This is a genomic window from Paenibacillus sp. GCM10027629 (assembly GCF_042676425.1).
Classification (GTDB): Bacteria; Bacillota; Bacilli; order Paenibacillales; family Paenibacillaceae; genus Paenibacillus_K; species Paenibacillus_K terrigena.
The window spans coordinates 1-57,671 of record NZ_JBHTGZ010000020.1 but is presented as its reverse complement, the minus strand read 5'-3'; the positions used below and the strand labels follow the sequence as shown (position 1 = coordinate 57,671).

The 57,671-nt window shown below is 46.9% G+C and carries 54 protein-coding genes, 1 tRNA gene, 2 rRNA genes, 2 pseudogenes and 1 riboswitch (1 of these 60 running past the window's edge); of the genes and pseudogenes, 23 read left to right on the top strand and 36 right to left on the bottom strand.

Annotated elements, in window-relative coordinates; all coding sequences use genetic code 11:
* Positions 1-569, top strand: the 3' portion of a protein-coding gene (locus ACFQZR_RS27635) for a S8 family peptidase (protein ID WP_379351539.1). It extends 571 nt beyond the left edge of the window; 569 of the gene's 1,140 nt are visible here — the last part of the coding sequence; its start codon lies off the left edge, out of view; its stop codon occupies positions 567-569.
* Positions 570-677: 108 nt separating this feature from the next.
* On the opposite strand, the gene argS is transcribed toward ACFQZR_RS27635, so the two are convergent.
* The 5 genes from argS to speE all read right to left on the bottom strand — a co-directional run bounded on the left by argS (position 678) and on the right by speE (position 5,972).
* Positions 678-2,363 carry an arginine--tRNA ligase gene (gene argS, locus ACFQZR_RS27630; protein WP_379351538.1) on the bottom strand — a complete coding sequence of 562 codons (1,686 nt, stop codon included), beginning with the start codon at positions 2,361-2,363 and terminating at the stop codon, positions 678-680.
* Positions 2,350-2,796, bottom strand: coding sequence for a YwiB family protein (locus ACFQZR_RS27625; RefSeq protein ID WP_379351537.1), 447 nt, complete (start codon positions 2,794-2,796; stop codon positions 2,350-2,352). Before ACFQZR_RS27625 ends, argS begins: the two co-directional genes overlap by 14 nt.
* A 132-nt stretch (positions 2,797-2,928) precedes the next feature.
* Positions 2,929-4,155: a GGDEF domain-containing protein gene (locus tag ACFQZR_RS27620; protein ID WP_379351536.1), complete on the bottom strand. Its 1,227-nt coding sequence runs from the start codon at positions 4,153-4,155 to the stop codon at positions 2,929-2,931.
* A gap of 103 nt (positions 4,156-4,258) precedes the next feature.
* Positions 4,259-5,128 carry an agmatinase gene (speB, locus tag ACFQZR_RS27615; RefSeq protein WP_379351535.1) on the bottom strand — a complete coding sequence of 290 codons (870 nt, stop codon included), beginning with the start codon at positions 5,126-5,128 and terminating at the stop codon, positions 4,259-4,261.
* 16 nt (positions 5,129-5,144) lie between these two features.
* Complete coding sequence (speE, locus tag ACFQZR_RS27610; protein ID WP_379351534.1) at positions 5,145-5,972, bottom strand: polyamine aminopropyltransferase; 828 nt, start codon at positions 5,970-5,972, stop codon at positions 5,145-5,147.
* Between the two features lie 318 nt (positions 5,973-6,290).
* Between speE and ACFQZR_RS27605 the strand changes: the two genes are divergently transcribed.
* On the top strand, positions 6,291-8,381 hold the full coding sequence (locus tag ACFQZR_RS27605) for a transglycosylase domain-containing protein (protein WP_379351549.1): 2,091 nt from the start codon (positions 6,291-6,293) through the stop codon (positions 8,379-8,381).
* A 114-nt stretch (positions 8,382-8,495) separates the two neighbouring features.
* Here the strand turns inward: ACFQZR_RS27605 and ACFQZR_RS27600 are convergent, their stop codons facing one another.
* Positions 8,496-8,996 (bottom strand): YwhD family protein, encoded by a 501-nt coding sequence (locus ACFQZR_RS27600; RefSeq protein ID WP_018759354.1) that lies wholly within the window; start codon positions 8,994-8,996, stop codon positions 8,496-8,498.
* Between the two features lie 102 nt (positions 8,997-9,098).
* Here ACFQZR_RS27600 and ACFQZR_RS27595 point away from each other — a divergent pair, with 102 nt between their 5' ends.
* From ACFQZR_RS27595 to gdhA, 5 genes are all read left to right on the top strand, one after another.
* Entirely contained in the window at positions 9,099-11,084 is a 1,986-nt protein-coding gene (locus tag ACFQZR_RS27595; protein ID WP_379351533.1) for a M1 family metallopeptidase, read from the top strand.
* Between the two features lie 12 nt (positions 11,085-11,096).
* On the top strand, positions 11,097-11,900 hold the full coding sequence (locus ACFQZR_RS27590) for a carbamoyl transferase (protein ID WP_379351532.1): 804 nt from the start codon (positions 11,097-11,099) through the stop codon (positions 11,898-11,900).
* Between the two features lie 320 nt (positions 11,901-12,220).
* Positions 12,221-12,357, top strand: a riboswitch (cyclic di-AMP (ydaO/yuaA leader).
* Positions 12,358-12,362: 5 nt separating this feature from the next.
* Positions 12,363-12,863 (top strand): C40 family peptidase, encoded by a 501-nt coding sequence (locus ACFQZR_RS27585; RefSeq protein WP_379351531.1) that lies wholly within the window; start codon positions 12,363-12,365, stop codon positions 12,861-12,863.
* Positions 12,864-13,057: 194 nt separating this feature from the next.
* Complete coding sequence (locus ACFQZR_RS27580) at positions 13,058-14,035, top strand: diaminopimelate dehydrogenase (RefSeq protein WP_379351530.1); 978 nt, start codon at positions 13,058-13,060, stop codon at positions 14,033-14,035.
* 252 nt (positions 14,036-14,287) lie between these two features.
* The gene (gene gdhA, locus ACFQZR_RS27575) at positions 14,288-15,661 is read left to right on the top strand and encodes an NADP-specific glutamate dehydrogenase (RefSeq protein WP_379351548.1); all 1,374 of its coding nucleotides are present in this window, start codon (positions 14,288-14,290) and stop codon (positions 15,659-15,661) included.
* Positions 15,662-15,739: 78 nt separating this feature from the next.
* Here gdhA and ACFQZR_RS27570 read toward each other — a convergent pair whose 3' ends face one another.
* Positions 15,740-17,434, bottom strand: coding sequence for a PucR family transcriptional regulator (locus tag ACFQZR_RS27570; protein ID WP_379351529.1), 1,695 nt, complete (start codon positions 17,432-17,434; stop codon positions 15,740-15,742).
* 155 nt (positions 17,435-17,589) lie between these two features.
* On the opposite strand from ACFQZR_RS27570, the gene ACFQZR_RS27565 reads away from it, so the two are divergent.
* The 6 genes and pseudogenes from ACFQZR_RS27565 (at position 17,590) to arcC (ending at position 24,655) form a co-directional block, all read left to right on the top strand.
* Positions 17,590-18,198 carry an ankyrin repeat domain-containing protein gene (locus ACFQZR_RS27565; protein WP_379351528.1) on the top strand — a complete coding sequence of 203 codons (609 nt, stop codon included), beginning with the start codon at positions 17,590-17,592 and terminating at the stop codon, positions 18,196-18,198.
* Between the two features lie 81 nt (positions 18,199-18,279).
* Positions 18,280-19,185, top strand: coding sequence for an oxamate carbamoyltransferase subunit AllH family protein (locus ACFQZR_RS27560; RefSeq protein WP_379351527.1), 906 nt, complete (start codon positions 18,280-18,282; stop codon positions 19,183-19,185).
* Positions 19,167-20,711, top strand: a complete 1,545-nt coding sequence (gene fdrA, locus ACFQZR_RS27555; RefSeq protein WP_379351526.1) for an acyl-CoA synthetase FdrA — start codon at positions 19,167-19,169, stop codon at positions 20,709-20,711. Before ACFQZR_RS27560 ends, fdrA begins: the two co-directional genes overlap by 19 nt.
* Positions 20,712-20,717: 6 nt before the next feature.
* Complete coding sequence (locus tag ACFQZR_RS27550) at positions 20,718-22,142, top strand: YlbE family protein (RefSeq protein ID WP_379351525.1); 1,425 nt, start codon at positions 20,718-20,720, stop codon at positions 22,140-22,142.
* 64 nt (positions 22,143-22,206) lie between these two features.
* Positions 22,207-23,685: pseudogene (locus tag ACFQZR_RS27545) on the top strand (cytosine permease).
* 19 nt (positions 23,686-23,704) lie between these two features.
* Entirely contained in the window at positions 23,705-24,655 is a 951-nt protein-coding gene (arcC, locus tag ACFQZR_RS27540; protein WP_379351524.1) for a carbamate kinase, read from the top strand.
* A gap of 74 nt (positions 24,656-24,729) precedes the next feature.
* Here arcC and murI read toward each other — a convergent pair whose 3' ends face one another.
* A complete protein-coding gene (gene murI, locus ACFQZR_RS27535; protein WP_379351523.1) occupies positions 24,730-25,524 on the bottom strand; it encodes a glutamate racemase in 795 nt (264 codons plus the stop codon).
* Positions 25,525-25,694: 170 nt separating this feature from the next.
* Between murI and ACFQZR_RS27530 the strand changes: the two genes are divergently transcribed.
* The 3 genes from ACFQZR_RS27530 to ACFQZR_RS27520 all read left to right on the top strand — a co-directional run bounded on the left by ACFQZR_RS27530 (position 25,695) and on the right by ACFQZR_RS27520 (position 28,858).
* Positions 25,695-26,459: an exodeoxyribonuclease III gene (locus tag ACFQZR_RS27530; RefSeq protein ID WP_379351547.1), complete on the top strand. Its 765-nt coding sequence runs from the start codon at positions 25,695-25,697 to the stop codon at positions 26,457-26,459.
* A 13-nt stretch (positions 26,460-26,472) separates the two neighbouring features.
* Positions 26,473-27,117 (top strand): DUF2306 domain-containing protein, encoded by a 645-nt coding sequence (locus tag ACFQZR_RS27525; RefSeq protein ID WP_379351522.1) that lies wholly within the window; start codon positions 26,473-26,475, stop codon positions 27,115-27,117.
* 217 nt (positions 27,118-27,334) lie between these two features.
* On the top strand, positions 27,335-28,858 hold the full coding sequence (locus tag ACFQZR_RS27520; RefSeq protein WP_379351521.1) for a flavocytochrome c: 1,524 nt from the start codon (positions 27,335-27,337) through the stop codon (positions 28,856-28,858).
* Between the two features lie 52 nt (positions 28,859-28,910).
* Here the strand turns inward: ACFQZR_RS27520 and ACFQZR_RS27515 are convergent, their stop codons facing one another.
* Positions 28,911-29,504: a sugar O-acetyltransferase gene (locus tag ACFQZR_RS27515; protein WP_379351520.1), complete on the bottom strand. Its 594-nt coding sequence runs from the start codon at positions 29,502-29,504 to the stop codon at positions 28,911-28,913.
* A 190-nt stretch (positions 29,505-29,694) separates the two neighbouring features.
* On the opposite strand from ACFQZR_RS27515, the pseudogene ACFQZR_RS27510 reads away from it, so the two are divergent.
* Positions 29,695-29,784: pseudogene (locus ACFQZR_RS27510) on the top strand (short-chain dehydrogenase); the annotation flags it as partial.
* Positions 29,785-29,844: 60 nt separating this feature from the next.
* Here the strand turns inward: ACFQZR_RS27510 and ACFQZR_RS27505 are convergent.
* The 10 genes from ACFQZR_RS27505 to ACFQZR_RS27460 form a co-directional block, all read right to left on the bottom strand.
* Positions 29,845-30,609 carry an HAD-IIB family hydrolase gene (locus ACFQZR_RS27505; protein WP_379351519.1) on the bottom strand — a complete coding sequence of 255 codons (765 nt, stop codon included), beginning with the start codon at positions 30,607-30,609 and terminating at the stop codon, positions 29,845-29,847.
* A gap of 113 nt (positions 30,610-30,722) precedes the next feature.
* On the bottom strand, positions 30,723-31,160 hold the full coding sequence (locus tag ACFQZR_RS27500; RefSeq protein ID WP_379351518.1) for a VOC family protein: 438 nt from the start codon (positions 31,158-31,160) through the stop codon (positions 30,723-30,725).
* Positions 31,161-31,349: 189 nt separating this feature from the next.
* The gene (locus ACFQZR_RS27495) at positions 31,350-32,318 is read right to left on the bottom strand and encodes an iron-hydroxamate ABC transporter substrate-binding protein (RefSeq protein ID WP_379351517.1); all 969 of its coding nucleotides are present in this window, start codon (positions 32,316-32,318) and stop codon (positions 31,350-31,352) included.
* Positions 32,319-32,492: 174 nt separating this feature from the next.
* Positions 32,493-32,927 carry a hypothetical protein gene (locus tag ACFQZR_RS27490; RefSeq protein WP_379351516.1) on the bottom strand — a complete coding sequence of 145 codons (435 nt, stop codon included), beginning with the start codon at positions 32,925-32,927 and terminating at the stop codon, positions 32,493-32,495.
* A 28-nt stretch (positions 32,928-32,955) separates the two neighbouring features.
* A complete protein-coding gene (locus ACFQZR_RS27485; RefSeq protein WP_379351515.1) occupies positions 32,956-33,429 on the bottom strand; it encodes a DinB family protein in 474 nt (157 codons plus the stop codon).
* A 188-nt stretch (positions 33,430-33,617) separates the two neighbouring features.
* Positions 33,618-35,009 (bottom strand): hypothetical protein, encoded by a 1,392-nt coding sequence (locus tag ACFQZR_RS27480; protein WP_379351514.1) that lies wholly within the window; start codon positions 35,007-35,009, stop codon positions 33,618-33,620.
* Between the two features lie 234 nt (positions 35,010-35,243).
* Entirely contained in the window at positions 35,244-35,822 is a 579-nt protein-coding gene (locus ACFQZR_RS27475; protein WP_379351513.1) for a histidine phosphatase family protein, read from the bottom strand.
* A 39-nt stretch (positions 35,823-35,861) separates the two neighbouring features.
* Complete coding sequence (locus ACFQZR_RS27470; protein ID WP_379351512.1) at positions 35,862-36,245, bottom strand: nuclear transport factor 2 family protein; 384 nt, start codon at positions 36,243-36,245, stop codon at positions 35,862-35,864.
* Positions 36,246-36,308: 63 nt separating this feature from the next.
* Positions 36,309-36,764, bottom strand: coding sequence for a GNAT family N-acetyltransferase (locus ACFQZR_RS27465; protein ID WP_379351511.1), 456 nt, complete (start codon positions 36,762-36,764; stop codon positions 36,309-36,311).
* 25 nt (positions 36,765-36,789) lie between these two features.
* Complete coding sequence (locus ACFQZR_RS27460; RefSeq protein WP_379351510.1) at positions 36,790-37,665, bottom strand: sulfurtransferase; 876 nt, start codon at positions 37,663-37,665, stop codon at positions 36,790-36,792.
* Positions 37,666-37,726: 61 nt separating this feature from the next.
* Between ACFQZR_RS27460 and ACFQZR_RS27455 the strand changes: the two genes are divergently transcribed.
* Together ACFQZR_RS27455 and ACFQZR_RS27450 are read left to right on the top strand one after the other, a co-directional pair.
* Positions 37,727-38,233: a GNAT family N-acetyltransferase gene (locus tag ACFQZR_RS27455; protein WP_379351509.1), complete on the top strand. Its 507-nt coding sequence runs from the start codon at positions 37,727-37,729 to the stop codon at positions 38,231-38,233.
* 115 nt (positions 38,234-38,348) lie between these two features.
* Positions 38,349-38,711, top strand: a complete 363-nt coding sequence (locus ACFQZR_RS27450) for a c-type cytochrome (RefSeq protein WP_314590761.1) — start codon at positions 38,349-38,351, stop codon at positions 38,709-38,711.
* Between the two features lie 82 nt (positions 38,712-38,793).
* On the opposite strand, the gene ACFQZR_RS27445 is transcribed toward ACFQZR_RS27450, so the two are convergent.
* Positions 38,794-39,087, bottom strand: coding sequence for a hypothetical protein (locus ACFQZR_RS27445; protein ID WP_314590759.1), 294 nt, complete (start codon positions 39,085-39,087; stop codon positions 38,794-38,796).
* Between the two features lie 180 nt (positions 39,088-39,267).
* Here ACFQZR_RS27445 and motA point away from each other — a divergent pair, with 180 nt between their 5' ends.
* On the top strand, positions 39,268-40,068 hold the full coding sequence (motA, locus tag ACFQZR_RS27440) for a flagellar motor stator protein MotA (RefSeq protein WP_379351508.1): 801 nt from the start codon (positions 39,268-39,270) through the stop codon (positions 40,066-40,068).
* A complete protein-coding gene (motB, locus tag ACFQZR_RS27435) occupies positions 40,052-40,861 on the top strand; it encodes a flagellar motor protein MotB (protein ID WP_379351507.1) in 810 nt (269 codons plus the stop codon). Before motA ends, motB begins: the two co-directional genes overlap by 17 nt.
* 54 nt (positions 40,862-40,915) lie before the next feature.
* On the opposite strand, the gene rluF is transcribed toward motB, so the two are convergent.
* Together rluF and ACFQZR_RS27425 are read right to left on the bottom strand one after the other, a co-directional pair.
* The gene (gene rluF / locus ACFQZR_RS27430; protein WP_379351506.1) at positions 40,916-41,617 is read right to left on the bottom strand and encodes a 23S rRNA pseudouridine(2604) synthase RluF; all 702 of its coding nucleotides are present in this window, start codon (positions 41,615-41,617) and stop codon (positions 40,916-40,918) included.
* Between the two features lie 25 nt (positions 41,618-41,642).
* Complete coding sequence (locus tag ACFQZR_RS27425) at positions 41,643-43,934, bottom strand: PAS domain S-box protein (protein ID WP_379351505.1); 2,292 nt, start codon at positions 43,932-43,934, stop codon at positions 41,643-41,645.
* Positions 43,935-44,224: 290 nt separating this feature from the next.
* Between ACFQZR_RS27425 and tadA the strand changes: the two genes are divergently transcribed.
* Both tadA and serS (ACFQZR_RS27415) read left to right on the top strand, forming a co-directional pair.
* Entirely contained in the window at positions 44,225-44,704 is a 480-nt protein-coding gene (tadA, locus tag ACFQZR_RS27420; protein ID WP_379351504.1) for a tRNA adenosine(34) deaminase TadA, read from the top strand.
* A gap of 499 nt (positions 44,705-45,203) precedes the next feature.
* The gene (gene serS / locus ACFQZR_RS27415; RefSeq protein ID WP_379351503.1) at positions 45,204-46,487 is read left to right on the top strand and encodes a serine--tRNA ligase; all 1,284 of its coding nucleotides are present in this window, start codon (positions 45,204-45,206) and stop codon (positions 46,485-46,487) included.
* A gap of 94 nt (positions 46,488-46,581) precedes the next feature.
* On the opposite strand, the gene ACFQZR_RS27410 is transcribed toward serS (ACFQZR_RS27415), so the two are convergent.
* The 14 genes from ACFQZR_RS27410 to ACFQZR_RS27345 form a co-directional block, all read right to left on the bottom strand.
* Positions 46,582-47,658 (bottom strand): DUF6612 family protein, encoded by a 1,077-nt coding sequence (locus ACFQZR_RS27410; RefSeq protein ID WP_379351502.1) that lies wholly within the window; start codon positions 47,656-47,658, stop codon positions 46,582-46,584.
* Between the two features lie 119 nt (positions 47,659-47,777).
* Entirely contained in the window at positions 47,778-48,677 is a 900-nt protein-coding gene (locus ACFQZR_RS27405; RefSeq protein ID WP_379351501.1) for a YitT family protein, read from the bottom strand.
* 177 nt (positions 48,678-48,854) lie between these two features.
* Positions 48,855-49,007, bottom strand: coding sequence for a small acid-soluble spore protein P (locus ACFQZR_RS27400; protein ID WP_379351500.1), 153 nt, complete (start codon positions 49,005-49,007; stop codon positions 48,855-48,857).
* An 18-nt stretch (positions 49,008-49,025) separates the two neighbouring features.
* A complete protein-coding gene (locus ACFQZR_RS27395) occupies positions 49,026-49,196 on the bottom strand; it encodes a hypothetical protein (RefSeq protein ID WP_379351499.1) in 171 nt (56 codons plus the stop codon).
* A gap of 39 nt (positions 49,197-49,235) precedes the next feature.
* Positions 49,236-49,586, bottom strand: a complete 351-nt coding sequence (locus ACFQZR_RS27390) for a hypothetical protein (protein ID WP_379351498.1) — start codon at positions 49,584-49,586, stop codon at positions 49,236-49,238.
* A gap of 186 nt (positions 49,587-49,772) precedes the next feature.
* A tRNA-Ser gene (locus tag ACFQZR_RS27385) sits at positions 49,773-49,861 on the bottom strand.
* Between the two features lie 60 nt (positions 49,862-49,921).
* A complete protein-coding gene (serS, locus tag ACFQZR_RS27380; RefSeq protein WP_379351497.1) occupies positions 49,922-51,202 on the bottom strand; it encodes a serine--tRNA ligase in 1,281 nt (426 codons plus the stop codon).
* Between the two features lie 69 nt (positions 51,203-51,271).
* Positions 51,272-51,856, bottom strand: coding sequence for a pyridoxal 5'-phosphate synthase glutaminase subunit PdxT (gene pdxT / locus ACFQZR_RS27375; protein ID WP_379351496.1), 585 nt, complete (start codon positions 51,854-51,856; stop codon positions 51,272-51,274).
* Between the two features lie 17 nt (positions 51,857-51,873).
* Positions 51,874-52,758, bottom strand: coding sequence for a pyridoxal 5'-phosphate synthase lyase subunit PdxS (gene pdxS, locus ACFQZR_RS27370; RefSeq protein WP_211220804.1), 885 nt, complete (start codon positions 52,756-52,758; stop codon positions 51,874-51,876).
* A gap of 138 nt (positions 52,759-52,896) precedes the next feature.
* Positions 52,897-54,288 carry a D-alanyl-D-alanine carboxypeptidase family protein gene (locus ACFQZR_RS27365; protein WP_379351495.1) on the bottom strand — a complete coding sequence of 464 codons (1,392 nt, stop codon included), beginning with the start codon at positions 54,286-54,288 and terminating at the stop codon, positions 52,897-52,899.
* A gap of 163 nt (positions 54,289-54,451) precedes the next feature.
* The gene (guaB, locus tag ACFQZR_RS27360; protein WP_379351494.1) at positions 54,452-55,909 is read right to left on the bottom strand and encodes an IMP dehydrogenase; all 1,458 of its coding nucleotides are present in this window, start codon (positions 55,907-55,909) and stop codon (positions 54,452-54,454) included.
* 114 nt (positions 55,910-56,023) lie between these two features.
* Positions 56,024-57,244: a putative glycoside hydrolase gene (locus ACFQZR_RS27355; RefSeq protein ID WP_379351493.1), complete on the bottom strand. Its 1,221-nt coding sequence runs from the start codon at positions 57,242-57,244 to the stop codon at positions 56,024-56,026.
* 163 nt (positions 57,245-57,407) lie between these two features.
* Positions 57,408-57,524: ribosomal RNA gene (rrf, locus tag ACFQZR_RS27350) — 5S ribosomal RNA — on the bottom strand.
* A gap of 67 nt (positions 57,525-57,591) precedes the next feature.
* Positions 57,592-57,671 (bottom strand): 23S ribosomal RNA (locus ACFQZR_RS27345); the annotation flags it as partial.

The following is a 57,671-nucleotide window of genomic DNA, read 5'->3' as shown; positions in this document are numbered from 1 at the left end:
TTCATCCCGTAAAAGCCTTCGATCACAACGGCTCAGCCTATGTATCCGATATTATTCTCGGGATTGATTGGTGTGTTCGAAATCGAATGCATGTCATCAACATGAGCTTCGGCATGAAGACTAGCAGTAAAGCGCTGTTGAATGCGGTCGTCAATGCCTATAATGCAGGCGTCGTCATCGTCGCCTCTTCTGGCAATGACTCCAAGCGCAAATCGGTCGATTACCCTGCCCGGTATCCGCAGACGATCGCCGTTGGCGCCACGAATCGACTGCACCGAGTCGCCAAATTCAGCAATCGCGGGCAATATATTGATATTTATGCGCCTGGTGACAAGATCATCTCTTCGTGGCTTCGCGGCAATTACAACGAGATGAGCGGCACCTCGATGGCGACCTCGCATGTCAGCGGCGCGATTGCGCTCTTACTCGCGCAAAAGCCAGGCCTCTCGCCGAGCGAGATCAAGGCGCTGCTGCGCCGCTCGGCAACGACCATCCGCGGGCTCCGCTCGTCAAAGCCCGCGCCCGGCGAAGTCGACGCGCTGCGCCTGCTGCGCGAGGCGGAGCGCTAGACGCCAAGCAGCCCCACCGCATGCGAAAGCTCGCGGTGGGGCTGCTCGTGCTGCTGCGCGCACGCGGCCACAGGCCGTGCGCGAAGGCAGCGCCTTGAGCGCATGTGCCTACATGCGCTCTGGCGCAGATACGCCAACGAGGCGCAGCGCGTTGGCGATGACCGTGCGCACCGCGCCCAGCAATGCGAGGCGCGCTTGCGTAACCGACGCGTCTTCAATGATGACGCGTTCAGCTTTGTAATAACTGTGGAACAGCGAAGCTAGTTCATACACGTAACGAATAATCCGGTGCGGCGCATAACCTTGCGCTGCCACCGCGATTTCTTCCGGAAGCTCACCCATCTTACGCAGCAAATCATATTCATGCTCTGCTGTAAGCTTCGTGAGGTCTACTTCGGATAACGGCAGAATAACTACACCTTGCTCTTCCGCTTGACGGAAAATGCTGCAAACACGCGCATAAGCGTATTGTACGTAGAATACCGGGTTCTCATTCGATGTTGAAATGGCGAGGTCCATGTCGAAATCAAGATGGGAGTCCATCGAACGCATCGTGAAGAAGTAACGGATCGCATCTACGCCGACTTCATCCATCAAATCTTCCATCGTAACAGCTTTACCTGTACGCTTGGACATCTTCACCTTCTCGCCGTTCTGAAACAAACTCACCATCTGAGCAATCAATACAGTCAGCTTCGCGGGATCGTTGCCGAGTGCTTCCATCGCTGCTTTAACACGCGGAATATAACCGTGGTGATCGGCACCCCAGATATTGATCATTTGATCGTAGCCGCGCGCGTACTTATTCCGGTGATACGCGATATCCGGTGTCAAATACGTATACGTGCCGTCGTTCTTCACCAAGACGCGGTCCTTATCATCGCCGTAAGGCGTTGTACGAAGCCAGGTTGCGCCCTCTTCTTCGAACACTTGGCCTTTTTCTTTCAATTCATCCAGAGACTCAATTACAGCGCCCGTCTCATAGAGTGATGTCTCACTAAACCATTCGTCAAAGTGAACTTTGAAACGGCCTAAATCGCGTTTAATCTTATTCAATTCTTTCTCAAGTCCATAACCACGGAAAAATTTCGTACGCTCTTCATCCGTTAATGACAGCAAGCTGTCGCCTTTCTCCGCAACCAATTCCTTGGCAAATCCTTTAATGTCTTCGCCGTAGTAGCCGTCTTCAGGCATTTCAGCGTCAACACCAAGCTCCTGCTTGTAACGAACTTCAATCGATTTGCAGAGATTTACTACTTGGTTCCCTGCATCATTAATATAGTACTCACGCGTGACGTTATAGCCAGCAAAATCAAGCACATTACATAATGCATCACCCACGGCTGCACCGCGTGCATGACCCAGGTGCAAGCTGCCTGTTGGGTTCGCACTCACGAACTCGATTTGGACCTTCTTACCCGCTCCTGCGTTGACACGACCGAAGCCGTCACCTTGCGCTGCAACTTCAGCAATAACCGGATACAAATAACTTTTGTTCAGACGGAAGTTAATAAACCCTGGTCCTGCAATCTCAGCACTCTCGATAGATGCTGTGCTCTTATCCAGGTTCGCGATAATCGCTTCAGCGATTTGACGCGGGTTCTTCTTCGCAATTTTCGTTAATTGCATCGCGGCATTCGTCGCAAGATCCCCATGGGACTTGTCCTTCGGTACTTCGATCACGAAAGCTGGCAGCTCTTCTCTAGTCACAAGACCCGCTGCAATAACTGCTTCACCGACCGCATTCTTCACGGCATTATTTAGTTGCTCCAATACACTTTCATTCTGACTCATGATCCGGATCCTCCTGTATCGTTAAACTCACTTTGAATTGTCCTGTACTCTCTTCATGCGCGAACAGCTCATAATCCCACTCCACCGTTCCTGCAACGTCCTGCATGTCGATCTGCAGCCGTGAGGTCCATTGCGATAATTGCAATTGAACGAATGGCGAGCGATAGAACCCAGTCAATCTGCATCCCATCTGAAAAGATTGCTCCGACTGCACGGCGCCATGACGAATCAGCTTAATCGTATCGCTACCAAGCTTCAGGGTTGTCATCGTCTTCGCAGCCTCTCCTGTAAGCGGCGTATCTGTCAAGTTCTCCTCGTAGCGAATATAGATATGGCTATCCTTATCAATCCGCTCACCTCGGAACTCTTGAATGGTCTGCCCTTGCTCTTGATCGCTCACGATGCGTATTCGCACCCGATGTTTCTTCGGCATTACCACGCTCTCCTGTCACCATTAATTCTATCTCACTACTATACCCAGTTCGTCCTATGAATTCAAACAGTTCCTTGCTTCACAGACAAAAAACCGCCGAAAGGCTCGGTGCCTACCAGCGGCTCAAATGATTCAATTCCATCCCAAACGCCGAGAGTGTCCTGCCGAATCCCCCGCTTGATACACCGATACCCGATTTCGTCCAGCCGTCTTCGCCGCATAGAGCGCCTGATCCGCTTCATCCATCACTTTATGCATATCATTCACGGTATGCACACGATCTCGATTGCAGCCAGCGAGTCCGAAGGACACGGTAATGAATGCACTCTGCTGCGTTGGCAGAGTGCAGAGATGACCAGCCACGGCTTCCCGGATTTGATTCGCGATCTTTTCCGACTTCTCAATGCCGCTCGATAGAATCAGGCAGAATTCCTCGCCTCCCATACGCGCGAGAATATCTTTTTTGGGACAATACTCTGACAGCAGCTTTGAGAATTGCCTCAGCACCTCGTCACCTGCCGCATGACCATAAGTATCATTGATGGATTTAAAATAGTCGATATCTGCAATCATGACGGTGTAGTCTCGATTCGTATCCTGCATGCGCTTCACAAGTCGCGTGATTTTCAGATGTAGCGATCGTAAGTTATCTAATTTGGTCAGAAAATCTTGCATCGCATTCCGTTGAAAGTACACGTACATCTCTAGAGATTGAATCACATAATGCATAATGAAGTACATCACAACGGCAACAACGAGCATCGATCCAATATACAGGAGCAATTCTCCCAGATCCATGCCCTTCATGATAAAGAATCCGGATTGCAAGAGTATAGTGGTCGTACTAATCAACGCCCATCTCCAATGACGCTCCAGATCCAGCCGCAATCCAATCCACGTGATCGCAAATGCGATCAGATCAATGCAGTTGAGCTCCTCAGCCATTCGAACGCTCGGATCCACAAGCCATCGCATCGCCGTGATACACGTGAGTGTAAAGATCCCCGATACGACGCCTCCTCCATAGAGTGAGATAAAAATAAAGTACGTCTGAAGTCCAATCGTCAAGGCATCGATAAAATGGAAATCGTCGATATTCGTAATCGTAAGAACACTTAGAAGCACCGTGATACTGGCCAGAATCCCACCAATCAAACCAAATAAGACACGATATCGTTTGGGTGAACGTTCGATATAAACCATCGATAATTTTTTGAAGAACAGACTATATGTCACAATAAATGCTGCGAGCAGCGAAATAAAATTAAGCACAATACTTGCTGAGTTCACAAGAATGAATTTCCTAACTGGATCAATATCCACGATTGGAAAATCGAATACGTACACTACACTTTTCACCCTCCTCTAAGATGTGATCCCAGTATACCGTATGGAGAATGATGGTGTAACAAAAGAAAGCCAGGAAATAGTTGTAAACCCACTATTCCTGGCTTATTCTTCTTTATTTCACGAAACCGAGCAGCATCTCACGGATAACTTTGGCTGCTACGATCTGCGTCTGTTCCGTTGGATCGTAAGCCGGTGCTACTTCCACCAAATCACAACCTACCACATTCACGTTCGAGCGCGCGATCGCATGAACCGCTTCCAGCAACTCTTTGGATGTGATGCCGCCTGCTTCAGCTGTACCTGTTCCTGGCGCAGCTGAAGGGTCAAGCACATCGATATCAATCGTTACGTATACCGGACGTCCTGCAAGTTCTGGCAGCACCTTTTTGAGCGGCTCAAGCACTTCGAACGGGTGGAAATTGATGTTCTCACGTGCATATTGGAACTCCTCACGGGAACCGGAACGAATACCAAATTGGTAGATATTCTTGCCGCCCATCAGACCTGCTGCTTTGCGAAGCGGCGTCGAGTGCGACAATGGCTCTCCTTCATACGATTCCCGAAGGTCAGCATGCGCATCGAAATGGATGATCGCAAGATCTGGATATTTCTTGTAGACTTCTTGGAAGATCGGCCAAGAAACTAAGTGCTCTCCGCCTAAGCCGATCGGGAATTTATCATCAGCCAGCAGCTTACCAACAAATTCGCCGATAATATCTAAGCTGCGCGCTGCATTGCCGAAAGGTAAGAGCAGGTCGCCAGCATCAAAATAAGTCATATCTGTAATGCTCTTATCGAGATAAGGGCTATATTCTTCTAATCCAATCGATACTTCACGAATACGAGGCGGGCCAAAGCGTGAGCCTGGGCGGAAACTTACTGTGAAGTCCATTGGCATACCATAGATGACCGCCTTGGAGTTCTCATAATCGTCCGAGCTGCAAATAAAGACATTACCGGAGTAAGCCTGATCTAAACGCATCGTTCTTGTCTCCTCCTTATTTGCACAGGTCTTCTACAAATTTCGGCAATGCAAATGCCGCTTTGTGTAAGCGAGGGCTGTAGTATTTCGTGTCGATTTCTGGAATTTGTGTCTCGTCCACTTCAAGCGGATCGTATTTCTTGCTGCCCATTGTAAACGTCCATAGGCCGCTTGGATATGTTGGTACGTTCGCAGCAAATACGCGAACAATTGGGAAAATTTCTTTGACATCTTTGTTGACCTTCTGGATCAAATCAGCCTTGAACCAAGGGTTGTCCGTCTGTGCAACGAAGATTCCGTCTTCTTTAAGCGCTTCGAAGATCCCTTGATAGAACCCACGCTCGAACAATGGTGCTGCAGGGCCAACAGGCTCCGTGGAGTCAACCATTACTACATCATATTTATCCTTCGCTTCATGGATGTGCATGAAACCGTCGCCTACGATAACTTCTACGCGAGGATTGTCCAGTTCTCCGGCGATCTCCGGCAAATATTTCTTCGAGTACTCAATTACTTTACCGTCGATCTCAACCAAAACAGCTTTCTCCACTTGCGGGTGCTTCAATACTTCACGAATAACGCCACCGTCTCCGCCGCCAACAACTAGCACATGCTTCGGATTCGGGTGCGTGTACAACGCCGGATGAGCGACCATCTCATGATAGACAAACTCGTCTTTAATCGTTGTCATGACCATGCCGTCCAAGACAAGCATACGTCCGAATTCTTCCGTATCGATCATCGCGAGGTCTTGAAAATCCGTTTTTTCTGTTACAAACGTTTCTTTCACTTTAGCTGTAATCCCGAAGGATTCCGTTTGTTTCTCCGTGTACCACAATTCCATCGTAGTTAGCCTTCTTTCTTCTCGTAGATTAATCGTTTAGGGACGATTACGTATCACGCTCTTTCCCATGTTTTTTTGAAATATAAGAAATTGGTCTTATATTTCTCGAAGAAAACGCTTATCATCCGCTTGTGATGTCGAAGTCGCTTCTTCTAGGACAAGATGTATTATAATAAAACTTGCCAAAAAAGCAACAGTATAAGTTGTCAGAATCTAAAATTTAATATTTCGGACACGAATGAATATGACTTTCTAACTTTTTCCATACTAAGGGATAGGTGGAATTCACCCAGATTGGAACAAGAAAGGATGGAAGGGATGTCGCGTCATCAGGCGAGTAAATCAGAGTCCCATGCGGCCCATGCCAAATCAAAACCTTCGCGAAGGGTGCGTCTATTGAAGCGTCTCGGAGCGGCAGCGTTATTCCTGTTCCTACTCCTCCTTATCGGTACAGGTGGCTTACTTATCTATCTCCGAGCCGATTCCCTGCCTGTCTCCTCGATGGGAATAGCCTCCAAGTTCGTGGATCGCGAAGGGCAAATCATTGGTTATTTTCAACCGCAATCCGGTATTTCGAGACGTCCTGTAGGACTCTCTGATATTGCACCTGACCTGATCCATGCCACGTTATCTGTCGAAGATCGTCACTTCTACAATCATATTGGATTCGACATCAAGGGGATGGCTCGTGCAGCGCTTGTCAATATAGAGCATTTGGAGACGAAACAGGGCGCTAGCACGCTAACCCAGCAATTAGCTCGCAATCTGTACTTGAGTCATGAACGCACATGGACGCGCAAAGCGAAGGAAGCCATGTATACCATTCAGTTGGAAATGAACTTAAGTAAAGATGAGATCTTGAACCAATATTTGAACAATATTTATTATGGTCACGGCGCCTACGGGATTGAACCCGCCGCAGAGCTATACTACGGCAAGCCTGCCAAATCACTGACGCTGGCGGAGAGTGCGATGCTCGCGGGTATACCGAAGGGACCTAAGTATTATTCCCCATTTCGTGATATGAAAAATGCCAAAGATCGGCAGCGAACAGTCCTCCTCACGATGGTCGAATGTGGATACATTACGAAGCAGCAAGCGGACACTGCTTATCATGAAATCTTGAAATTCAAGCCGCTCGAGACGCCGCAAGAAGGAGAGATCGCTCCTTACTTCCGAGACTATATTCGCAATGTTGTGACGGATAAGCTCGGGTTCGACGAGTCTCTGCTAGCCGAAGGTGGCATTACCGTCTATACGACACTCGATTTGCACGCGCAGCAAGCAGCTGAACAGGCCATCGCGAAACAAATCCCCACAGATTCGGATTTACAAGCAGCGCTCGTCTCCATTGATCCGCGCAGCGGCTATGTCAAAGCGATGGTCGGCGGGACACACTATAAGACCAATCAGTTTAACCGTGTATTCGCGAAGACGAGACAGCCCGGATCTGCCTTCAAGCCCATTATGTATCTAGCTGCGCTTGAGAGTAACCAAATGACTAGCATGTCCCGGTTCAAGAGCGAACCGACCTTGTTCCATTATGATGAAAACCGTAAAACATACGAGCCCAGTAACTATGGAGGCAAATATTTCGGTGAAATTGATATGCGCCGAGCGATTGCCGTCTCTGACAACATCTATGCCGTGAATACGATTATGAAGATCGATCCGCTCAATGTGGTCGAAATGGCTCGGAAGATGGGCATTGACAGCCTACTAAAGCCCTTACCGTCACTCGCACTAGGCACATTCCCGATCAGTCCATTCGAGATGGCCTCCGCCTATGCTGTCATTAGCAATCAAGGCGAGCGGGTTGAGCCTATTGCCGTCTTACGGATTGCCGATGCCAAAGGGAACTCAATCTATGAAGCCCCAACCCCGCAGCATACGCAGGTGACGGATGCCGCGCATACCTATGTCTTAACTAACCTGCTCGAGAGCGTCTTCGATACCGGCGGAACCGGCAACCGGGTCTCATCGCTCATGAAGCGTCCTGTCGCCGGTAAGACAGGAACGACCGATAACGACGCTTGGCTGGTCGGCTATACACCGGAGCTCTCGACCGCTGTCTGGGTCGGTTATGATCGTGGGAAAATGATCCATGCCGTTGATGCCCACAAGGCAGCCCCTATCTTCGCACAATTCACCGAAGAAGCGCTGCGCAATGTGCCGCCAAAGATATTTCCGATTCCCGAAGGCGTCGTCAATGTCTATATTGATCCGCAGACAGGTCAGCTCGCGACAACCGCATGTCCGGACAAGCGGCTCGAAGCCTTCGTCGTCGGTACCGAGCCAACCGAATCCTGCAGCGTACACCACGGAGAAGAGACGAAGCAAGAAGGAACAGAATCTTCGCCGCAGCACCGCTCCTGGTGGCAAGATGTCAAACGTTGGTGGACGGGTTAACAAAGTGGGGACTCGGCTTCGAAGTGATTCAGGTACTTTGCGGGGGCCCCTTTAAAATAAAAAAAGAGACAGCACTCCATCTCGGATCGCTGTCTCTTCTTCTATAATATAGCCCTATGCTAATGCTTCCTTCACGCTATCGCTGGTACGCTCCCACCATTCTGGATTGTGCTGCATGAGCAGCTCGCGAAGAAGCTTCTTCTCCTCCGCATCTAGTCCTTCCAGCATCACACGGCGTTTCAACGCATAATCCAGCTTGTTCACATGCTCCGCAAGAATTTTCCATCCGCGCTTGATCTCCGGATCAACAGCCATTTCACAAGCCGTCATACCGCCGTAGAACGGACCTTCTTCATTGCGGTCAACCGCAACCCAGACAATCCAGCATTTCCGGCCATTCGGCACATCTTCCCGATTCGTGAGGAACTTAATTCCGCGTTCTACCTTACTCTTCGCGTGCATCGCACCAATATCAATATAAGCTTCTCCTTGATCGATAATGACCGGGGAGACGTTATTCAAATCGATTGAACCTGCGCCAAATCCCTTATGTTCCTTCTTGCTAACAACATTCAGGGCTAGCTGTTTCTTCGGTTTTTGCTCTTCTGAACTCATCCGCATTATACCTCCAAGTGATTTAATTTTATTTTAGCTAATATTATTGAAATTGCAAACATATACATGCTGTACATGCTTGTCAACGGGAGGTAAACGTGTATGACCCCAAGTCAAACGAAACGTATTCTAACGATCTCGCTCATCGTTTGTCTGCTCGGCTATGCCATCTGGTTCAGTAAAAACCAGGCAGATCATCTATCCACCATGTCTATGCTTCCAGAACAGCGCACAGCTATAAGTGACAAGGCTGAGCCGCAGACCATTGAGGAGCCCACCTCTAAAGTGTATAGCAAACGTATCGTTGAATATCACATGAATGTGAAGCTCGAAGACTCACCCATCGGCAAAACGCTGCAAGGCAGCCAATCCGTCACGTGGACCAACCCCGGCAAAAATATCGTGAATGAGCTGTATTTCCACCTCTATCCGAATGCATTTGCGTCCAAGCAGTCCACCTTTATTCAAGAATCTGGAGGCAAATTACGCGGAGATGTTATGAAGGAAGGCAGCTACGGGTCCATGGAAATCACCGACATGCAGACCGAAGAAGGTATGTCGCTCATGAAACGAATGCAATATGTGCAGCCCGATGACAACAATCCGAATGATCGCACCTTAATGAAGGTTCGGCTCTCTCAACCGGTCAAGCCCGGCCAGTCCATCACGCTCAATATGAAGTTCAATGTAAAAATGCCGGGTGTCTTCGCACGTATGGGTGTCGCTGGCAACTTCGTCATGGCGGGACAATGGTTCCCGAAGCTCGCTGTCTACGAACCTGCAGGCATGCGAGGACGGACCACTGAAGGATGGAATATCCATCAATATCACGGGAACTCCGAATTCTATTCTGATTTCGGAACTTACAACGTTCGCATCCAGGTCCCTGAAGCGTATAAAGTTGCCGCCTCAGGCTTCCCAACCAAAAGCGCAGCCCAACAAGACGGCTACAAAACTTATCAATATTATGCGGAGGATGTGCACGACTTCGCATGGGCCGCATCGCCGGATTTCATCTATGCGGAGCAGCCATTCTCTGCGCCGAACGTTCCTGGTGTACGAATCAAGCTATACCTTGATCCAGCGCATAAGGATCTACAAGAGCGGTACTTCCATGCTGCCAAGGTGGCGCTTGCCCGTTACAGTGAATGGTACGGAGAATATCCGTATTCTACGCTATCGATCATCGTACCGCCCAAAGAAGGTAACGGCGCGGGCGGGATGGAGTACCCAACCCTCATTACAGCTTTTGGCGCGATGGATGACAACCCCGGATATGATCTAGAGCGTACCGTTGTGCATGAAATCGGACATCAATATTTCTACGGCATGCTCGCGAGCAATGAATTTGAAGAAGCTTGGCTGGATGAAGGATTCACCTCCTATGCAGAGGACCGCGTCATGGAGACGGAATACGGGATCGTCGCGAATTTGCCGATTGAATCGAGCTACATGACTGACCCAGCTCCTCTGTCTCTCTTTGCATGGAAGTACAAAGACTCCAATCAGTACGCCGAAAATGTGTACACACGTGGCAAGCTGGTGCTTATCGCCCTAGAGAAGCAAGTGGGAGCCAAGACGATGGCCAAAATAATGAAGACATACACGAAGAAATGGGCATTCCGTCATCCTACCACCTCAGATTTCCAGCGTGTCGTCGAACAAGTAACGAAGAAGGATTGGACCGATTTCTTCAATCAATATGTCTATAAAGGGTTCATGACGGACTATGCTGTAGAGAGTATTACCGCCAAGAAGGTAGAAAATAACGGAACATCCGCGTATGAATCCAAAGTCATTCTTCGTAAAAAAGGCGGTGATTATCCGCAGGTTCCTGTCGTATTCATGTTCAAAGACGGCACTTCCGTCAAGCGAACCTGGGACGGCGCATCAGCAACGATTCAATATACACTCACCCATAAGACACCGCTGGATTGGGTCATGATTGACCCGCAAGACACCATGGTGCTCGAGAATAAACGCATCAATAACTATATGAAGGCCCAAATTGATGAGGCCGTCAAAACACGAATCAATTTCAGCACAGCGAAACTGATCGAGAGTATCTTGAACGCACTCGGATGGTGAGGTGAACCCGGAATGAACTATATTAAAGAAAGTTTTAGCATCGTCAAACATCATTTTTATATCGTCATCATTCTATTCTTGTACCAGCTGATCTGGGGCTTCTTCCTCTATCGATTTATCGACGCCATCGTGGTCCCTATTCTGGAACACTACCCGGATCCCCACCCCACCGAGACGAGTATGCAGATGTTCCTGATTGAGAGTCAGTTCCAACTTATGAAAACGGACATCCTCGATTATTACCTCTGGATGCTCGCAGGGCTGTTCTTGATTCGCATGTTAATTACCCCATTCATCAACGCAGGACTCTATTATTCTATTCATCACCAAGACGATAAAGGACTCCTGTTCTTCAAAGGCATTAAATACGCTTGGAAGCCGGTCTGCTTGTTCTATTGGCTGGAGAACCTGCTGATCCTTGCTCCCGCGTACTGGGTAGTTCCATACTTCTATCAGGAATGGAAGCTCTACGATCTAGAGCACCTGGGGATATCCTTCCTCCCGATCATCTTCGGATGGATTGTATTCGCTTGGATCATTCACCAGTTGTTCTTATTTATGCAATTTGGACAGGTGAGCAAGGCCGGGGTATTCCAAGGGCTGCTTCTCTCCCTCAAAAATCTGCCGATGATCCTGGGGATCACCCTTCTATTACTTGCACTGCTGTTATTGATAAGCGGAATTTTCACAGCGGCCGCATGGATCTGGACAGGACTCCTTGCCATTATTCTTCATCAGACCTATCATCTCGTCCGCTCCATCGTCAAGGTATGGGGTATTGCAGCACAATATAAATTGTGGCAGAGCAAATGCTAATTCAACCCTACAAAGTGATGTTATTGCTTCGAAGCTGATTCAGGTACTTTGCGGGGGCCCCGAAAAAGAAATAAATCTAAGCGAGCGCCCTGGAAGCTCAGAATGCTGAAACTCGTCCAAATGTCATGAGAAGTAACAAATAAACCCGAATTTCGCCTAGCGAAGCTCGGGTTATTCGCTGTTTTTCGCAAAAAAAAGGGATAAAAACGTAAAAAGGGTTTGTCAAAGAGCAGACCGTCTGGTAGAATAACAATTAGTTAAGATTTTGTAATAAGTTTGTAATCAATTTTGTCATTATTGACACTTGTATCCGGTGCACCAAATCATTGAAGCCGAGTTCCTGCGCACCAGGAAACGGGGGAACCATCTTTGGGTGAATTGATCTTGCAAGTAAGGGATCATAGGGAGCCTTCAACCGAACCCTTAGCTAACCTCGTAGGCGTTGGAAGGAGTTTTACCCTTTTGAAAAAGTTATTCAGCTCTACGATCGTGGCACTTGCATTAACAATGGCAGTCTCTGTTGGTAGCGCTTTCGCTGCTGATTCCAAACTTGACAAAGAAGTTAAGGATGTTCTTGGCACTCGCTATCTGAGCGGTGGCACATCGACAAGTGGATTTGATTGCTCTGGATTTACGATGTATATCTTCAAGCAATTCGACGTCAAACTTCCACACCAATCAGGATCCCAGTACAAGATGGGTAAGAAAGTTGCAAAATCTGATCTTGAATCCGGAGATCTCGTATTCTTCAATACAAACGGTAAAGGCATCTCGCATGTCGGCATCTACGTAGGTGAGAATAAATTTGCACATGCATCCAGCAAAAGAGGGATTACAATTTCTAGCTTAAGCGATTCGTATTATGTGAAACGTTATGTTGGTGCAACAAGAGTGACGAATTCGGACATTTTTGATGACACCAATGACAATGACGGGAATCAAGATCACGATGATGTAGAATAATAAGGAGGAGCCCGCGAAGTCCATCCATTGGACACATCGCGGGTTTCTTTTTAACCAAAGTCGTATTAATAAAAGTAAGAACCTCGATAGAGGTTTTTTCTCACCAATAACGTTTACATTTAATGTAATATATCTATATACTTTAAAGGGTGGACAAGCAGATTATTGGAATACCCTAGAGGAGGACTTTATCAATGCAAAAGATTAAAGTAGGTATTGTTGGTTACGGTAACTTGGGGAAAGGCGTAGAGAAAGCGATTCGCCAGAACCAAGACTTGGAGCTCGTAGCGGTATTCACGCGCAGACAGCCAGATCAAATCGCGACAGAAGGTATCAAATTCGAGCATATCTCTGCTGCAGAGCAATATAAAGGCATCATTGACGTGATGATTCTGTGCGGAGGTTCGGCGACAGATCTTCCAGAACAGACACCTGTCATCGCCAAAATGTTCAATACGATCGACAGCTTCGACACGCATGCGAAAATTCCCGAATTTTTCAACACGGTGGATACAGCTGCGAAAGAAGGCGGTAACCTCAGCGTTATTTCGACAGGCTGGGATCCGGGATTATTCTCCCTTAATCGACTTCTTGCTGAGTCTATCCTTCCCGAAGGCAAAGATTACACGTTCTGGGGCAAAGGCGTTAGCCAAGGCCACTCCGATGCGATCCGTCGCGTACCAGGCGTGAAAGCTGGCGTACAGTACACTGTACCGGTTCAAGAAGTCATCGACCGCATTCGTTCGGGTGAGACGCCTGAGCTTACTACACGTGAGAAGCATCTGCGTGAGTGCTATGTTGTCGCTGAAGAAGGTGCAAACCAAGACCAAATTCGTGAGACGATCGTAAATATGCCGAACTATTTCTCTGATTATGACACAACCGTGACATTCATCTCCGAGGAGCAGCTTCAGGCTGAGCACCAAGGCATGCCACATGGCGGATTCGTTATTCGCAGTGGTGTAACTGGTGAGAATACGAAGCAAATTATTGAGTTTGGACTCAAGCTTGAGAGCAACCCTGAGTTCACGGCAAGCGTACTTGTAGCTTACGCTAGAGCGGCTCATCGCCTTAGCCAAGAGGGTGCAACTGGCGCGAAAACAGTATTCGATATTCCACTTGGATATTTGTCTCCGAAATCGGCTGAAGAGCTTCGCCGCGAATTGTTATAGTCTATATATTTGCGCAAACCTGGTCATCTTAACGATGATCAGGTTTTTTGTTTTTTACGGAAGCGATTACATGTTTTATGTAATAGTAATGTAAACGTTTTTACCGTTTATCGCTTTAGTGCGATAGCGCTATTTAATCGCTTTGTAAAATAATTTCTATTGGAGAAATGACGTCATTTTGTATAGTATAAAATGCAAATCATCGTACACAAAGTGTAAATCAAAATTTAATAAAGGAGTGTTTGAACAGTGATCACGGCCATCCCAGAACAAAATCAAACGGCAGCAAAAGAATATGTACAATCGGTTTATGAATTGGTAATCAAACGCAACCCATACGAGAGCGAGTTCCACCAAGCGGTAAAAGAAATCCTCGATTCCCTCGTGCCTGTATTCGCAAAGCATCCGAAATACAAGGAGCATGGCATTCTTGAGCGCATCGTTGAGCCTGAGCGGATGGTATCGTTCCGTGTGCCTTGGGTGGATGACAACGGCAAAGTTCAAGTGAACCGCGGATTCCGCGTACAATTCAACAGCGCGATCGGACCTTACAAAGGCGGACTTCGCTTCCACCCTTCCGTTAACGCCAGCATCATCAAGTTCCTCGGATTCGAGCAAATCTTGAAGAACTCCCTGACTGGACAACCTATTGGCGGCGGTAAAGGCGGATCCGACTTCGATCCGAAGGGAAAATCCGACAACGAAATTATGCGCTTTACGCAAAGCTTCATGACCGAATTGTCGAAATATATCGGACCGGACGTTGACGTTCCTGCGGGAGACATCGGCGTTGGCGGAAGAGAAATCGGATATATGTTCGGACAATACAAGCGCCTACGCGGCGGTTACGAAGCTGGCGTATTGACAGGCAAAGGCATTATCTACGGCGGAAGCTTGGCGAGAACAGAAGCAACAGGTTACGGCTGCGTATACTTCGCGAACGAAATGCTGACAGCAAAAGGCTTAAGCTTCGAAGGCAGCACGGTAGTTGTCTCTGGTTCAGGTAACGTGTCGATCTATGCGATCGAGAAAGCTCACCAGCTTGGCGCGAAAGTTGTCGCATGCAGCGATTCGAACGGCTATGTGTACGATCCGAACGGGATCAACCTTGAAACAGTGAAGCGTCTCAAAGAAGTAGAACGCAAACGGATTAAAGAATATGTAGCAGAGCATCCAGGCGCTGTGTACACCGAAGGATGCGACGGCATCTGGTCCATCCCTTGTGATATCGCACTTCCTTGTGCAACGCAAAACGAAATCAACGAAGAATCAGCGAAATTGCTGGTTGCGAACGGCGTGAAAGCAATCAGTGAAGGCGCGAATATGCCTTCGACGCTTGAAGCGATCGACGTATTCTTGAACAATCAAGTATTGTTCGGACCTGCAAAAGCTGCCAACGCAGGCGGCGTTGCAGTATCCGCCCTCGAAATGGCACAGAACGGCATGCGCTTGCAGTGGACATTCGAAGAAGTCGATGCGAAGCTTCACAGCATCATGAAGAACATCTATGCGAACAGCGTTCGTGCAGCTGATGAGTACGGTTATTCCGGTAACTTGGTTGTCGGCGCGAACATCGCCGGATTCCTTCGTGTAGCTGATGCGATGATCGCGCAAGGCATCGTATAATATCCAAGAAAGTCATCGAACGAATAGATATAGCATAAGAGCCGGGCGTCTCGCGTAAGCGATAGCCCGGCTCCCTTTTTATACTTTATTCAACAATCGGAAGATCTTCAGCGCGAGTTGAATCTGCAGCAACTCCTCCGAATTTTTCAAATCTGTACCGAGCATTTCCTTGATCTTATCGATGCGATAGATGAAGGTGTTGCGGTGAATGAACATCGCTTTGGCTGCTTCACTGACATTGTGATTGTGAATGAAGTAGTTCTCCAACGTAATCATAAAGCTTGTCCCGTACGTATTATCATGTTCATAGAGCTTGCCGAGCCGTTTCAGGAAGAAGTCTTCGAGCTCCATCTCTTTGATATTGGAGTCTAAGAAATGATAGACCGAGTAGTCCTCGAAATGCGACACTTCGCCATGACTGCCGAATTTCTGCATCAGCCGAATCGCTTCATGGGCTTCTGAGAAGCTTTTGTGCAGCGAACTGATCGACTTATACTGTCTACCAATACCAATCGTAAATGTCGTCTTCTTAATCTGCTTCTGCAACTTCTCATGCAGCTCAATGGCATAATTTTTCGTCTCCGAGACCGTCACGTTTGGCCGGAATTCATTCTGACCGACCATAATAATAATCCGTTGATTTCGGTAGAAACAGGTTACTTCCCCATTCGCTCCACTTGAATCCTCATAGACCAATTCCACGCATTTTTTCGCCAGATTATCCATTTCATATTTACGGACGACCATATCATCGAACCGCTCCGGATCCATGGGTTCCATGTTGATCACAACGCAGTAATACATATAATTCGAATTCAAGCCATGCAAATCACACAACGTCTGGATGGTATCCGTCGAGGTCAGCTTCCCGGTCAATAAGTCGTCGAAGAAGTCTTGGCGAATTTGCAGCTTCACTTCTTCAATTTCCTTCGCCTTGATGCGTTCGAGCGCCATAATGGTCGAGGATTGCTCCAGGACGATATAGTCGAATTCCGTCAGCTCGCGGACCGTCTGCCAGACGACAATATAGCCATAGATGTAATGATCAACAGCAACCGGCAGAATACGACATTTGATCTCCTGCCCCTTCGTATAGTAGATCCGCTTGACCGACTTTTTCATTTCACTCATATTACTCGGAATAGAATCACGGAAATCCCGGGTGAAGACAGGCCGGTTCGGTATTAGATGCAGGCTTCCCTCGAGCGGAATTGGGTTGTCCTCCAGCTCCGTATAGTGCAGCAAATTCCAATCCCGATCGAGGAAAATAATCGGATTATGAATCGTCTCTGATAGCTCCATCGAAATCCGCTCAATTCCCCCGCCTTCAAGCGCAATTCGGAACAGAATGTTATGCATATCCAGCGTTCTTCGATTCAATAAATCATATCTTCCCGATGCCTTCTCATTAATGATCGCAATCACCTTAGACAACGGATAAGTAAATGGGAGCTCTAGTAAGGGCAGGCCGTATTTGTTCGCAAGATCAATCATATTCTGCGGAAGCTTATCGAAATAACGCTTCATTTTGACACACAACCCCGCGCAATTGATTTCCGCAAGCTCACGAATAATCCGATTCTGAAGCTCTTCATTTCCTTTAAAAATATAACCCGTAGATAAAAGTAATTCGTTCGAGGACAACCAGTCAAATGCATCTGGATTTTCCATAATATTGACAATCGATATCACATTATTGATTCCCTGCTCTCCAGCAACGACCTTAATGCCTTCGATTGATTTGATATGGAGTAAATCTTTTACTGTAAGCATTTTCCTCACCCCTTTATTTTTACCAGTTCGATTGTATTATTGTGCACCCTGCACAATGGACTTCGACTTTTTTTAGTGTTGTTAACCAATGCTCATTTCATGTAACCGCACTACAATAATTCTGCAACACCAATTCACGATGTGGAGGTTTTCGGATGTCAGACAACAACTTGGTACAACAGTTTCTTGAAGCAGCAAGTCAGGGCGATGTCGCAACTTTGAAGGAATGCTTAGAGCAAGGTATCGACATCAACGTAAGAAACAAGCAAAAAAGAACGGCGATTCTGATCGCTGCAATGAATGATCATTTGGAGGCTGTATCCTTCCTCGTTGAAGCTGGAGCGAATGTGGATTTGCAAGACGAAACTTGCTTCAACCCATTCTTATTCGGCTGCATTAACGGGAAGCTCGAGCTCGTCAAACTGATGATCAAAGCGAATACGAACATTGAATTATTGACTCGCTTCGGCGGCGTCGGCATTACCCCTGCAAGTGAGAAAGGCCATGTTGAAGTTGTTCGTGAGCTCCTAAAGACAACAGACATCAATGTGAATCATACGAACATTTGCGGTTGGACGCCTCTCATCGAAGCGATCATCTTGAATGATGGCGGAGAGAAGCAACAAACCATCATTAAGCTCTTGATCGAACATGGCGCAAATGTGCACATGGTGGATAAGTACGGTGTAACACCACTTGAGCTTGCAAGAAAGAAAGGTTTCGGCGAAATCGAGCAAATCTTGTTAGCAGCAGGAGCAAAGTAAGACATTGCCTTGCGCTGAACCATCCAGCCTGCGCATTGACCGCGGTCCATCTTAGAAATACAAGAAGGGAAGTGCAAGGAAATGCGCATACATCATGCACGATCATGTGATCTGGATTGGATCAATCAACTACAGCACACGACATTTCATGGTTATGTGCATAGTGTATTCGACAGAACGATAAATGTCGAATGCAGCGAAAATGGCGAATTATATACCTTGGCATGCCAGCACTTGGATAATGCACCGAATACGATGCTAATCGACATGGATCGATTCAGCGAACTTGCGATAAAAGTTAACGACATGGTATATGCTGACCAGCGAATTGTACACATTGGAGATCAATTGTCGATCGCGATGGATCAAGTTACGACGTGGGAATGTCAGCTTCCTTTTTTCCCGAATAACATCGGATCTGTTATCAATCATCTAGCATTTACGAAAGAAATCATCGAACAACGCGGGAAATGCGGTGGCATGAAGCCCGATTTAACGAGGAGCAGCATATTTGAACAAGAAACATCCAGGTTGCTAAGCGAACGTTCCCTGATGCTTCAGGAAGCACTGCTTCAACATCGCGTCTCGGATGCACTTCGCCATGCGGCTGGGCTCATCGGCCTTGGGCCAGGGTTAACCCCTTCGGGAGATGACTTTCTCGTTGGCCTCCTCTCTACTTTTCACATGGAGAATAGCCCAGGCCGCATCTATCAAGGATTCGGCGAGAAAATCGTGGACGTCGCAAGAACATTGACCAATGAGATTAGTTATACAGCACTCAAGCAAGCATCCAAGGGTCGAGTGAGGGAATCTATCACCCGTTTGCTTCATTCCATTACATGCGGTAAACAAGAAGAGTTGATTCTCTCTTTAGATAAGGTATTAAATATCGGATCTTCATCAGGCACGGACATCGTCTACGGGATTGTCTGTGGATTGGAGATCAACATAAAAGCAGGAGGTACAGTATGTCCACAAAAGTTGTAATCAAACAAAGTACGTATTTCGATTCTGTGTCCTTGATGTCCCTATCCACCAAAGCGAACCAAATTGAAGGTGTGGAGCAAGCGGTTATCGCGATGGGAACGGAAATGAATAAAGAAGTTCTTCGCAATGTTGGACTCTTAACTCCTGAACTGGAAGAGGCCAAAACAAGCGACCTGATGATTGTCGTGAAAGCAGCAACTGATGAGCTTTGTGAAAGCGCATTCCTGCAAATCGAAGAGCTATTCAAGAACAAAGGCGCAGCAAAAGGAACAAGCGACATCAAATATCCAACGATTGATTCCGCAGCAAAAAGCATCCCAGAAGCTAACCTAGCGGTCATCTCCGTAAACGGTGCATATGCAGCAAGAGAAGCTAGGAAAGCGTTAGATAACGACCTACACGTTATGCTCTTCAGCGACAACGTAAGCGTCGAAGATGAGATCGCATTGAAACAATATGCACATGAAAAAGGCTTGCTCGTCATGGGTCCAGACTGCGGAACAGCGATTATCGGTAATGTCGCGCTCTGCTTCGGTAACTCCGTTCGACGCGGCAACATCGGGATCGTCGGCGCATCCGGTACAGGCAGCCAAGAAGTTAGCGTTCGTATCCATGACTTCGGCGGCGGCATTACGCAGTTGATCGGTACTGGCGGACGTGACCTGAGCGAACAAGTTGGCGGCATCATGATGCTGGATGGCATGAAAGCGCTTGATGAAGATGAGGCAACCAAAGTGATCGTCTTGATCTCCAAACCACCAGCACCTAGCGTGGAGAAAAAAGTGCTCGACCAAATCAAGCTGTGCAAGAAGCCTGTCGTCGTTTACTTCATAGGCGGTACGGAAGAGTCGGTTGTTGCAGCAGGTGGCCACTTCGCGAAGACATCCAAGGAAGCAGCGCTTAAAGCGGTTGTCCTCGCTGGCGCAGACGAGAGCACGATTAACAAACGCGCACTTAACATTCCGCTCGTGGAAGAAATTCGTGCGAAATTAACACCCGAGCAAAAATATATTCGCGGATTGTTCTGCGGCGGTACGCTGTGTGATGAAGCCATGTACATTGCCATGGACAAATTCGATAACGTCTACAGCAACATTCAGAAGAATCCTGACTACAAGCTGAAGGATCTGCATGTTAGCAAAGAGCACACCTTCCTCGATCTCGGTGACGATGACTTCACGAACGGCAAGCCGCATCCAATGATCGACCCTTCGACACGGATCGCGCGTTTCTTGCAAGAAGCGAAGGACCCTGAGGTTGGCGTCATTGTCATGGACTTCATTCTTGGCTTCGGCTCACATGAGGATCCAGTTGGCGTCATGCTTCCTGCGATTATCGAAGCGAAGGAACTGGCTGCGAAGGAAGGTAGACATCTTGAAATCCTCGGCTACGTTCTCGGTACAGATCTCGACAGTCCGAAGATTGAAGACCAAGTGAACAAGTTGATGGAAGCAGGCGTCACGATCGCAAGCAGCAGCACGAATGCAGGTCTGCTATCCAGAGAATTTGTCGTGAAAGGGGCTTAATGAATCATGAGTAAAATAAATGATCTTTTTAATAGCAAATTGAATGTCATCAACGTGGGTATCGAATTTTTCAAAGACGATATCTTGAAGCAAAACGCGACAGCGACACACCTTGAGTGGAAACCACCGGGCGGCGGCAAGCCAGAATTGATCACAGCACTCGATAAACTCGAGGATCCAGCAATGCTCGAGAAAATCGAAGCAGCGAACAAATTGGCAGTTGAGCGTATCGTGAACTCCCAACCGATCTTGATCGGCTTCGATCAAGCGATCAACTGTGTACCTGGCATGACGAAAACAACGATTCTTCACTCGGGACCTCCAATTACGTGGGATCGCATGAACGGTGCCATGAGAGGCGCGGTAACGGGCGCGATCGTATTCGAAGGCCTAGCGAAGAATCTGGAAGAAGCTGCTAAAGTCGCTGCATCCGGCAAAATTACATTTGCACCTTGTCACGAACACAACTGTGTAGGCTCCATGGCTGGCGTCACCTCCGCATCCATGTTCATGCACATCGTTGAGAATAAAACGTATGGCAACATCGCTTACACGAACCTTAGTGAGCAAATGTCCAAAATCCTGCGCATGGGTGCGAATGACGAGACGGTTATCGCTCGCCTGAACTGGATGAACGACGTACTCGGTCCGATGCTTCGTGACGCGATGAAATTGTCGAATGGTATCGATCTTCGTCTCATGCTGGCACAAGCGCTTCATATGGGCGACGAGTGTCATAATCGGAACAATGCTGGTACAAGCTTGCTTATTCAAGCGCTGACACCATTCATTCTAGAGACGAATTTCACAACAGAACAGAAACGTGAAGTCTTCGACTTCGTTGCGAGCAGCGATTACTTCTCCGGACCAACTTGGATGGCACTATGCAAATGCGCACTTGATGCAGCACACGGCATTGAGAACAGTACAATTGTTACGACCATGGCGCGTAACGGGGTTGAGTTCGGTATTCGTGTCAGCGGTATGCCAGGCAACACGTGGTTCACGGGCCCTGCACAGAAGGTTATTGGACCGATGTTCGCGGGCTACAAGCCAGAAGATTCGGGCCTTGATATCGGCGATAGTGCGATTACAGAGACGTACGGAATCGGCGGATTCGCGATGGCAGCTGCGCCAGCGATTGTCGCTCTTGTCGGCGGTACGGTAGAAGAAGCACTTGGCTTCTCGACGAAAATGAAGGAAATTACGACAACAGAGAACCCGAACGTGACGATTCCTCTGCTTAACTTCAGCGGGATTGCAACGGGTATCGATGTACGAAATGTCATTCAGACAGGTATTCTTCCCGTCATCAACACAGCGATTGCACATAAGGAGCCAGGTATTGGCATGATTGGTGCGGGAATTACGTACCCACCAACGGAAGCGTTCGAGAAAGCATTGCTCGCTTTAAGTGACAAAATCAGCTAGATCCTTATCTTGTAACAAGCCGCAGTAGATCTTTGTCAACTTAATAAGAGATAGGAGAATTTCGATGGAACAGGTCAACAATCGTAGTATCGAAGAGTTCAAATCTTACGGATATGCAGAGGATATTCTTCCGAAATCCCCTGAGAAGCGTGATTGGAGCACTTTCAACTACATTACAGTTTGGATGGGCGCTGTGCATAACTTGATGTCGTATATGACCGTTGCGGGATTTTTCGTACTCGGTTTGTCTGTACCGCAAGTACTATGGGCGGTCATGACAGCGGCATTTATCGTATCGATCGGTTATGTGTTGAATGGCTACGCAGGATCGAAATACGGCATTGGATATTCGATGTTACTTCGAAGCTCCTTTGGCGTGAAAGGTTCGGTTATTCCTGCACTATGCCGCGGGCTAATAGCAGGGGTCGTATTTTTCGGGACAAAGACGATTATTGGGGCACAGTCCTTTAACGTTATTTTCACGAAAATCTTCCCGGGCTATATGGACATGGTTCCCGGTTTTAATTTCCTAGGACTCGATTTCCCGACGATGGTATCCTACATCATACTGTGGGTCATCACCGTGGGATTATTCCTAGGTGGCATGAAAATTCTTAGTGTGTTCAGTAAATGGTCTTCACCCATCATTTATATCTTCATCGTAGGCGCTGCAATCTGGGCCATCAGCGTAGCTGGCGGATTCGGACCGATCTTCGACTATACGCCAAGCAATCCAACGTCAAGCCCGCTTGTCTTTATCGCTTGTGTCAGTGCACTCGTATAGAACTGGGGCGGTCCAATTGTGAACATCGCGGATCTTACGCAGCGTGCGAAGACAGACAAAGCACCAATGATCGGCTTACCGCTTGGCATGATCGCTTCGTATATCCTATTCGGTATCACTTGCGTGGCTCTACTCGTAGGTACACAAATCGCATTTGGCATCGAAGGATTCAATATCGTTGCAGCCATCGACCAAATCGGTAATCCGTTTATCGTCATTGTGCTGTTGCTTACCTTAAATATTGCATCGACAAGCTATGTTGTATTCGGTAACTTGCTTCCTTCCGGCTTACAAATGACGGCGCTTCTGCCAAAAGTGTTCAATGTGAAAACGGCGGCGATTCTGACTGCCATTATCGGAACAGCGATCTTACCTTGGAAGCTCGTCAATGGCACACAAGCGCTGTATCTATTCTATAGCTTCATCGGTTCCATGTATGGCCCGATTACGGGCATCATGCTAACGAGCTTCTTCCTAGAACGGAAAAGAATGCTGAACCTATCCGCGATCTACTTGAAGCAAGGTGATAACGGCGAGCATAAGAGCGGCTATAATGTCATAGCTTGTACTGTATTCATCATCAGCTTCCTGATCGTATTGTCCGGCGCATTCTTCAAAGACGTCGCCGTCCTTGCGGCCATCAGCAAATCCGCATTCCTGAGCGGATTGATTATCTCAGGTGTGCTCTATGCTATATTCTATCGATTCAACAACCACACGACTGTCCAAGAACGTGAGACAGGAGTGAAAGCATCTTAATTTCTTAGGAGGAATCCCCATGAGTAAACTCGTCATTGTAGCCATCGGTGGCAATTCATTAGTACGTGATAACGGCCGCGATTCGATTCAAGATCAATATGAAGCCGTTCGTGAGACCGTCGTCAATATCGCAGATATGGTTCAGGAAGGTTATAAGGTTGTCGTTACCCACGGTAACGGCCCCCAAGTTGGATTTGCTATGCAACGTGTCGAGATTGCCAGCGAAGTAAGCGGCATGCCGACGATTCCACTGGTGAACTGTGTCGCAGATACTCAAGGGGGAATCGGCTACCAAATTCAACAAGCACTAACGAACGAATTCGCGAGACGCGGTATTAACAAAAAAGTGGCAAGCGTCATTACCCAAGTGGAAGTCAGCAAGGATGATCCGAACTTCCAGAACCCGACGAAGCCAGTTGGCTCCTTCTTCACCCTAGAGCAAGCTGAGGCGATGAAGAAGGATCACCCGGACTGGGTAATGATCGAAGATTCAGGTCGAGGCTACCGCCGTGTCGTTCCTTCGCCGAAGCCCATCGATATCGTTGAGAAGGATGCAATCAAATCTCTGATCGATGCAGATTACGTTGTTATCGCTGTAGGCGGTGGCGGTATTCCCGTCGTTCGGACAGGCGACAACACGTATGACGGGGTTGACGCGGTGATCGACAAGGACTTCGCTACAAGTCTACTCGCAGAGCAAGTGAATGCGGAGACATTGATAATTACAACGGGCGTATCCCGCGTGTGCATCAACTTCGGCAAACCGAATCAGAAGGCGCTGGAGAAGATTACGGTCGAAGAGACGAAGCAATATGTCACTGAGAACCACTTCGCTCCAGGTAGTATGCTGCCGAAGATCGAAGCAAGCCTTAGCTTCTTAGAGAAGAATGGATCTCGTGTTATTATTACGAATCCAGAGAGCCTAAAAGATGCTATTCATGAACGTGCAGGAACGCATATTGTGAAATAATTGGAACGAATAATAGGCCGGAAGTTCACGCTCGCGAACTTCCGGCCTTATTATTCATAGATCTACGCAATGGTCTACACTACACTCCGGGTTACATATCCGTCCTCGCGGATTAGTGCGAGTGCGGTCTTCATTTTATCCAAATAGATAGGGTCATTCCCCGAACACATAAACCGTACACTGCCACTTCCACTGCCGGCAGGAATACCATATCGGTTCAACAGGGCAGACAGCCGCTTAATCGTGCCCGCATTGCCGTCGATCATCTCGATATGCGATGGCAGGATGTCGTGGAGAATTCCTTTGTAATACGGATAATGGGTACAGCCAAGGACAATCATTCCATAATCATCTAAGTTATAAGCCGCAAGCTGCGACCGGAAATAATCACGCATCGTCTCACGATCGAACTGCATGGCCTCACAATATTCGACAAGTTCTGGCAGCGGAAGAGAATCGACAATTCCCCCTTCATCCACACGATGTACAAGCGCATAATATTTAGGCTGCTGCAAGGTTAATGGTGTTGCGAAGACGAGCACCCGCTTCCCTGTCGCACGATTCATCTCTACTGCTGGCTTTACCGCAGGCTCCATACCAACGATCGGGAATGAATACCGCTCACGAAGCTCGTTAATCGCAATACTGGTCGCTGTATTACACGCGATGACCAGCGCATCGATGCCCACATGCACCATCTGTTCTACGCCCTCTAGAATGAATGATCTTACATCATCCTTCGATTTCGTTCCGTAAGGGACATGCAGGGTATCTGCCATGAAGAGATAATTCTCTGTCGGCAGCCGGCGCAGCGATTCAGCTAATACCGTAAGGCCGCCGATCCCCGAATCGAAAAACCCGATTGTCATGTGTCATCAATTCCTATCGTAAAGATTTATAGTTATGTGGTAGAAATCATAGCTAATTCTAGAATATCGCGGGTTGCCGATGATCGCAAGTTGATTCTTCGAACGGAAGTCCCTTCTATGGTACACTAGAGAAAATAAACTATCGTCAATAAGCAAGGAGATTTGTCATGATCAAGTTCGTATCCTGGAATGTAAACGGCCTCCGTGCCTGCGTGAACAAAGGGTTCTATGATTACTTCAAAGACATGGATGCAGATATATTCTGTGTGCAAGAAACGAAGCTGCAGGAAGGGCAGATTGAATTAGAACTGGGCGAAGAATATATGCAGTTCTGGAATTACGCGGAGAAGAAAGGCTATTCGGGGACAGCGGTATTCACTCGGCTGAAGCCGTTATCTGTCCGGTATGGAATCGAGGAAGACTACGAGCCTGAAGGTCGCGTAATTACGCTCGAATTCGATACCTTCTACCTCGTAACAGTCTATACCCCCAATGCGAAACGCGATTTATCACGTCTGGATTACCGAATGGAATGGGAAGATCGATTCCGAGGTTATCTACAAGAATTGGACAACCATAAGCCCGTCATTGTATGCGGAGATTTGAACGTCGCCCATCAGGAGATTGACCTGAAGCATCCGAAGCCTAACTTAGGCAATGCTGGCTTCACACTCGAAGAACGGGGCAAAATGACGACGTTGCTCAGCTCCGGATTCACGGATACGTTCCGCCACCTCTTCCCGGATCAGACAGACATCTATTCATGGTGGTCTTACATGCCGAAGGTACGGGAGCGGAACGTGGGCTGGCGGATAGACTATTTCCTCGTCTCTTCACAGTTGAATGACTCCATTAAAGACGCTAAGATTGATTGTCACATCATGGGCAGTGATCATTGTCCGGTCATCTTGGAGCTAGATCTAGACCAATCATGAAGGTTCCGCACTTATGAATACGTTACGAAATAGACGGTTATATATAGGGATGATCGGTATTGCTGTCGTGTACATCCTCTATGTCACCTTCATGAACTTCATTCATGATCCGCAGGCTACTGCGTTTCTCGATCATAAAGCGGGCCTTAAGCGCTCGGTGAACACCGATATTTGGCTGCCTGTTATGATGGTTCATATTATTTTTGCCTGTGTGGCCATGCTTGCTGGGGCTGTGAACTTCTCGAACCTGGTTCTGACACGGTATCGTTCTTTCCACCGGGCCAACGGTTATCTCTATGTCATAGCCGTCTGTATCGTGGATATCACATCAGGCTACATGGCCCCATTCGCCACAGGCGGGAAAATCAATAGTATGGCGTTTAACTTTATCAATCTCATCTGGCTACTCATGACGATTGCAGCAGTTGTGTTCATTAAGCGTAAACAAGTGATGAAGCACCGGAAGTGGATGATTCGAAGCTATGTCTTCTGTTATACGAATCTATTCATTCATCTGCTCACCTATCTTGCGAGCAAAGGCGCTGGACTGCCATACGTAACGAGTTATACGATCGGTGTCTACGGCGCAATCGTGATCAATATTCTCATCGCCGAATGGATCATTCGCCGCATCTTGCCAAGAAAAGGGGACGGCTAACCTCCGTCCTTTCACACTCCCGCACAACCTATTTCCATGACATGACCCTAGGAAAAAATCCACTTATTTGTGAAATAAATCACAATATTAGATCTGATTATATATTAGAATTGAAGCGGACTAAAAGAGGATGCAATCAGATCAAGGAAATATCGGATTGATTGGACTCTTTATGTTTAACGAAATCTATGAAAGATAGAAAAGTGGAGGGTTCATCATGAAAAAGAAAGTATCAGCAATGCTTGTTCTCATTCTCTCCTTCATGCTCATCATCACAGGATGCGGTAAAGGAAGCCAGAATCAGAGTCAGGACAGTATGAAGAAAGAAGAGGCAAAAGAAACAGAAGCCGTGTCAGGAGCTACTCAAGGTGGTTATACACCAATTGATCAGCTTAAAGATAAATATGACATCATCATTGTCGGTGCAGGTGGTGCAGGGATGTCTGCTGCACTTGAGGCAAAAGAAAAGGGCTTGAACCCGGTTATTTTCGAAAAAATGCCGATTGCCGGGGGAAATACGATGAAATCATCTTCAGGCATGAATGCTTCCGAGACCAAGTTCCAAAAAGAACAAGGCATTCAAGACAGCAACGATTTATTTTATGAAGAGACTCTAAAAGGCGGTCATAACACCAACGACAAAGAAATGCTTCGTTTTTTCGTTGACAATTCAGCTAGTGCGATCGATTGGCTCGACTCCATCGGCATTCGTCTGAACAATATCACGATTACAGGCGGCATGAACGAGAAACGCACACACCGTCCGGAAGACGGCTCAGCAGTAGGGCAATACCTTGTCAAAGGCTTGATGAAAAATATCCAAGAGAAAGAAATTCCACTTTTCGTCAAAGCGGATGTGAAGGAAATTACGGAAAAGGACGGTAAAGTGAACGGCGTCAAAGTCGTGATCGATGGAAATGAAGAGAAAACTATTGCAGCGGATGCTGTTGTTGTGACAACCGGCGGTTTTGGCGCTAATATGGATATGATTTCCGAAGTTCGGTCTGACTTAAAAGGTCTCGTGACTACCAACCAAATAGGTAGTACCGGTGACGGAATTAAGATGATAGAGAAGCTCGGCGGCGTAACGGTGGATATGGATCAAATTCAAGTTCACCCTACGGTACAGCAAGAGAAATCCTATCTCATCGGTGAAGCTGTCCGTGGTGAAGGAGCTATCCTCGTATCCAGTGAGGGCAAACGCTTCACAAATGAACTGAACACTCGTGACAATGTCACGGCTGCAATCAATAAGCTTCCTGAAAAGTCAGCTTATCTCGTATTTGATTCCGGCGTAAAATCCCGTGCGAAAGCAATTCAGCAGTACGAGAAAATGGGATTTGTCCTTCAAGGCGAATCGATCGAGGCTTTAGCCAAAGCATTGAACGTTCCAGCTGATCAACTGAAAGCCACGGTGGATACATGGAACAGCGCAGTGAAAAATAAAAAGGACGCCGAATTCGGCAGAACGACAGGAATGGACAACGACTTGTCTGGCGCACCCTACTATGCCATTAAAATCGCTCCTGGGATTCACTACACCATGGGCGGCGTGAAAATCAACACAAATACGGAAGTGCTGAATAAAGACGGCAAACCTATTCCAGGTCTATATGCAGCAGGCGAGCTAACAGGCGGCTTGCACGGTCAGAACCGGATCGGCGGCAACTCCGTAGCGGAGATCATTATTTTCGGCCGCCAAGCGGGTATCAAGTCGGCTGAATTCGTCCAAGCACAGTAAAGCTGAACGTATCCCAAAAAAAGACCCTCAGAAATGAGGGTCTTTTGCTATATTAGTCCCGGTAGTGACGATACTTCTTCTTGTCCTCTTCCGTAATTGGCCGAATCACTCGACATGGATTACCTGCAGCAATAACGCCGGGTGGGATATCCTTCGTCACGACGCTCCCCGCACCAATCACGCTATTGTCTCCAATGGTTACGCCCGGCAGGACACTAACCCCGCCGCCAATCCATACGTTATCTCCAACCGTAATCGGAAACGCAATCTCTAACCCTTCGTTCCGCTGCTCGACATCGAGCGGATGCCCTGCTGTATAGAAGCCGCAATTGGGCGCGATGAACACATTGTCACCAAAGGTGATTGTGGCACAGTCCAGCATGATGCAATTGTGATTCGCATAGAAGTTCTTGCCGATTTCGATATTATAGCCATAATCGCAATAAAAAGGCTGTTCGATGTGGAACGTCTCTGCCGTCTTGCCGAACAGCTTCCTCAGGATGGCCACCCGCTCCTCCAGCTTCTGCGGATGCAGTTGATTATGCTCGTAACATAGCCCCTTCGCATACGTACGCTCATCGATGAGCTCCTGATCGTAGTTCGCATTATAAAGGTAGCCTAGTGCTGCTTTTTCTTTCTCTGTCATGGGGTCCACTCCTTCTCTCCTATTCGTACTACACTCTATTATTTCTTCAGCATAGAAACATATCCTCGTAACTCAAGGAAATAAATAATTGCACGTCATAATGATATTGTCAAAATTGGTCAATTTACCCATAATGGAGTGGGGCATCTCATAGACGGAAGCCTGCAAGATGACAACCACATAACATTGATTATCGGATATCGCTGCTTTCCTCGCTTCACACGACAGCCGTTGGGTAACCGGACAGATAATTGATGCAAGTGGGGGTTCTCGGTTATAATGCCCTCCTCGGAGAAAAGCCACCGGATCTAAATCCGGTGGCTTTGATGTGTGTATATCACTACTCTGCTTCCAATGCAGCAAGATATTCTAGCTTCTCCACGATCTTGTCTTCCACATCGTCTTCCAAGGCGATAGATTCGGAGGCATGATTTGCAAGTTCATCATGATGGCCGATCATGACCGAATGTGACGCATGCATGAACATCGAAATATCATTCGCATCATTTCCGAACGCAATATATTGGCCCTGCTCGATACCAATTTTGCTAAGTGCCCCCCATTTATGGATGTTATTCGGACTCATATCCAGCACATTCTCACTCTTGTGGCGATGGACAACGACATCAAGGTCTGACAAACGCTCCGCTAATTCTTCCATCCGATTGGCTGTCAATATTAATACTTTGACGATCGATGGATGTTGATGGATGTCGACCATCTTCGCTAGCTTAGCCGGGTCAACATTGTTTAGAATTGGATGATCTGACGGGCCTGTATAGGAATAATCCCATTCCCCATCAATCAAATAGGTGGCTTCGAACTCTTGGATCAATGAAGTGATCGTGTTGATCTGATCCTCCGAGAACGCATGGGCATGCGTTAATTGACCCTGCTGAGAGACGAGCGATCCGTTGCCTCCAACCATGGTATGCGTATGGAACCGCTCATGTAGAACCGGCAGCATATCGCGAATGGGCCTTGCGGAGGCAAATATCACCTGGTGGCCCTTCGATTGCAGCGCTTCCAGCGCGCTTAGTATTTTTTCAGTTACCGGCTTCCCTTTGAAACAAATTGTACCGTCTAAGTCAAAAACAAACTTCATTTGACCTCACTCCTATGAATCTATTTCTATCTTTCCATCCTACCATAAATTTCTTATAGCGAAAGACCGCCCATCAAGTCACTGATGGACGGCCTTGACTAACTCTATATCGACTATGATGTCACGCCCGCTTCAACTGCAACCGGCTGCTGCCACGCCTGAAATTTATTCCCGTCCAGATCTTTAAAGTTCAACTGCAGCCCGCATCCGCCTTCATCACGCATCTCTGGCTCTATCCACACACCCGATTCACGCAAGGATGCCTCTAATGCATGAATATCATCCGTCTCGAAACAGATCGGAAACATCTCGAATGGGGAACCGCCTTCTGCCCAACCTGTTGTCATGAAGTGCAGCGGATGTCCTCCCGTGCTTGGCAGCAGGAACAACCATTGCCCGCTACCCATGATCATAATAGCTCCTTTTCCTGGCTCTACCGGTGCCCGTAACGTCAACCCTAAGACTTGCTCATACCATGCAGCGGATGCAGTAACGTCTGTCACCGGCAGATAGGCGCATTCTATACGTTTTAACAATGCCTTCTTTTCCATAACCAATCTTCCTCCTTCATGATCATTACCAGGGGCATATCCATGTTGAAGTTCGCTTGTTGCATCATCTCTATCTATTTTAATAGTATTAAATAGAAAAATATACTACAAAAAAACAACCCCCTTATATTCAAATAGAAAAAGAACACCTGAGAGTTAGTTCTCAGATGCTCTTTATAGTTAATTCAATTATTCACCAAGGAAGCTCTTAATGAAGAACTCCAACTGATATTCCATGCTCAATGGATCATTAAAGTAAAATGCCTTTGCATTCGCCTCATAGACACGATTGTTCTTCACCGCAGGAATGTTCTTGTACGTCTCCGTATTCTGGAACGAGTTGTCTTCCTCTGCATTCTTACTGAAAATGACGTAATCGCCAAAGTAATCCTTCAACACTTCTTGCGACACAGCAAAGTAGCCGTCTTTCTTCGTCGCTTCGCTGACTTTCTCAGGCTTCTTGAGCCCAAATCCTCCTTGATACAGGATTTCTGTACCACGGCCAAAGTTGTCACCATAGACGTAGAGCTGCTTATTAAAGGTCTCAATGACAGAAACGGTCGCATTTTCACCGATCTTCGCTTTGATCTTTTCCCCAGCTTCTTGTACCTTCACTTTGAAGCTATCTACCCACGCTTGCGCTTCTTTTTCTTTATTCAACAATTTCCCGATTTCAAGCTGCTGCGTCAAATAATCGACTTTACCGTATGTATAAGTAACCGTTGGAGCGATCTGCTTAAATTTATCGACGTTCTTAATATCTGACAGCCCGATAATAAGATCCGGATTCAACTCGATGATCTTCTCTACGCTCTCGTCCGACACCGCCTCAACATTCTTCAACTGCTCTTCGAATCTTGGGTTTTCCTTGGACATTTCATCCACGCCGACCACAGGCACCCCAAGCGCCATGACGTTGCCCGTTAAGAATCGCGTAATAACAACGACGCGTTGCGGATTCTTCGGAACCTCAACAGGACCATTTTCGGATTGGTAAGTAAATGTACCTGATTCTTCGGAAGCCGTCGATTTCGACGAATCTGTCTTCGTATCCGAAGACGTACTGCTTGCAGTGTTCGCAGTATCTGCTGTCTTGCTGCCGCAAGCGCTAAGTAGAAGGACCAGAACCAAAGTTAACGAAATGAACAACTTTTTCATAGAATGACTCCCCTTTTGTCTATCATGCTTATTCCATTGATTTATTAATGAGAATGATTATCATCATCAATTAACCATTCTAAAGGGTAGTGTTGTAGCTGTCAATACATATCATAGAAATTGTTCGTGCACAAAAAACCGTGTCCACCCGGGGGAAGGAGAACACGGCTTATTTCATCGCTTTTGTCTTCCGAACGCACGATTACGCCAATAGTAAACCGCCTCGAAAATCGCAAACACGCCGACGACTGCGGTGACCAAAATAACTGCCCAGACGCCGAACACCGTCATCATCATCGTAATGCCCTTATCCTCCAGTAGTAGCACACCTCCGACGACCCAAAGGAGGTCGAGCACGGTAACAACCAACACAGACCCAGGTGAGACAATCCTTCTGGAGACGACCCACACAAGAAATGCAACGAACACGAGCAGGAAAATCCCTGTTTCGGTTAATGCGGTTCTATTGTCTAATCCTGTCCAGTCACCGACATACCCGGGAAATAAAAGCAGCAAGAGACCACATACTCCGGACGAAACAGCATTCGTCAGCAGCACCTTGCGAATCAAAGCTTCACCCGCCGGGATTAAGGATTCATTGAATTTCATAGTTAACACCTCTTTCGTTCGTGAATACTTAATTACCAACTTGAAGGGCTTTAACAAGCGATAATATAACCCCTAAATGCACAGCTTCGTGGATGAACGCGAAGTTAAACACCTCGCCTGCTGTGGCGAATTTCAGCGGCCCTATTTCAAACGGTACGTCCAAGGGCAAAATGAGCGACTCGGGGTTAATTCGGGACAGATCATCAAGCTGTAAGGACAAATATTGAATGAGCTCCTCCTTCGACGGCGGTGCAGCGGTCCAATCTGCCGGTTTTGTTCCGGACATGAATAGGCCGACATAACTTTCCGGAAGCTTCGTATTTAATGCAGGGCCTGCGGAGAGGAACCAATTCAGCATCGTGGCGATATGACCAACATTCCAACGAATTGTATTGTTAAATCCTGCGGGTGTCATATCATAGATTTCTTCCGGAATTGCTTGAATGGAGCCGATCACCAATTGACGTGCCGTTATTGCGGTTTGGATGCTTGCTTGAGACATTGTACATTCCTCCTAATGGTTTGGTTCTCTTGCTTACACCACCGACTGTAGATTACAAACCACTGCCAGAACCATGCTTTTCACTGCCATTTGGTGCCAACATGGCGTTTTTTCTTCGTTTAGCAGCACAAATGGCGGCTGCTTCCCATGTATTCCCCGGGAAACAACCGCCATATCTATAGGTCTATTCATTGTGCTCTACTAAGGATATTTTTCTCCTTCAAACTCGTTGCAATCAGACGTGATCCAGCATTCTGCCAATTGTAGCAGGTTCGCTCAGGCACATAGGTACGGAACCACTCCAACGCATCTTTGGAAGGCTGGTCCAACTGATCGTCCGAATAACGTACACTGTATGGCTTGATTCCAATGACATAGGGGAAGAACAATGCATTGTAGAATTTCCATTCATCAGTTGTGCCGAATGGTTCATCCTGATTCGGCTTCATTTGCATAATACTGTGGATCAACAAAGACTTCAGCTCATTCGCCCGTTCTAGCACACCATCCGCCGCTCCGCGCATTCGAAGCCTCTCGTCCATCAATTTCAATTGTGTGAGCGGGCTCGCCGCCAATCGTTCCAGGTTGCCTAAGTTACTAAGTGCCCGCCGAATGAGGCGGTAGAGCTCCTCATCATCCATTTCATCCGGCTTCGATTCTTCATTGATTCGCACTTGAACACTTTCGACCAACCGCAGCTTGGATCGCTCTGATCGAAGCTTGGGGAACGTCATGAGTGCAAAGTTGTCGAGCATTGCCCGAATCGGATACACCAACACCTGAAATGCAATGGATATCATCATACTAACCATCAATAATGACAGTGTCGTAGCATTGAACCCCGTCTCCGTCCCGAGCCAAATAACAAGTGCCACTTGCCCAGAAAAAATAAGCGTAAAAAAGATGGAATAATCGAACGACCGGAACAAATCGGGTAGCCATGTCTCGCCTTGCTCTCTAATTTCCTTAATCAATATATACCCGCCAAATAACAGCATTCCAGCACCGTTTGCGACGAGCATACCTTGGTTCCATCCACCATCTAAGTAAAAGAGTGTCGCAGCCGTCATGCAGATAAAGATCAGAAGCGGCACATAATTGAAGCCATAGAAGACAATCGGCCGCTTCGTCCCATCGGACACCGCTCCCCATATAGAGAACAGCAGCAACAGAATAAGCAGCACACACAGAACGACTGTATAGGAAATATGATAGCGCTCTGGATTGTTGACGACAGTCAGCCAGATCCCGCTTCCTAGCACTAACGACGTTAGCCCATACTTCCATAACGGCCATACTAGGCTCCGTTGATGCGCCTGCACAGCGAACATCGATAGAACGGCGCCTTGCCACAATACGAGAGGTAAGTAGCCGCCGATGTCCCGCACCTTACTCAGCACCAATACCATATTGGGCTGGGCTGCTGCACTGTAGGAGAGCAAGACAGCTGCTCCATATCCGAGTGAGCACACCAATACACCAAGTCCAGTCAGTAATAGCCGGGCGTTTCTGATATCCCGATTGATCAGATATAAGCCGAACCAAAACATGAGTCCAAAATAGATAAGCTGTATAACCATCAGGCGGAAGGTTCTCCTTTTCAATAGAATGGGGGGATAAATTCTCATTTCGTATGTATCATTGGATATTTTAACCATATCATAAATAACCTTAAAAAAATGCATTGTTGCAGTATTTTGTTCGGGATTCAATCTGAGCTTCGTGATGAATATCATAACCTGACTCTATAGAAATGGATATAGAATAGCCTGGAACCATGAGTTCCAGGCTGTATTTTGCTGATCTCTGCTATTTTATAGTTGAACCTTCCACAATCTCTGCGTTTCCACGAGCTCATCTTTATTGAATTCCATCCTGTAGATATCCGGTTTAGATGTCTTCCACAGAAACTCCAAGTCGTATTGACGGTCATAATATCCCATCATTAATGTCATAACAACCCCATGTGTTCCTATTACAACCTTCTGCCCCTGATATTCCTTCAACATTTGTTTCAGAGCTGGGATAACACGGTTCTGGCAAGTCATGATGGATTCCCCGTCAGGTGCTGAATATTCTGGGTCCGAGAACAGCTTCTGAACAAGAGGATACAGCTCCTTATCAGGCATGATCTTATCGTCACTTACAAACACCATTTCTCTAAGCGCTTCAAGAACAGTGACTTCTTTACCCGAAGATTGAGCTAATTCCTCGATCGTCAATGTAGCTCTTCGATAGGGGCTTGATACAAAATGGTCTATTCCTTCATCTCTCAATAATTCGGTTATGAGGTGGGCATCTAATTTACCCTTGTCCGTTAGACCACGTGTTCTCTCGTTTCCTTCTATTTTGGGTGATTCTCCGTGTCTAACCATATAAATAAAGGTTCTCATACTATCCTCCGCGTGAATTATCACTCTACATTACGATACTCAACTGTAATCTTCGATCATTGAGAGTTTTCCATCAGTCATCTCAAATACGGACTTACCTTCTAGCTGCAGCTTATCTCCAGCCTTCAATCCGTTAGGCAAATCCACGGCAAGAATGCCTTCATAATCAATTTGAACTTCAATTTGGTTATCTGCAGCACTATAGCTGGTAATGCTCTGACGACGACTTGAGAAAATCTGAGAGGATTGTTCTGCTAGCATTTTGAACTCTTCTACCCCTCTGGTTTCCGTATTCAATTCACCATTAGCAAAATTCCTGAAGACGATATCTTGATGCAAGAGCTGAACCATACCTTCAACATCAAATGCATTGTAAGCCTCAATATAATGTTCAATAAGTTCTCTGTTCTCTTTGCTCGGCATCCTCATACTCCTCTCATATGATAAATACTTATTTTATCGTCTTGGTGATGGTTCGCACAGCGGTTATAATTCCTTTGTCATAAAAACACTATATGGATCTTCAATATATTCAGCAAATGGAGAGCAGTAATGGAATCCGGCACGTTCATATAGATTCCTTGCAGCTTTAAAGGATTCTATTGAGCCCGTCTCCAGACTGAGTCTCTTATAATGACGCTGCTCAGCTACCGCTATGATGTGTTCAAGGATTTGTCTAGCAACGCCTTTTCTTAAATGCGAGGAAGAGGTGCGCATAGATTTGATCTCCCCATGTGTTCCATCGAGCTCTTTAAGTGCCCCACAGCCAAGCAATTCATCTTGTTCCCATGCACTCCAGAACGTAATTTCAGGTTTTTTCAACCCATCCAAATTAAGCGCATGGACGCTTTCTGGCGGTGAGTTCTCAAACATGCCGCTCAGATGTTCCATAATTAATGCTTTTACTTTATCTCCGGTCAGGTCATCCACTCGAATCTCCATTACTATCACTCCAAATCTCAATTACTTAAATGTTTTTCCTTACTTCGTCCCCCGTCGCAATTGGATTGTCACTGTAAGAAATCCAATCGCTCCAGCTTCCTGCATATAACCTTACATTCTGATATCCCGCTTCCTGCAGCGCGATCACGTTCGGACACGCCGAGACACCCGATCCGCAATAGACGATAATACGCTCTGCCTGATCTGCACCAAGCTCCGCGAACCGAGCTTTCTGCTCCTCTGCTGAACGCCACGTCCCCTGCTCATTCAAGGCTTCTTTCCAGAACGCATTCACCGCACCCGGAATATGACCCGCAACAGGATCAATCGGTTCGATCTCGCCGCGATACCGCGGTGCTTCTCGTGAGTCAATCAGGAGGACGTCCGGTTTCGTCATTTCTTGCCGTAACTCGTCGATATGAATGACGAAGCGATTGTCGATCTGCGGCACATAGGTTGCGGAACTTGTCGGTTCCGGTTTCTCGATGGTTGTCGGATATTCCCGAGCTACCCAAGCGCTGTATCCTCCGTCCATGATAGAAGCGCCGCCTGCATGCCCTGTGTAGTGTAAAAGCCACCATAGACGACTAGCCATCATGCCGCCTTGATCATCATAAGCCACGACATGCTTTGAACCATCGATTCCGATACTGCTAAATTTGGCTGTGAGTGCATCCAAATGAGGGAGAGGATGTCTCCCGCCATGTTCGCCAACCGGAGATGACAGGTCCCGATCCAGATCCAAATAATAAGCACCAGGCAAATGACCCGCTTCATATTGCCGCTGCCCCAAATCCGGTGCAGCTCCGCCCATCACGAACCGGCAATCAACCAAAATCACGTTCGAATCCGCCAGATGCGTATGTACCCATTCCATCGATACAATGTTGCCTTGTCTCATGTTCTACCGCCTCCTTTTTGCTATAATATAACAATATCGATTTGGATAGAGGAGGTCAACGATGAACGCATTCCAAGACAACTTGCCAGTCATGCATATCGTCCCAATGACGACAACACATGCAGCAGCCGTCTGCAGCTGGGAATTCGAACCGCCATACAATATCTACGGATTCCTACCATGGGAAGAGATGCAGAAGATTGGAATCGAATTCGGAGACCCGGAGCTTCGTGATGAACAATACCGTGCGATTGAATCCCCGGACGGCAAGTTGATCGGATTCGCACAATTTTTCCCCATGGTCGATGTCACCCGGTTAGGCGTCTGTATGCGGCCCGATTTATGCGGACAAGGATTAGGAAGCCGATTTATGGATACCATTGTACAAGAAGCTATCCTACGTTCACCGCAAGATGAAATTGATCTTGAAGTACATAGTTGGAATAAGCGAGCAATTCGCACCTATCAGAAGGTAGGATTTGTAATTACCGATACCTATGACAGACGTACCCCAACAGGCATCGCTGAATTCCATTGCATGGTTCTGCAAGGACATTCATCACGATAAAGCTGCTAAATGGGCATTAGTCACAAAATTGTCATTTACACCTTTTGGAATATAGTGTTACGATGGTGTATAGCTGTGGTAAATTTAAGAAGTAGCATGCAAAGGGGGCGAACATATGCAAAAGTGGATTATGAGCACATTGTTTTTCGGGGCTTGTACCTTAGCCATTGTATTGATGTTTACGTTGAACGCTGGTCCTAAAGGCGAACAAAAGCAAGAAGCGAAGATGCCTGAAGTAACTCTTGATGCAGCAGCAGCGGAAGCAACTGTGAAGAAGGCGAACTGTATTTCTTGCCACGGTAACTCCCTTGAAGGCGGCGTCGGACCGAATTTGCAAAAAATCGGAGCGGAATTAGACGAGCAAAAGCTTTACAAGATTATCACTAAAGGGAAAGGCAGCATGATGCCTGCTTTTAAAGACAAGCTAAAAGAAGAAGAAATCGCGAATGTAGCTAAATGGCTCGCTGCGAAAAAATAAGAACCGCAATAAATAGAAGAAACACGCCCCTGCCTCTCACCCGAGTGAGAAGTAAGACGTGTTTTTTTGTGTTCCCTGGTCGTTACGTTAGACGGATCATGGCGACAATATTCTCTCCAATGCTCACATCGATCAAATGATAATTCGAATCGTAGGTCACCTCAGCGCTACCAACCTGGATGATCTTATCTTCACCGAGCCCATAGAACACATCATCCGCCAATGCCTCGAGAACTTCCTTCCGTTCTCCCTCCCCGAGCCTCTCCCATTCCTCTGCGGTCATCTCAAAAAACTCGTAGCAATCCGGAATCTGAGCGACAGCCGCCATTAAATCCACCAAAATATCTGCATATTCTCTGCCGTGTTTAACTCCCATGAACCTCACTCCATTCCTAACGTTGTCCTGTCCCAGCACAATTCCTTCTTTATTATACCTAAATTTTTTGGCTAAAGCTGACGATAAATAGTATATTACAACTCTTTACCGCCCAATTTGGCGACTAGCGTCGAAAACTAAGGATGGTACCTATTTTATTCTCATGGATGAGGTGTGCTCGTGGAAAAATCAACAATTATCGGTATTATTTTAGGAATTGCTGCGATTACGATCGGGATGGCATTAAAAGGTGCACCCCTGGATGCACTCTACAACCCAGCTGCCTTTATGATTATTTTCGTAGGTACAGCAGCATCGATATTTATGGCCTTCCCTATGTCGGAGCTCGCGAAAGTACCGAAACTTTTTAAAATTATTTTCAAAAAACAGCAAGTGATTGACCGGACAGAATTGATCCGTCTTTTCACAGAATGGGCAAGCATCACACGTCGTGAAGGTCTGCTCGCGCTGGAAGCAAAGGTCGAAGAGATCGATGATGACTTCATGCGTAACGGCATGCGAATGATCATCGATGGGAACGAACAAGATTTCGTGCGTGATGTCTTGATGGAGAACATCAATGCAACCGAGACGCGCCACCGTGCAGGAGCTCTGATCTTCGCACAAGCGGGGATGTACGCACCGACACTCGGGGTACTCGGAGCCGTTATCGGTCTGATTGCCGCATTATCGGATATGTCCTCCATGGAGCATCTAACTAAAGCGATTGCCGCTGCGTTTATCGCAACGCTATTAGGTATTTTTACCGGATATGTCATCTGGCATCCCCTAGCGAACAAATTAAAGCGTCTATCTGAGCGTGAAATTCAAGTGCGGTTAATGATGGTTGAAGGTCTACTATCCATCCAATCTGGTGTATCTACGATCGCGATCGGCCAGAAGCTAGCTGTATTCCTAACTCCTGCAGAACGCGTGAAAATGGAGAAAAAGGAGGAATCCGGCGGTGAGCAAAAAGAGTAGAAAGGCCCATCACGATGAACATATCGATGAATCCTGGCTCATTCCTTATGCCGATATTCTAACCCTATTGCTCGCGCTGTTTATCGTACTCTACTCGATGAGTGCTGTCGATGCTAAGAAATTCGAAGAGATGAGCCAAGCCTTTAGTGCCGCTTTTAGTGGCAGCACGGGCATCTTGGACCAGACCTCCGTCATCAAGACAGGACCTGCGAACGGCAAGAAAGATAAAGAGGACCAGAACACAGGGAATATCGATATCAAAGATAAAGATAAGATGGCGGCTATGAAGCAAGAAGAAGAGAACATGGCCAAAATCAAAAAGAAGCTTGATCAATATATTCAAGAGAATAAATTGACGTCACAGCTCAGTACCAAGCTCAATCAGTCACAGCTCATGATAACGATTAGCGATACAGCACTCTTCTCTTCAGGAAGCGCAGCCGTCAAGCCGGAATCTCGTAATCTAGCCTTGACCATGGCGGACATGCTAGAGCAATTCCCAGGCTATGAGATCATTATCGCGGGGCATACGGATAATCAACCGATCTCCAATTCAGAGTTTGAGTCCAACTGGGAGCTCAGCTCCACCCGGGCTTCGAAATTCATGAAGATTCTATTGCAGAATCCGAACCTAGATCCGAAATTGTTCAGTGTCATCGGTCAAGGAGAATATCACCCTGTGGCGAGCAACGCGACAGTCGAAGGACGGGCACAGAACCGCCGGGTTGAAATCTCGATCATGCGGAAGTTCGTGAACAACGAGGACACGAAGAGCATTACCGTGAAAAAGTGAATAACAAAAGGCGCTTCGATGAACGAAGCGCCTTTCTTTTACCCAAAACAGGTATTAGCCTAATTGGTATTGCAGAGTCTGTCCAAGAACTGCCTTCTCTTCCGGCGTTAAATCACGCCATGTGCCGACTCGCTGGGAACCCAGATGAATATTCATAATCCGAATGCGGCGCAGCTTTCTCACTTCATATCCGAATGCTTGGCACATTCTCCGAATCTGGCGATTTTTCCCTTCCGTTAGGATAATCCGGAACTCCCGCTCGCTAATCCGCGTTACTGTACACGGCAGTGTCATCGCGCCTAGAATCCGCACGCCGCTCGCCATCCCTTGTAGGAATTGAGGGGTAATCGGGCGGTTCACAGTCACAATATACTCCTTCTCATGCCGTCCTTCTGCCCGTAAAATCCGATTCACAATATCCCCGTCATTCGTGAGCAGAATCAGCCCTTCCGAGTCCTTGTCCAATCGACCAATCGGGAATATCCGTTCCTTATGATTAATAAAATCAACAATATTTCCCGGGACATGGGACTCCGTCGTACATGTGATGCCCACAGGCTTATTCAACAGAATGTAGACATGTTTGCTTGCATCTGCAATCGGCCGGCCATTAACACGAACATCATCGCCCATTTCAGCCTGGCTTCCTAATTCTGCAACAACCCCATTAATCGTTACCTTACCGTCGGCGACCAATTTATCCGCTTCACGCCGCGAACAAAATCCGGTCTCACTAATAAACTTATTAATTCGCACTGCCATTCACCTCAAAAATCTTAAATCAACCCATCGGATTGTCTAGCTGCACTTCATATAATACAGGCAATAGGATCGTTACAGTCGTGCCTTCATTCACTACACTCGTAATCTCCATTGTACCCTTGTGATTATGAATAATACGCTGACTCACCATCAGACCAAGCCCCGTTCCGGTTTCCTTATCCGTATAGAACGGCTGACCCAGCTTGGAGATATTCTCCTCTGGAATCCCATGCCCATGGTCGATAATTTGCACACGTACATCATTCTCATTCCAAATCTCGGTAATTAACTTAATCGTCCCCCCAGACGGCATGGCTTCAAATGCATTTTTGAAAATATTGATGAACACCTGCTTCAAATGGTTTTCTTCACACTCAATCACACAAGGCTCTGGCGTAAAATGCGTATCAAAATGAATATTCACCATATTCGCCTGACTATCTAGAAGGGAGATCACATCCCCTAGTATAAACCGTACATCCTTCTTCTGAAAGTGTACCGCCTGTGGTTTGGCTAAAATTAAGAACTCGCTTACGATCAGATTAATTCGATCCAATTCCGATAGCATAATATCCGTATGATTGAGGTTTAATACTTTCTTCTGCTGCTGGAATTGCAGGAAGCCTCGAAGGGTAGTTAGCGGATTGCGAATTTCATGCGCTACCCCTGCTGCCAGCTGACCAACGGTTGTGAGCTTCTCTGAACGTCGAAGCAGCTCTTCCATCTTCTTATGCTCCGTAACATCCCGGGTAATGCTAGCAAAAGCGATACAATTCCCATTCTCGTCATAGATGGCTGAGGTCGATACACTAACATCAACAAGCCGTCCATCCTTGGTCATTCGCTGTGTCTCACGAGCCATCAGATTCTTCCCAGATACGAGCCAGTTCATTACCCGTTCCTCTTCCTCTTGTCTCGACTCCGGTATAATCGTTAGATGCTTCCCGATAATCTGCTCCGTATTCCATCCGAAGAGCTGCTGGAAGGCATAATTCGCCAGAATCACTCGACCCTCTAGATCCACCACATGGATCGCATCCGCGGTCTGGTTAATGAAGGATTCCAAATATTCTTTCATCGCTCGGTTCTCTTCATAGGTCTGCTGCAGCTGATTGGTATAGATACTCAGGTTACGCGCCATCATATTAATCCGCCGTGCGAGAAGCCCCAGCTCGTCTTTACTCTTAATTTTGAGCCGAGCACCGAAGTGACCGTTCGCCACATCATTGACCTTATCCAAAATCGATTGAACGGGACGAATCATTCGACCTGCGATCAAATAACTCGTAATAATCATAATCTCAAGCAGTACAATGGAAATCGCGATATAATTTACAAGCTGTTCATTTAATACACTCGAGATCATTTTATAATCCATAACGATACTGATCAAGTAAGAGTCATCATCCGACACGGGAATGAAGCTTTTAATGACATGTTTTCCGTTAATTTCTGCTTCATAGCTAATATATTCTCCACGAGCCGCCTTCTGTACGTACTCGATATCATTGATAGGATCCACGTAAGTATAACTACCGAATTTGATGGGTTGTTCCGTATGAAAATAGCCCACACGATCCTCGAGAGGGTTCGACAAATCCAGTGCAGATGCGAGTCTGAACAATCGAGGATCTATGCCTGTCACTTCAAGAATATTCGGATTAGCCTCGATCGTCTTGCGAACAATCTCATCCATGTCGGAAATTCGCTTGTAATCTTTCAGATCACTCTCTAACATATATGTACAAATGGTATAGTTGCGTTTACCATCCTCATAGAAGCTTCGCTTATCCGTGAGATCTGTTCTAGCACTGGTGTTGAACGGGGCGGGCCAGAATCTCTCCAACGGCTTATCGTTCTTAAGATCGGCTGGATGAATGAATTGTTGGAAGGCAGGATATCCGTAGTACCAATTATTTGCCACGAGACCCATGTCTGATAAATTCGAGGAACGCTGAATAACCATCTTTCCGCGATCAGGAGCTAGGAGTGCAATATGCGAAATGCCCAGCCTTCGACTGAGCTGCTTCAGGTCCTCATTGCGGATCTGATGAATGTCGGGGTCAAGTTCGCGCGCTACCGCAATCGAAGCCATATATAGCTTCTCGCCAATAAGTTGCTCAACATATTCAGCCCCCGTTCGCGCCTGTTCGAACTCTATCGCAATTTGCTTAGCGGTGGCGTTCATTTTATTCTCACTGTCTTCACGCATATTCTCCTTGGTAGAAAAATAACTGAGGACGATATTGAACAACATAATAGCGATCAGCGTGCTTGATATAATGAGAGATAATTTCACTTTTATCGACAAAGTTCACTCCACCTTATAACTCATCGGGTAGGTTAAATCTGGATGATGTTCCCTTTAATAATAACCCCTTCCACTCTATTTGGCAAAGAACAAATGTTCAAACTTGATAACCAAGGGATAATTTCCTACAATAGATTCTATGTTATTCACATTTTACACACAGTTCTGTGGATGACTTGGATAATATGTGTATAAATCTGTGTACAACACGCGAGTTATCCACAGATTTGTGCACATCATGTTAACAACGAATAAATGTTCGTCGAACAAATCGCAGGAGGACCTACCCCATGCATGAAAATACTTACCATTACTGGATGCGCGAGGCGATTCAAGAGGCGCAGAAGGCCGAAGCCATCGGCGAAGTGCCAATCGGTGCGGTTGTCGTCTGGCAGAATCAAATTATTGGGCGCGGTTATAATCTGCGCGAGACGACCTTCGATGCGACAGCACATGCCGAATTAATCGCGATTCGACAAGCCAGTGAGAAACTTGGCGCATGGCGTCTACTCGACTGCACACTCTATGTGACACTAGAACCTTGTCCGATGTGTGCAGGCGCGATTGTACAAGCCCGGGTTCCTACAGTGGTCTACGGGACGACGGATCCCAAAGCAGGATGCGCTGGGACGCTGATGAATCTACTCCAAGAACCACGATTCAATCACCGCACCGAGGTGATTGATGGTATCGCACAGGAAGAATGCGCTGCCCTGCTAACGAATTTCTTTCGGAAGCTGAGAAAAAATAAAGTGAAGGACGAGCTCTAAAAGTGCATGTTCAAAAAGTCGGCATTTCAGCACCAAGAAGGTTGTGAGAATCTGAAGAAGGAGGAACGGAGTTTAGGCAAAACCTAAATGAGTACCGGACTTCGAAGGTGAACGCAAGATTCGATGTCGATTATGCTTCTTGAATGACTTCGTGATCAAATGATGACTATTTGAACAACCTCTAAAAGTTATCCACTTGTGGATGGAACCATTTTGCGTTATAATGCATACAATAATTTCAGATCGGAATTATGCCGATGAAGAGATTCCAACTCTGAGGCGTTTGCGACAAGAGTTCCAGGTCACCCCTCACGAACTCCCTAAGTTAACCGGTCACCGCTCCGTTATCGCGGTACCAAAGTGGATTTGCAGCTGCCTTATGGCAGAAGTGAATCAAGTTGGGTGGCACCGCGAGCACAGCGCTCCTCGTCCCAATCGGATGAGGGGCGCTTTTTGTGTTTTTACCACAATAACGCGTTAGCGGAAGGAGACTACCCACATGTTAGACATTCAATTTATTCGAGGCCATGCAGAGCAGCTGCAGCAAGTCGCAGACCAGAAAGGCATCGCCGTATCGATTGCGGCGGTGCTGGAAGCTGACGCGCGGAGGCTCGACTTGCTCCAGCAAGTCGAAGCACTACGGCGCGCACGCAACACGCTCGCCCAGCAGGGCGCGAGCGTCGACCGCGCATCGAGCGAAGCGATGCGCCTTACGGCCGAAGCACGGCAGCAAGGCGCCGTGCTGAAGGCACTCGAACGCGAGCTGCGCGATGCGTTCGAAGCCTGGCACGAGCTGATGCTGCTCGTGCCGAACCTGGCGTCGCCCGCCACGCCCGTGGGCGTGAGCGACGCCGACAACGTCGAAGTGAAACGGGTCGGCACAGCCCCCCGTTTCGACTTCGAGGCGAGAGATCACACCGCCCTCGGCGAGGCGTGTGATCTCTTCGATCTCGCGCGCGGCGTCAAGGTCGCCGGCACGCGCCAGTACTTCCTGCGCGGCGCGGGGCTCAGCCTGCACCGCGCCGTGCAGCAGCTCGCCCTCGATCTCCTGACGGATCGAGGCTTCACCGCGATGGACGTCCCGCTGCTCGCACGCGAGGACGCCATGACGAACACCGGCTTCTTCCCAGGAGGCCGCGATCAGTGCTATGCCGTACCGGAGGACAATGCTTGGCTCGTCGGTACCGGTGAGGTCCCGCTCGTCTCGTATTACAGCGACGAGATCGTCGATGTCACTGAGCCCATTCGACTTGCAGCGGTGTCGAACTGTTTCCGCCGCGAAGCTGGTTCGGCTGGACGCGACGTGCGCGGTCTCTATCGCGTGCATCAATTCGCAAAGGTCGAACAGGTCGTCATCTGCAAGAACGACCTCCAATTGGCCGAATCGATCCTGCACGATATGATTCTCAATAGCGAGGAGTTACTTCAGCTGATCGAGCTGCCATACCGCATTGTCGCCGTATGCACGGGAGATATGGGGCAGAAGAATTATCAACAATACGATATCGAGACGTGGATGCCAAGCCGGAATGCTTACGGTGAGACCCATTCGGCTTCGAGCTTACTCGATTTCCAGGCTCGTCGCTCGCGGATCCGATTCATGGATGAACAAGGCAAACCTCAATTCTGCTACACGCTGAACAATACGATGGTGGCTACACCGCGCATACTAATCCCGCTCCTTGAGAACCATCAACGCGAAGACGGCTCGATTCGCATTCCTGCTGCGTTACAGCCTTATATGCGCGGTATGACCGAGATTCGTCCAACCATTAACCTCTAATAGAAAGAAACAGCTGCTAGCCCACCTGAAGTGGACAGCAGCTGCTCTGATAGACGACAAAAAAATCCGCCCGAGCCTCGGGCGGATTTCTCTATTATTCTGCTGGAACGCCAGCGCCGCCGAACATTTGTGCAAGCTCATCCATCGGAATTGCATCTGGTGGAGGCGTTCCGATCTTGAAGCTTGGTTTACCGTTAATGTTCGAATACTCTGAAGTTACCTTCGCGTTTACTTTTACAGTCGATCCTTCTGCTGTTACATCAACATTGATGTTCGCTTCTTGATAAGCAGGGAACTGATCTTTGTTCACAGCTGTAACAACGTTCAGATCATTGATCTTGAAGCCCTTCTTGATCTCAGCAAGCGCTTCTTTCAGCTTCGCTTCATCAGTAAGGTCCTTCTTCGCTGCTGCGATATCTTCTGCTTTCAAGCTTGGGATCACGTCTTTATATTTATCGCTTGCGAGTAAATCAAGTACTTGCGGCACAACGTCCTTCGCAAGAACCGTAATACCTTGCTCCAAGTTCTCATTGTTGATGGCAAGCTTCACGATTTGCTTCGCTTCTACGCCTTCAGGCAATGTGACAGACTTCGCATCAAGCTCTTGGAAGAATGTTTTGCCGTCGAATTTCTCGAATAAGATCTTCATAATATCCATCGATAGCTCTTGCGATTTCGCTGTATCGAATGTTGGAACCGTCGTTTCACCCGCTTGTTCAGCAAGCTTCTTCATATCGATCTCAACGAATTTGCCAACCAAATTCTCTGGCATTGGAATCATTGGGATACTCGGAATCTTCACCCACATTTTTTCTTTCGTGAGTACGATTGGCATATTCAGTGTGAATGATGCATCGCCTTTAATCGTCAGATCCACGTTCATTTCCATTTGCATAGGATCTTTCTGATAAGCACCTGTCACTGTAACCTGAGCATTCTTCAACATATTATAGACCATGCCCACTTCCGGATTCGCTGTAAGCTCCGGACTGGATACGTTCAGATCATTTAAAATAAATGACGCCTTGAAATCATAAGATTTCATTTTCGCAGCATTATCCATTGCAGCTTGAAGTGCTTCCTTCGGATCTTTCTTTGCCCCACAACCGGATAATACGAGCATGACTGCAAGCATACCCATCACGACGGACATCCATAACTTCCTGTTCAAATCAATTTCCCCCTCAATCCATAGAAAAATTACATACCGTACTATCATAGTACATTTTCCATGAATTGCAAACGGTTTTCTGTAATATTTTCAAATTATTCTCAATTGGTACTTTTATCCTAGTGGATATCCTTCTTCTTAAATCGCCCGCCACTTACATCATGAATGTTTCCAATCGCGAGGAAGGCCGAAGGGTCTAATTCCTGTACAATGGTTTTTAATTTGGCTTCTTCTAGACGCGTAATAACGGCGAAAATAACTTTCTTATTATCACCAGAGAATCCACCTTCCCCGTTGAGATAAGTTACGCCCCGTCCCAAGCGGCTAAGGAGCGCTTCACCAATCTCACGATGGCTATCACTAATGATCCAGACCGATTTCGACTCGTCGAAACCTTCAATGGTCGTGTCCATCATCTTATAAGCAACGAAATAAGCAATTAGAGAGTACATGGCACGATCCCAGTCGAATACGAGCCCTGCACTGCTAAGGATAAAGAGGTTGAAGAACATGACAATCTGACCGACAGAGAAAGGCAGCTTCTTATTGAGTAGAATTGCTACGATCTCTGTACCGTCCAAGGAACCGCCGAACCGAATAACAAGTCCGACGCCGATTCCGAGCAGGATACCTCCGAATACTGCTGCGAGCAATGGGTTATCTGTAAAGGATGGCGAATGGTGGAACAACATGGTACCAACCGACATCACGGCAACTCCAAGTAATGTGGATAGTGCAAAAGTCTTACCTATCTGCTTATATCCAAGGAATAAGAACGGTAAGTTGAGGACGAATAAGAAGAGACCTAACTTAAATCCAGTAATATGTGACAAAATAATCGAAATCCCTGTAATCCCGCCATCGATAATATTGTTGGGCACGAGGAAGAACTCTAGAGCGACGGCCATTAATATGGCACCAATCAAAATAAATACGACACGCTTCAAAATAATTGGCAGTGGTGTTCTCAAATGTTTACGTGTGGACTGCGCTGCAACTGCGCTTGCTTGTTCTTGCATCAAATTTCCCCTTTTTGTCTTGAACTGATTCTATTCAATTCAATTAGTTTAGTTACTATACTATTTATTATATAAGATATCTGCAAAATAAAAAACCTTAAATCTAAAATTAATTAGAAATAAGGTCTTTTTTTGTATTTGATTTAGCTTAAACGTTCCTATGTTTTCGTAAAAATGCTATCCTTGCGGATTATTGTGACTCACATGATTATGTTGTTTTGTTTTTTTCGATCCGGATAACGGCTCTTGTTGTCCCGTACCGTTATCAGCTTGATGATGACGTTCTTTCGGTTGTGCTTCAGGAACAGGTATTGCTTTGGATTTGCCCATCTTGTTGTACCCTCCCTATTATGGATGTTCAGTGTCCGTTGTGTGATCATGATTCAAGGCATCCTGATGACGCCGATCATTGCGGTCTTGCTGCTGCTGTTGCGCCTGATGACTGTTCACGGCTGTCTGATTCAAATCATCCACCACATTGCTTAGATTTTTATCCACAGTGCCTTTGGCTTTCGTCATGATGCTGCCCCCTTGATCCTATTCATTGGTTGATGAGGTTTAATGCTCATGGGTAATGTCGTGAAGCGCTTGTGCACATTCATGAATATTGCGTGTATACGTCTGAGCCATTTCCTGAATCACCTGTGTGCGCTCATCGACAGACACGCCATCACGTTCGACATCCACCAGATCCACTCTTACTTCTCTCGAGTCCACATAGGCGCATTGAAAATCGAATGTATACATTTGTCGTCCTGCAGCCTCAATATGGATACGCAGCCCTTGCGGATTGGCTCCGTCAGGCTCTATCTGCGCATGATCACCTTCTTGCAGTGTTGTTGGCAACGTCTGCTGCCAAGCACTTACCAATTGATCCTGGTTAACCGATATCGGTTCATTATTCTGCATATATGGCACCTCCTACTTACGTACACCCATTATTCTGTGAAGGGAGGATATCTTTTATACGCAAAATAACCCCACAACGTGGGGCATTGGCTTCAAAGTCGATTCAGATACTTTGCGGGGACCCCGAATAATAAAAAAGACCCTAACATCGATGATCGACGCTAGAGTCTGCTTATGTTATAAGTATGGCGGAGAGGGTGGGATTCGAACCCACGTGGGCTTGCACCCTAACGGTTTTCAAGACCGCCCCGTTATGACCACTTCGGTACCTCTCCAGATAAAATCTTTTCGTGACAAAAAAGATCTTACCATAGGTTGCCCCTAAAAAGCAAGTCCTATTTCTTAATAATTATTTCTAGTCCACCCATATAAGGTTGAAGTACCGTAGGAATGCGCACACTGCCGTCCGCTTGCTGATAATTTTCAAGAATTGCAGCTACAGTACGACCAAGGGCAAGACCCGATCCGTTTAATGTATGCACGAACTCTGGTTTGCCTTTCGCATCGCGACGGAACCGGATATTTGCACGACGTGCTTGGAAATCCTCAAAGTTCGTACACGAAGAAATTTCACGGTACATGTTGCTCTCAGGAAGCCAGACTTCCAGATCATACGTCTTCGCTGATGCAAAACCAATATCCGCTGTACATAACGTCAGTACACGATATGGCAACTCAAGCAATTGTAGTACCTTCTCCGCATTTTGAGTGAGATCCTCCAGCGCTGCATAGGAATCTTCCGGCTTCACGAGCTTCACAAGCTCCACCTTGTTGAACTGATGCTGACGAATCAATCCACGCGTATCGCGGCCCGCAGAACCTGCTTCGGAACGGAAACATGCACTGAACGCAACGAACTTCTTCGGCAAATCCTCCACATTCAGAATCTCTTCGCGGTGAATGTTCGTCACAGGCACTTCAGCCGTTGGAATTAAGTAATAATCCGTATCACGAAGCTTGAATAGATCCTCTTCGAACTTCGGCAATTGGCTCGTACCAATCAGGCTCTCGCGGTTTACAATGTAAGGCGGTAGAATTTCTTCATAACCGTGCTGATCACTATGTAAATCCATCATGAAGTTCAGTAGAGCCCGTTCAAGACGTGCGCCAAGTCCTTTATAGAACACGAAGCGTGAGCCGGTTACTTTCGCTGCTGCTTCGAAATCTAGAATGCCTAAGTCTTGTGCAACATCCCAATGCGCCTTCGGCTCGAAATCGAACTTCGCAGGCTCAGACCATCTACGAATCTCAACATTATCTTCTTCAGAAGCCCCTACAGGTGTTGCATCGCTCGGGATATTAGGAATCGCAAGCGTTAGCTCTGTGATCTTCTCATCGAGTACCCGTACTTCTTCATCCAACTCCTTGATGCGATCCGATACTTCACGCATTTCAAGGATCAAGTCATCTGCATTCTCGCGCGCTTTCTTCAATCTTGCTACTTCTTGCGATACCACGTTCCGACGGTTCTTAAGGGTCTCGCTCTCTTGCAGTAATTCACGGCGACGAACATCAAGCGCTGGAAATTCAGCGATCAAATCAAGTGATTTACCGCGATTTCTAAGCGCCTCTTCCACGCGTCCGAATTCATTTCGTAAAATTTTTACATCTAACAAATGTTTTCCCTCCAATGAAAACACCTTAACCCTTGTGAAAAAGAGTCAAGGTGTTATTTACCTTATGGATTATCGTTCTACAACAGCAGATTCTTTAATCATACCCAGGAAATATTCATGCAGACGTACATCGTCCGTCAACTCTGGATGATACGAAGCTGCTAGCAAGTGGCCTTGCCGTGCTGTTACAATCTCTCCATTAAATGTGGATAGTACATCCACCTCTGGACCAACTTGCGTAATGAGCGGCGCACGGATGAATACGGCACGAATCGGCTCATCAATGCCTTGGACAGGTAAATCTGTCTCAAAGCTCTCGCGTTGACGACCGAAGGCATTACGCGCAACGGTCATATCCATTAATTCGAGATGCGCCTCGTCTTGTCCTTCAATTCGCTTCGCGAGAACAATAAGTCCTGCACAAGTTCCGAAAATCGGCTTGCCTTGCTCCGAGAAACTGCGAACCGCATCGATAAAGTCATACTTGCGCATTAATTTACCGATCGTTGTGCTCTCACCGCCTGGAATGATCAAGCCGTCCAGCTCGTCCAGTTGCTCCACGCGCTTTACAATTACGCCTGTCGCACCTGCTTGCTCGATACTGCGAATATGTTCAGCTACAGCTCCCTGCAGCGCTAATACGCCAACCTTCATTGCAAGTCCCTTCCTTCTTACCAGCCGCGATCTTGCATGCGCTCGGATGCGCTCAATTTCGAGATTTCGATCCCTTTCATCGGCGTACCAAGGTTCTTGGACACTTCAGCGATCAACTTGTAGTCTGTGTAATGTGTTGTTGCTTCAACAATCGCACGTGCGAAACGCTCCGGGTTGTCGGATTTGAAGATCCCCGATCCAACGAATACACCGTCTGCACCGAGGTGCATCATAAGCGCTGCATCGGATGGTGTTGCGACGCCGCCTGCTGCGAAGTTAACAACTGGCAATTTACCAGTCTCATGCACATCAAGCAACAGATCATAGGATACACCTAAGTTTTTCGCTTCAGCATACAGCTCGTCCTTGGACAAGTTTTGTACTTTACGAATTTGGCTGTTGATCAGACGCAAGTGACGTACCGCTTCAACGATGTTGCCTGTTCCTGGTTCACCTTTCGTACGAAGCATCGATGCGCCTTCACCTACACGACGAAGTGCTTCGCCAAGGTCTTTGGCGCCACATACGAATGGGATTGTGAATTCTTTCTTATTAATATGGAAAACTTCGTCCGCAGGTGTTAACACTTCGGACTCATCAATATAGTCAGCACCCAGTGCTTCTAATACTCTTGCCTCAACATAATGCCCGATACGTGCTTTCGCCATAACTGGGATAGATACCGTCTTAACGACTTCTTCAAAGATGGTTGGATCCGCCATACGAGCGACTCCGCCTGCTGCACGAATATCCGAAGGAACGCGTTCAAGTGCCATAACTGCTACTGCACCTGCCGCTTCAGCGATTCTTGCTTGCTCAGCATTCATGACGTCCATGATGACGCCGCCTTTTTGCATTTCTGCCATACCTCTTTTTACACGAGATGTTCCTGTTTCCATTATGCTCTGCCCCCCGAAATTATATCAAATACAATGATTTGTAAGGATCGATACAGCTCTTTGAAGAATGCATGAATCTAACAAAATATTTTACAGTATGCACTTGAAATAGACAACCATCTAGCTCGGAATTCAGGCAAATTAGAACAGATTTTTAATTCCAGCGAACAAGTCCTTGAAGAAGTCGCCAATAGCACGGAAGAATAGGCGCAACCATCCGCCCTTTTCCACGTCTTCTGACGCGACAAGATTCACAGTCTTCTTCTGATCGCCTTTATCCGATTTGAACGTATAAGTGATCTCTCCGACCTTCTGGCCCTTTTTAATTGGGGCTACCAAAGTATCATCCATTTTCGTTGTAAACGTCACGTTATCGGTTTTGGCACCCTTCGGTACAACAAAGCTTACAGCCGACTCTGTTACCGTTCCGACCTCAGTTGATTTACCCTTCTTCAACTTCGCTTTGTCTGCGCCTGGAACGACCGATTTCGGCGCTACCGCTTGCTTCACTTCGAAGTTATTGAAGCCGTAATCAAGCACTTTTTTCGTCTCGATAAATCGCTTCGGTTCGGTTTTCGTTCCCATGACAACACTGATCAGACGCATGCCGTTACGTGTCGCAGTACCTGCAAAGCAAAAACCAGCTTGAGATGTATGACCTGTCTTCAGACCGTCTAATCCCGGATAAGCATAACGCTTAAAGGACGGAATGGAGGCATTAGATTCAAGCATCCAGTTATAGTTAATGATCGGCGCTTTATCACGTTCACGGAATTTATATGATTGAATCGTTGTGAACTTGGAGAAATCCGGATGGTCTTCGACAATATGCTGTGCTAACTTCGCGATATCACGAGCCGACACAACGGTCTCGCGATCTTCTGACGGGCGGTATTTCTCCGGCATATCTGCACGGCTTAATCCCGTCGAGTTAATGAAGTATGCTGTTTTCATCCCCATTTTTTGCGCTGTTTCATTCATTAGCTTAACAAATTCCTGTTCAGAACCGGCTACCCGTTCGGCTAACGCAACTGTTGCATCATTCGCAGATCCCACCGCCATCGCGATGAAAAGCTGTTCTACTGTATGTTGATCCCCTTGTGCAAGGAAAATACGCGATCCTTTGGTTAATGAAGCATTCTCACTTGTTGTAACAACTTCGTCCCATTTGAGCTTGCCTTGCTTCACTTGCTCTTGAACAATATACTCGGTCATCATCTTCGTCATACTCGCCGGCGGCAGAGCCACGTCTGAGTTAATATCCACGAGTAACTGACCTGTCGAAGCTTCCATCAAAATCGCTGACTTCACTTCAAGATTCAACGATTCAGCAGTAGGCATTTTCGTATTTGCAGACGTAATTTCCTTCGTGAGCGACTGCGTTGTTGTTGTTGTCGTCTTCTTCTCACCTTCCGCAAAGATCGCACCCGCAGGTGCAAGCGCTCCACATAGAAGTTGGAAACCTAGGAATATAGCAATCGTCTTTTTTAATATTTGACGTTTTTTATGGTCACGTGACTTGTTATTATTCATCTCTTTCAAAACAGGTAAGTCTCCTCTCATGCACTAGCACAAATAATATAATTTAAAAACCTATAAATCATTGTAACACACGCCTATGCCCAAAAAAAAGACAGGCAGAGTAGGAACTCTGCCTGTGAGATTTAGTCCTATAAAATTTGGTAAATTCGAACCATTATACCGAGTAGTTCGGCGCTTCTTTCGTAATCTGTACATCATGTGGGTGACTCTCACGAAGACCCGCGCCTGTAATCCGAACGAATTGTGTATCGTTCTTCAATTCCTCAATTGATGCAGTACCGCAGTAGCCCATTCCTGCACGCAGACCACCCATAAGTTGGTGAATCGTATCTGCTAATGGCCCTTTGTATGCAACGCGACCTTCGATACCTTCTGGAACGAGCTTCTTCTCGTTTTCTTGGAAGTAACGGTCTTTACTGCCTTCTTTCATCGCACCAAGTGAACCCATTCCGCGGTATACTTTGTAGCTGCGGCCTTGGTAGATTTCAGTCTCACCAGGGCTTTCTTCTGTACCCGCGAATAGGCTTCCGAGCATTACCGCCGTTGCGCCAGCACCTATTGCTTTTACAATCTCACCGGAATATTTGATCCCACCATCTGCAATAATTGGAATACCGTATTCACGAGCAACCGTTGCGCAATCATAAACTGCAGTTACTTGCGGAACACCAATCCCTGCGATCACACGCGTTGTACAGATCGAACCTGGACCGATACCGACTTTGACAACGGATGCACCAGCTTCGATCAATTCGCGTGTACCATCGCCTGTTGCAACGTTCCCTGCGATGATTGTTAGATCAGGATAGAGTTCACGAAGCTTACGAACCGCTTCAACGATGTTAATGTGATGTCCGTGTGCTGAATCCACTGTAATCACGTCCGCACCTGCTTGAACAAGTGCTTCTGTCCGTTCAAATGTATCTTTCGAGATTCCAACCGCTGCCCCTACTAGCAGGCGACCTTGTGCATCTTTTGCAGCGCGTGGGAATTGAATGGCTTTCTCAATATCTTTAATCGTAATGAGGCCTTTAAGGGTATTCGTCTCATCTACAATCGGAAGCTTCTCAATTTTGTGCTTCTGAAGGATGCCTTCTGCTTCTTGAAGGGTTGTACCCACCGGTGCCGTTACCAAGTTCTCACGTGTCATCACTTCATTGATTTTGATCGCAAAGTCATGTACGAAACGTAAGTCGCGATTTGTTAAGATCCCGACTAACTTATTATTTTCATCGACGATCGGAACACCAGATATACGATATTTTGCCATCAATGCTTCCGCATCGTAGACGTGGTGATCAGGAGTAAGCGAGAATGGGTTTGTAATAACGCCGCTCTCGGAACGTTTAACACGGTCCACTTCTTCTGCTTGTTGTGCAATCGTCATATTTTTATGAATAATCCCAATACCGCCCTCACGTGCCATCGCAATAGCGAGCGCAGCTTCCGTTACTGTATCCATACCTGCACTAATTAGAGGAATATTCAATTTCACCGATTTACTGAGCGATACAGAAATATCAACCTCACGCGGCAGCACCTCTGACTTCCGAGGCACCAACAACACATCATCAAAAGTTAATCCTTCTTTAGCAAATTTCGTTTCCCACACCGGATAGTTCCTCCCTTAAATCTGTATTTTTAAGTATTGCCGTCAAATATTATTGTTCATCTTAGCAAAGGGGGTATGGGCTGTCAAGGAATCCGAAATAGTCATATAATTCAGTTATTTGTAGTCATATTTACACTTCGAATTCCACAGCAAAAACTGGTGGATCCCTTGTCCCTCTAACGCTTTAACTTGCTGAATTACTTCACTCTCCCCGTACGAGCGATGAGAGCGTATCCATGTGGCAGTAAAATTCTGCAACCATGGTCTGATCTCCGCTGGATAGTTAGCGGATCGTTGATATCCAGGTTGAGAAGCGATGACTTGCTCGGAATTCGAAGCCGTGATCTCGTCATTTCGCTTCTTCGCATCGATCATGGCATGCCGAATGACGCTTCCAGGTGCCAAATCAGGATGGGTGATTCCATATACTCCACTGGAATAGTGGGAAGGATACGTCATTGGGGAGATGTAGTCTACTTCTCTTGCAATTTGTTCCCACACTTGACCAATGCCCATATCATTCTTCTCGGAAGTGACCAGTCCGAATACATCTGCAGACACATAGGAACCCGCAGCATGGATTGCAGGCCGTGCGCGATGGAGGAATTGACGAATGGCCTCCGCACGAGTCCGTCCTTGCTGATTAGTAAAAGCGACTTCCTGCTTCACTCGTCTTGCATTGTCCGGGAACCTCACATAATCGAATTGAATTTCATCAAAACCGAACCGCGCAGCTTCTACTGCAACTGCAATATTATAATCCCATGTCTTCTCTAAGTAGGGATCCAGCCATGCTGTCCCTTTGACATCATGCCATACGGCTCCATTCTTCTTATGTAATGCCCATTCTGGCTTTCTCTTGGCGAGGTAAGGATCTTTAAAAGTGACGATACGGCCAATCGTATAAATTTGTTTGGCTTTCAGCCGATTGAGCAGAGCACGAATATCTTGAATGGCAGGGTTAGCATCCGCACCAATCTCTTTCACAAGTGGAATGGAAGACGTATATGTTAATCTTCCTTCATCGGCCTTCACATCAATGACAAGTGTGTTCAAATCGGTCCGATCTAATAGTCCAAGCAGTCGATTGAGTGCTTTATTACTCCCAGCAACCCATCCAGAAACGTAGATTCCCCGGGCATGAATTTTCTTCGGCAGCTTATGTGCCAATACATGTTGAGCTTGTTCGGGTCTATAAGATGAATAGGTCATGGTCCCTTGAGATTGAGCCGTTTGTGCGTTCTTTTGCGATAGAGCTGCTGCTGAAGATTGACAACTGGTTAGAATCATTGCCAGTCCAAGAAGATTTAAGAGCAACTTGAGTTGATTTGGCATGTCTTCCACCTCCTACCCCGTAGTATGGGCGTAAATCCCCGCAATCTTGAATGGGGGTTGAAGGATATTCAGGTAAAAAATACATAATACATATTTGCGGACCCCGAAAAAACACAAAAAAAGACCACCTTCGAGAATTGAATCTCAAAAGTGGTCTTTAGCTGCTTGGCATCGTCCTACTCTCCCAGGACCCTGCGGTCCAAGTACCATCGGCGCTAGAGGGCTTAACGGTCGTGTTCGGGATGGGTACGCGTGGAACCCCTCCGCCATCGACACCAAACGAATTTCTAGCAGAGATTTTTTGATCTCTGAAAACCGGATGCGAGATAAATTTGCGTTTTATGTTTTAGGATAAGCCCTCGACCGATTAGTATTGGTCAGCTCCACACATTGCTGCGCTTCCACCTCCAACCTATCAACCTCGTCG

What these genes read in the sequence shown, in the direction of transcription:
- argS (WP_379351538.1), bottom strand. Translation starts at nt 2,363, where the DNA reads ATGAGTCAGAATGAAAGTGTATTGGAGCAACTAAATAATGCCGTGAAG.
- ACFQZR_RS27625 (WP_379351537.1), bottom strand. Translation starts at nt 2,796, where the DNA reads ATGCCGAAGAAACATCGGGTGCGAATACGCATCGTGAGCGATCAAGAG.
- speB (WP_379351535.1), bottom strand. Translation starts at nt 5,128, where the DNA reads ATGCGTTTAGATCAGGCTTACTCCGGTAATGTCTTTATTTGCAGCTCG.
- speE (WP_379351534.1), bottom strand. Translation starts at nt 5,972, where the DNA reads ATGGAATTGTGGTACACGGAGAAACAAACGGAATCCTTCGGGATTACA.
- ACFQZR_RS27605 (WP_379351549.1), top strand. Translation starts at nt 6,291, where the DNA reads ATGTCGCGTCATCAGGCGAGTAAATCAGAGTCCCATGCGGCCCATGCC.
- ACFQZR_RS27600 (WP_018759354.1), bottom strand. Translation starts at nt 8,996, where the DNA reads ATGAGTTCAGAAGAGCAAAAACCGAAGAAACAGCTAGCCCTGAATGTT.
- ACFQZR_RS27595 (WP_379351533.1), top strand. Translation starts at nt 9,099, where the DNA reads ATGACCCCAAGTCAAACGAAACGTATTCTAACGATCTCGCTCATCGTT.
- ACFQZR_RS27590 (WP_379351532.1), top strand. Translation starts at nt 11,097, where the DNA reads ATGAACTATATTAAAGAAAGTTTTAGCATCGTCAAACATCATTTTTAT.
- ACFQZR_RS27580 (WP_379351530.1), top strand. Translation starts at nt 13,058, where the DNA reads ATGCAAAAGATTAAAGTAGGTATTGTTGGTTACGGTAACTTGGGGAAA.
- ACFQZR_RS27570 (WP_379351529.1), bottom strand. Translation starts at nt 17,434, where the DNA reads ATGCTTACAGTAAAAGATTTACTCCATATCAAATCAATCGAAGGCATT.
- ACFQZR_RS27565 (WP_379351528.1), top strand. Translation starts at nt 17,590, where the DNA reads ATGTCAGACAACAACTTGGTACAACAGTTTCTTGAAGCAGCAAGTCAG.
- ACFQZR_RS27560 (WP_379351527.1), top strand. Translation starts at nt 18,280, where the DNA reads ATGCGCATACATCATGCACGATCATGTGATCTGGATTGGATCAATCAA.
- fdrA (WP_379351526.1), top strand. Translation starts at nt 19,167, where the DNA reads ATGTCCACAAAAGTTGTAATCAAACAAAGTACGTATTTCGATTCTGTG.
- ACFQZR_RS27550 (WP_379351525.1), top strand. Translation starts at nt 20,718, where the DNA reads ATGAGTAAAATAAATGATCTTTTTAATAGCAAATTGAATGTCATCAAC.
- arcC (WP_379351524.1), top strand. Translation starts at nt 23,705, where the DNA reads ATGAGTAAACTCGTCATTGTAGCCATCGGTGGCAATTCATTAGTACGT.
- murI (WP_379351523.1), bottom strand. Translation starts at nt 25,524, where the DNA reads ATGACAATCGGGTTTTTCGATTCGGGGATCGGCGGCCTTACGGTATTA.
- ACFQZR_RS27525 (WP_379351522.1), top strand. Translation starts at nt 26,473, where the DNA reads ATGAATACGTTACGAAATAGACGGTTATATATAGGGATGATCGGTATT.
- ACFQZR_RS27520 (WP_379351521.1), top strand. Translation starts at nt 27,335, where the DNA reads ATGAAAAAGAAAGTATCAGCAATGCTTGTTCTCATTCTCTCCTTCATG.
- ACFQZR_RS27515 (WP_379351520.1), bottom strand. Translation starts at nt 29,504, where the DNA reads ATGACAGAGAAAGAAAAAGCAGCACTAGGCTACCTTTATAATGCGAAC.
- ACFQZR_RS27505 (WP_379351519.1), bottom strand. Translation starts at nt 30,609, where the DNA reads ATGAAGTTTGTTTTTGACTTAGACGGTACAATTTGTTTCAAAGGGAAG.
- ACFQZR_RS27500 (WP_379351518.1), bottom strand. Translation starts at nt 31,160, where the DNA reads ATGGAAAAGAAGGCATTGTTAAAACGTATAGAATGCGCCTATCTGCCG.
- ACFQZR_RS27495 (WP_379351517.1), bottom strand. Translation starts at nt 32,318, where the DNA reads ATGAAAAAGTTGTTCATTTCGTTAACTTTGGTTCTGGTCCTTCTACTT.
- ACFQZR_RS27490 (WP_379351516.1), bottom strand. Translation starts at nt 32,927, where the DNA reads ATGAAATTCAATGAATCCTTAATCCCGGCGGGTGAAGCTTTGATTCGC.
- ACFQZR_RS27485 (WP_379351515.1), bottom strand. Translation starts at nt 33,429, where the DNA reads ATGTCTCAAGCAAGCATCCAAACCGCAATAACGGCACGTCAATTGGTG.
- ACFQZR_RS27480 (WP_379351514.1), bottom strand. Translation starts at nt 35,009, where the DNA reads ATGGTTATACAGCTTATCTATTTTGGACTCATGTTTTGGTTCGGCTTA.
- ACFQZR_RS27475 (WP_379351513.1), bottom strand. Translation starts at nt 35,822, where the DNA reads ATGAGAACCTTTATTTATATGGTTAGACACGGAGAATCACCCAAAATA.
- ACFQZR_RS27470 (WP_379351512.1), bottom strand. Translation starts at nt 36,245, where the DNA reads ATGCCGAGCAAAGAGAACAGAGAACTTATTGAACATTATATTGAGGCT.
- ACFQZR_RS27465 (WP_379351511.1), bottom strand. Translation starts at nt 36,764, where the DNA reads ATGGAGATTCGAGTGGATGACCTGACCGGAGATAAAGTAAAAGCATTA.
- ACFQZR_RS27460 (WP_379351510.1), bottom strand. Translation starts at nt 37,665, where the DNA reads ATGAGACAAGGCAACATTGTATCGATGGAATGGGTACATACGCATCTG.
- ACFQZR_RS27455 (WP_379351509.1), top strand. Translation starts at nt 37,727, where the DNA reads ATGAACGCATTCCAAGACAACTTGCCAGTCATGCATATCGTCCCAATG.
- ACFQZR_RS27450 (WP_314590761.1), top strand. Translation starts at nt 38,349, where the DNA reads ATGCAAAAGTGGATTATGAGCACATTGTTTTTCGGGGCTTGTACCTTA.
- ACFQZR_RS27445 (WP_314590759.1), bottom strand. Translation starts at nt 39,087, where the DNA reads ATGGGAGTTAAACACGGCAGAGAATATGCAGATATTTTGGTGGATTTA.
- tadA (WP_379351504.1), top strand. Translation starts at nt 44,225, where the DNA reads ATGCATGAAAATACTTACCATTACTGGATGCGCGAGGCGATTCAAGAG.
- serS (WP_379351503.1), top strand. Translation starts at nt 45,204, where the DNA reads ATGTTAGACATTCAATTTATTCGAGGCCATGCAGAGCAGCTGCAGCAA.
- ACFQZR_RS27405 (WP_379351501.1), bottom strand. Translation starts at nt 48,677, where the DNA reads ATGCAAGAACAAGCAAGCGCAGTTGCAGCGCAGTCCACACGTAAACAT.
- ACFQZR_RS27400 (WP_379351500.1), bottom strand. Translation starts at nt 49,007, where the DNA reads ATGGGCAAATCCAAAGCAATACCTGTTCCTGAAGCACAACCGAAAGAA.
- ACFQZR_RS27395 (WP_379351499.1), bottom strand. Translation starts at nt 49,196, where the DNA reads ATGACGAAAGCCAAAGGCACTGTGGATAAAAATCTAAGCAATGTGGTG.
- ACFQZR_RS27390 (WP_379351498.1), bottom strand. Translation starts at nt 49,586, where the DNA reads ATGCAGAATAATGAACCGATATCGGTTAACCAGGATCAATTGGTAAGT.
- pdxT (WP_379351496.1), bottom strand. Translation starts at nt 51,856, where the DNA reads ATGAAGGTTGGCGTATTAGCGCTGCAGGGAGCTGTAGCTGAACATATT.
- ACFQZR_RS27365 (WP_379351495.1), bottom strand. Translation starts at nt 54,288, where the DNA reads ATGAATAATAACAAGTCACGTGACCATAAAAAACGTCAAATATTAAAA.
- ACFQZR_RS27355 (WP_379351493.1), bottom strand. Translation starts at nt 57,244, where the DNA reads ATGCCAAATCAACTCAAGTTGCTCTTAAATCTTCTTGGACTGGCAATG.